The sequence below is a fragment of the Aeromonas sp. 2692-1 genome, assembly GCF_013085505.1.
GTDB classification, from domain to species: domain Bacteria; phylum Pseudomonadota; class Gammaproteobacteria; order Enterobacterales; family Aeromonadaceae; genus Aeromonas; species Aeromonas hydrophila.
This window is the reverse complement of sequence record NZ_CP038513.1, coordinates 3697634-3755304: the sequence shown is the minus strand read 5'-3', so window position 1 is coordinate 3755304 and position 57671 is coordinate 3697634. Positions and strand designations below refer to the sequence as shown.

Annotated in this window: 40 protein-coding genes and 1 pseudogene (1 of these 41 cut by a window edge); 27 read left to right on the top strand and 14 right to left on the bottom strand. The window is 63.5% G+C overall.

Annotated elements, in window-relative coordinates; translation table 11 throughout:
* Window positions 1-17: 17 nt before the first annotated feature.
* Window positions 18-1886, bottom strand: a complete 1869-nt coding sequence (gene kup / locus E5E97_RS17560) for a low affinity potassium transporter Kup (protein ID WP_010633733.1) — start codon at window positions 1884-1886, stop codon at window positions 18-20.
* Window positions 1887-2391: 505 nt separating this feature from the next.
* Complete coding sequence (locus tag E5E97_RS17555; protein WP_080891363.1) at window positions 2392-3291, bottom strand: HNH endonuclease; 900 nt, start codon at window positions 3289-3291, stop codon at window positions 2392-2394.
* Window positions 3292-3889: 598 nt separating this feature from the next.
* Here E5E97_RS17555 and E5E97_RS17550 point away from each other — a divergent pair.
* The 13 genes from E5E97_RS17550 to E5E97_RS17490 all read left to right on the top strand — a co-directional run bounded on the left by E5E97_RS17550 (window position 3890) and on the right by E5E97_RS17490 (window position 18538).
* On the top strand, window positions 3890-4489 hold the full coding sequence (locus E5E97_RS17550) for a 4Fe-4S dicluster domain-containing protein (RefSeq protein WP_017781341.1): 600 nt from the start codon (window positions 3890-3892) through the stop codon (window positions 4487-4489).
* Window positions 4490-4535: 46 nt separating this feature from the next.
* On the top strand, window positions 4536-6680 hold the full coding sequence (fdhF, locus tag E5E97_RS17545) for a formate dehydrogenase subunit alpha (protein ID WP_171280658.1): 2145 nt from the start codon (window positions 4536-4538) through the stop codon (window positions 6678-6680).
* A gap of 81 nt (window positions 6681-6761) precedes the next feature.
* On the top strand, window positions 6762-7160 hold the full coding sequence (locus E5E97_RS17540; protein WP_005301849.1) for a hypothetical protein: 399 nt from the start codon (window positions 6762-6764) through the stop codon (window positions 7158-7160).
* Between the two features lie 354 nt (window positions 7161-7514).
* Window positions 7515-9644: a sigma 54-interacting transcriptional regulator gene (locus E5E97_RS17535; protein ID WP_171280657.1), complete on the top strand. Its 2130-nt coding sequence runs from the start codon at window positions 7515-7517 to the stop codon at window positions 9642-9644.
* 11 nt (window positions 9645-9655) lie between these two features.
* Window positions 9656-10513, top strand: coding sequence for a formate dehydrogenase accessory sulfurtransferase FdhD (gene fdhD, locus E5E97_RS17530; RefSeq protein ID WP_171280656.1), 858 nt, complete (start codon window positions 9656-9658; stop codon window positions 10511-10513).
* 125 nt (window positions 10514-10638) lie between these two features.
* Window positions 10639-11241 carry a recombination mediator RecR gene (gene recR, locus E5E97_RS17525; RefSeq protein WP_010633741.1) on the top strand — a complete coding sequence of 201 codons (603 nt, stop codon included), beginning with the start codon at window positions 10639-10641 and terminating at the stop codon, window positions 11239-11241.
* Between the two features lie 233 nt (window positions 11242-11474).
* The gene (gene htpG / locus E5E97_RS17520; protein ID WP_029300565.1) at window positions 11475-13388 is read left to right on the top strand and encodes a molecular chaperone HtpG; all 1914 of its coding nucleotides are present in this window, start codon (window positions 11475-11477) and stop codon (window positions 13386-13388) included.
* A gap of 254 nt (window positions 13389-13642) precedes the next feature.
* A complete protein-coding gene (adk, locus tag E5E97_RS17515; protein ID WP_011706319.1) occupies window positions 13643-14287 on the top strand; it encodes an adenylate kinase in 645 nt (214 codons plus the stop codon).
* Between the two features lie 114 nt (window positions 14288-14401).
* The gene (gene hemH, locus E5E97_RS17510) at window positions 14402-15376 is read left to right on the top strand and encodes a ferrochelatase (protein ID WP_026080103.1); all 975 of its coding nucleotides are present in this window, start codon (window positions 14402-14404) and stop codon (window positions 15374-15376) included.
* Window positions 15377-15448: 72 nt separating this feature from the next.
* Window positions 15449-15841, top strand: coding sequence for an MAPEG family protein (locus tag E5E97_RS17505; protein ID WP_011706317.1), 393 nt, complete (start codon window positions 15449-15451; stop codon window positions 15839-15841).
* Window positions 15842-16020: 179 nt separating this feature from the next.
* Complete coding sequence (locus E5E97_RS17500; RefSeq protein WP_011706316.1) at window positions 16021-17325, top strand: inosine/guanosine kinase; 1305 nt, start codon at window positions 16021-16023, stop codon at window positions 17323-17325.
* Window positions 17326-17512: 187 nt separating this feature from the next.
* Entirely contained in the window at window positions 17513-17875 is a 363-nt protein-coding gene (locus tag E5E97_RS17495) for a DUF2750 domain-containing protein (RefSeq protein WP_005301823.1), read from the top strand.
* A gap of 168 nt (window positions 17876-18043) precedes the next feature.
* Window positions 18044-18538: a hypothetical protein gene (locus E5E97_RS17490; RefSeq protein ID WP_017408190.1), complete on the top strand. Its 495-nt coding sequence runs from the start codon at window positions 18044-18046 to the stop codon at window positions 18536-18538.
* Here the strand turns inward: E5E97_RS17490 and E5E97_RS17485 are convergent.
* Window positions 18501-20141, bottom strand: a complete 1641-nt coding sequence (locus tag E5E97_RS17485; RefSeq protein ID WP_171280655.1) for an EAL domain-containing protein — start codon at window positions 20139-20141, stop codon at window positions 18501-18503. The two genes, E5E97_RS17490 and E5E97_RS17485, sit on opposite strands and share 38 nt — an antisense overlap.
* 188 nt (window positions 20142-20329) lie before the next feature.
* Between E5E97_RS17485 and glgC the strand changes: the two genes are divergently transcribed.
* Window positions 20330-21604 carry a glucose-1-phosphate adenylyltransferase gene (glgC, locus tag E5E97_RS17480; RefSeq protein WP_011706313.1) on the top strand — a complete coding sequence of 425 codons (1275 nt, stop codon included), beginning with the start codon at window positions 20330-20332 and terminating at the stop codon, window positions 21602-21604.
* A gap of 77 nt (window positions 21605-21681) precedes the next feature.
* On the opposite strand, the gene E5E97_RS17475 is transcribed toward glgC, so the two are convergent.
* Complete coding sequence (locus E5E97_RS17475; RefSeq protein WP_171280654.1) at window positions 21682-23682, bottom strand: hypothetical protein; 2001 nt, start codon at window positions 23680-23682, stop codon at window positions 21682-21684.
* A gap of 145 nt (window positions 23683-23827) precedes the next feature.
* Window positions 23828-24379 carry a lipoprotein gene (locus E5E97_RS17470; RefSeq protein WP_171280653.1) on the bottom strand — a complete coding sequence of 184 codons (552 nt, stop codon included), beginning with the start codon at window positions 24377-24379 and terminating at the stop codon, window positions 23828-23830.
* Between the two features lie 325 nt (window positions 24380-24704).
* On the opposite strand from E5E97_RS17470, the gene amoC reads away from it, so the two are divergent.
* From amoC to amoH, 7 genes and pseudogenes are all read left to right on the top strand, one after another.
* Complete coding sequence (gene amoC, locus E5E97_RS17465) at window positions 24705-25898, top strand: amonabactin biosynthesis isochorismate synthase AmoC (protein ID WP_203133456.1); 1194 nt, start codon at window positions 24705-24707, stop codon at window positions 25896-25898.
* Between the two features lie 76 nt (window positions 25899-25974).
* Window positions 25975-27636, top strand: coding sequence for an amonabactin biosynthesis (2,3-dihydroxybenzoyl)adenylate synthase AmoE (gene amoE / locus E5E97_RS17460; RefSeq protein WP_171280651.1), 1662 nt, complete (start codon window positions 25975-25977; stop codon window positions 27634-27636).
* Between the two features lie 22 nt (window positions 27637-27658).
* Window positions 27659-28582, top strand: a complete 924-nt coding sequence (gene amoB, locus E5E97_RS17455; RefSeq protein WP_171280650.1) for an amonabactin biosynthesis bifunctional protein AmoB — start codon at window positions 27659-27661, stop codon at window positions 28580-28582.
* Window positions 28579-31674 (top strand): amonabactin biosynthesis non-ribosomal peptide synthetase AmoF, encoded by a 3096-nt coding sequence (gene amoF, locus E5E97_RS17450; RefSeq protein ID WP_171280649.1) that lies wholly within the window; start codon window positions 28579-28581, stop codon window positions 31672-31674. The genes amoB and amoF overlap by 4 nt, the downstream gene beginning before the upstream one ends.
* 20 nt (window positions 31675-31694) lie before the next feature.
* Window positions 31695-32444, top strand: coding sequence for an amonabactin biosynthesis protein AmoA (gene amoA / locus E5E97_RS17445; protein WP_113995984.1), 750 nt, complete (start codon window positions 31695-31697; stop codon window positions 32442-32444).
* A 14-nt stretch (window positions 32445-32458) separates the two neighbouring features.
* Window positions 32459-38769: pseudogene (gene amoG / locus E5E97_RS17440) on the top strand (amonabactin biosynthesis non-ribosomal peptide synthetase AmoG).
* Complete coding sequence (amoH, locus tag E5E97_RS17435) at window positions 38766-40310, top strand: amonabactin biosynthesis glycine adenylation protein AmoH (RefSeq protein WP_171280648.1); 1545 nt, start codon at window positions 38766-38768, stop codon at window positions 40308-40310. The pseudogene amoG and the gene amoH overlap by 4 nt, the downstream one beginning before the upstream one ends.
* 67 nt (window positions 40311-40377) lie before the next feature.
* Here the strand turns inward: amoH and E5E97_RS17430 are convergent, their stop codons facing one another.
* Window positions 40378-41322 (bottom strand): amonabactin ABC transporter substrate-binding protein, encoded by a 945-nt coding sequence (locus E5E97_RS17430; protein WP_017778923.1) that lies wholly within the window; start codon window positions 41320-41322, stop codon window positions 40378-40380.
* Window positions 41323-41478: 156 nt separating this feature from the next.
* Here E5E97_RS17430 and amoD point away from each other — a divergent pair, with 156 nt between their 5' ends.
* The gene (gene amoD, locus E5E97_RS17425) at window positions 41479-42264 is read left to right on the top strand and encodes an amonabactin biosynthesis phosphopantetheinyl transferase AmoD (RefSeq protein WP_171280647.1); all 786 of its coding nucleotides are present in this window, start codon (window positions 41479-41481) and stop codon (window positions 42262-42264) included.
* 61 nt (window positions 42265-42325) lie between these two features.
* Here amoD and E5E97_RS17420 read toward each other — a convergent pair whose 3' ends face one another.
* The 5 genes from E5E97_RS17420 to E5E97_RS17400 all read right to left on the bottom strand — a co-directional run bounded on the left by E5E97_RS17420 (window position 42326) and on the right by E5E97_RS17400 (window position 48598).
* The gene (locus E5E97_RS17420; protein ID WP_171280646.1) at window positions 42326-43129 is read right to left on the bottom strand and encodes an amonabactin ABC transporter ATP-binding protein; all 804 of its coding nucleotides are present in this window, start codon (window positions 43127-43129) and stop codon (window positions 42326-42328) included.
* A gap of 43 nt (window positions 43130-43172) precedes the next feature.
* Window positions 43173-44240 carry an amonabactin ABC transporter permease subunit 1 gene (locus E5E97_RS17415; protein WP_171280645.1) on the bottom strand — a complete coding sequence of 356 codons (1068 nt, stop codon included), beginning with the start codon at window positions 44238-44240 and terminating at the stop codon, window positions 43173-43175.
* Window positions 44241-44253: 13 nt separating this feature from the next.
* The gene (locus E5E97_RS17410) at window positions 44254-45270 is read right to left on the bottom strand and encodes an amonabactin ABC transporter permease subunit 2 (RefSeq protein WP_171280644.1); all 1017 of its coding nucleotides are present in this window, start codon (window positions 45268-45270) and stop codon (window positions 44254-44256) included.
* A gap of 67 nt (window positions 45271-45337) precedes the next feature.
* Window positions 45338-47311, bottom strand: a complete 1974-nt coding sequence (locus E5E97_RS17405; protein WP_171280643.1) for a siderophore amonabactin TonB-dependent receptor — start codon at window positions 47309-47311, stop codon at window positions 45338-45340.
* Window positions 47312-47368: 57 nt separating this feature from the next.
* Entirely contained in the window at window positions 47369-48598 is a 1230-nt protein-coding gene (locus tag E5E97_RS17400) for a siderophore amonabactin export MFS transporter (RefSeq protein WP_171280642.1), read from the bottom strand.
* A 250-nt stretch (window positions 48599-48848) separates the two neighbouring features.
* Here E5E97_RS17400 and E5E97_RS17395 point away from each other — a divergent pair, with 250 nt between their 5' ends.
* Window positions 48849-49601: a hypothetical protein gene (locus tag E5E97_RS17395; protein ID WP_171280641.1), complete on the top strand. Its 753-nt coding sequence runs from the start codon at window positions 48849-48851 to the stop codon at window positions 49599-49601.
* A 60-nt stretch (window positions 49602-49661) separates the two neighbouring features.
* On the opposite strand, the gene E5E97_RS17390 is transcribed toward E5E97_RS17395, so the two are convergent.
* The 3 genes from E5E97_RS17390 to E5E97_RS17380 all read right to left on the bottom strand — a co-directional run bounded on the left by E5E97_RS17390 (window position 49662) and on the right by E5E97_RS17380 (window position 53319).
* Window positions 49662-50132, bottom strand: coding sequence for a DUF2919 domain-containing protein (locus E5E97_RS17390; RefSeq protein WP_024943989.1), 471 nt, complete (start codon window positions 50130-50132; stop codon window positions 49662-49664).
* A 142-nt stretch (window positions 50133-50274) separates the two neighbouring features.
* Window positions 50275-51222, bottom strand: a complete 948-nt coding sequence (corA, locus tag E5E97_RS17385) for a magnesium/cobalt transporter CorA (protein ID WP_011705843.1) — start codon at window positions 51220-51222, stop codon at window positions 50275-50277.
* A 453-nt stretch (window positions 51223-51675) separates the two neighbouring features.
* Window positions 51676-53319: an electron transfer flavoprotein-ubiquinone oxidoreductase gene (locus tag E5E97_RS17380; RefSeq protein WP_171280640.1), complete on the bottom strand. Its 1644-nt coding sequence runs from the start codon at window positions 53317-53319 to the stop codon at window positions 51676-51678.
* Between the two features lie 124 nt (window positions 53320-53443).
* On the opposite strand from E5E97_RS17380, the gene E5E97_RS17375 reads away from it, so the two are divergent.
* The 4 genes from E5E97_RS17375 to aroA form a co-directional block, all read left to right on the top strand.
* Window positions 53444-54193, top strand: coding sequence for an electron transfer flavoprotein subunit beta/FixA family protein (locus E5E97_RS17375; RefSeq protein ID WP_162498725.1), 750 nt, complete (start codon window positions 53444-53446; stop codon window positions 54191-54193).
* A gap of 100 nt (window positions 54194-54293) precedes the next feature.
* Window positions 54294-55220 carry an electron transfer flavoprotein subunit alpha/FixB family protein gene (locus E5E97_RS17370; protein WP_017408213.1) on the top strand — a complete coding sequence of 309 codons (927 nt, stop codon included), beginning with the start codon at window positions 54294-54296 and terminating at the stop codon, window positions 55218-55220.
* A gap of 223 nt (window positions 55221-55443) precedes the next feature.
* On the top strand, window positions 55444-56532 hold the full coding sequence (gene serC, locus E5E97_RS17365; RefSeq protein WP_171280639.1) for a 3-phosphoserine/phosphohydroxythreonine transaminase: 1089 nt from the start codon (window positions 55444-55446) through the stop codon (window positions 56530-56532).
* 171 nt (window positions 56533-56703) lie between these two features.
* On the top strand, window positions 56704-57671 hold the 5' portion of the coding sequence (aroA, locus tag E5E97_RS17360; RefSeq protein WP_010633771.1) for a 3-phosphoshikimate 1-carboxyvinyltransferase. The gene runs 316 nt beyond the window's last position; only the first 968 of its 1284 coding nucleotides appear in the window; its start codon is at window positions 56704-56706; its stop codon lies beyond the right edge, outside the window.

Sequence of the window (57671 nt, the reverse complement as noted above, 5' to 3'; positions counted from 1 at the left end):
AGGCCATCAACACGCCATCAGATATCCACCTGGGATCCCAACTCGATGACCCGGTTGGGCGGGATCTCGAACTGGTCCGGCGCGCGCAGGGCGTTGCGCTGCAGCAGCATAAAGAGCTTGCCGCGCAGGTAGAGATACCAGGGGCGCTCCTTCATGATCAGCGACTCGTGGGCCATGAAGAAGGAGGTCTCCATCATCCGGCAGCTCAGCCCCTCGGCGTTGCAGCGGTGGAAGATCTCCTCCACGTTGGGGGTCTCGCGCCAGCCGTAGCTTGCCACCACCCGCCAGAAGGTAGGGGAAAGCTGCTCGATGCAGACCCGGCGCACGTTGTGAACGTAGGGCACCTCTTCCACCCGCAGGGTGAGCAGGATGATCCGCTCGTGCAGCACCTTGTTGTGCTTGAGGTTGTGCAGGAGTGCGTGGGGGATCACGTTGACCACCCGCGACATATAGACCGCCGTGCCGGCCACCCGGGTCGGCGGGGATTTTTCCAGCGAGGCGATCATCGGCTCCAGCGAGTTGCCGTGCTCGTTGAGGCGGCGAATAAGCTGAAAGCGCTCGCTCTTCCAGCTGGTCATCACGGTGAACATCACCGCCCCCAGGGTGAGCGGCAGCCAGCCGCCGGAGAAGATCTTGGCGAGGTTGGCGGCAAACAGCGGCACGTCGATGGCCAGCAGCGCGATAAACAGGGCGGCCACCAGGTACTTGTTCCAGTGCCAGCTGTGGCGGGCCACCGAGCAGGAGAGGATGGAGGTGAGCACCATGGTGCCGGTGACGGCGATGCCGTAGGCCGCCGCCAGATTGCTGGAGTGCTCGAAGCTCATGATGACGATCACCACCGAGATATAGAGCATCCAGTTGATGACCGGAATATAGATCTGGCCGGACTCCTGCTCGGAGGTGTGCACGATGCGGATGGGTGAGAGATAACCGAGGCGCACCGCCTGCCGGGTGAGCGAGAAGACCCCGGAGATAACGGCCTGCGAGGCGATCACCGTCGCCAGGGTCGCCAGCAGCAGCAATGGCAGCAGCGCCCATTTAGGGGCGAGCAGGAAGAAGGGGTTGGTGATGGCCTCGGGATGGGCCAGCAGCAGCGCCCCCTGGCCGAAGTAGTTGAGCACCAAAGAGGGCAACACCACCATAAACCAGGCGCGCCGGATCGGACTCTTGCCAAAATGGCCCATGTCGGCGTAGAGCGCCTCTACCCCTGTGATGGCCAGCACCACGGCGCCGAGGGCAAAGAAGGAGGCGGTCTGGTACTTGGCAAAGAAGCGCAGCGCCCAGACGGGGTTGAGCGCCCCCAGCACCTCGGGGTGCTGGAAGATGCTGTTCAGGCCCAGCACCGCCAGGGTGATGAACCAGGTGAGCATGATGGGGGCGAACAGCTTGCCCACGGTGGCGGTGCCGTGTTTCTGGATGGCGAACAGCAGGGTCAGCACCAGCACCGAGAGCGGCACTATATAGGGGTCGAGGGAGGGGGCGGCGATGTTCAAGCCCTCGATGGCCGACATCACCGACATGGCCGGGGTGATCACCACCTCGCCATAGAAGAAGCTGCCGCCAATCAGCCCCAGGATGATCAGCAAGGGGGTCCACTTGGCCGGGGTGTTGCGGGTGGCCAGCGACATCAGGGTAAGGATGCCCCCTTCGCCGGCGTTGTCGGCCCGCATCACGAAGGAGAGGTACTTGACCGAGACCACCAGGATCAGCAGCCAGAAGATCAGTGAAAGAAAGCCCAGGATGGAGGCGGGCTCTACCCCGAAACCGAACTGGCCGGAGAGGCACTCGCGCAGGGTATAGAGCGGGCTGGTGCCGATGTCGCCATAGACCACGCCGATCGCCGCCAGCGTAACGCCGGACAGGGCTTGTTTGTGATTACCGTTCATGAAGTTGTCTGTCAGTTTGATGGTGACGATTGGCCAGCACGGGCCGCCCCCGTCTATCGGGCGTGCGGCAGGTGCCGCAGGAACGCATTAATGGATTGCGATGGGAAAGGGAGCTAACTGGATATAAAGAGGCTCATCATGGGACACAGTCTGTTCATCTGCCGTTAAGGGTATAATGACACACCCGTCGTGGGTTTATGCTCAGGTATAAATAATCAAAAAGGGGTGGTTAACGAAATTATTAATTGGCCGCTGATTGAAATACCCCGCCCAGACCCTGGCAAGTGATTGTTTTAACTGGCTATCCATTTTTGCCAGCGTTTTGCATCAAGCTGGCTAAGAAATAAACGATAAAATGCTGACGAATAAAGAGGGGCTCTGGCAGTAAAAGAGAAGGGGATAAGGCTGCGATGGAGTCTTTATTAGACGAAAGGTCAGGTGCAATGAACGATGTTCATTGCACTATTTACATGAATAGCTAGGTTATGGAATAAGGGTAAATTTTTTAATAATGACTGCCAGAGAGAACAAGACTTTTCAACTGAGATAGTGTTTTCATTGGACTATCTCGATGAAGCATTCGATGACAGTTAGAGCAAACTACAGCTAAATCAGATAATGTAGTCTCTACTTGCTTTTCTGCATCCGCCAATTTGATAAGGTGGTGAATTTCACAAAAGTCCTCACCTAGAACACCATAGACTTTTTTAAAGTCGAAAGAGCATACTTCACATACGAGTTTTCCAGTGCGTTCTAAAATTTGTCTTTTCTTAAGTTTAACTATTTTCTGGTTTCTTTCTCTTTTGATATGAGCTAATAACCGAGGGTTACCTTCCAGAGCAGAAAAGTCGATATCTGGAATGATGTCGCTTAAATCATAGCCCTCAATAAATTCTAGAATTGGTCGAGTATATTGGTTGCTGTCTTCAGTGTTGGCAAACCAAACGTTACTTTGTCCTATACCTCCTTTTACTGCCCTAGGAATCATTAAATGACGTTGCTCCATGGGAAGTAAGGTTACATTGTCTTTATGAGCTTTAATTCGAAAGATATTTATCCCACTCTCCTTGTGTTTTATGCTTTCCAGGTTTAAAAATTGCTCATGTCTAAATACTGTCGCATGTTTATACCAACCCACAACCGCAGTACCACCAGAATCAGGACCAGCAGTCCAAATTACTAGTACATCATCTATGGATTCATCTGATTTGGATGCGCCTAATTTTTCTAGTTTTATTTGCCCAGTAGGTCTTACATAGCCAAATATTTGGTTGTCAACCTCTGTGAAATTACAAGCCTCATGTCCAGTATCATTTTTATTATAGGCTCCACCACGCTCAGGCTTATCATTGTAAATTCCATCATATCGTTTCATCCAGCCGACATTGCAGAATAAATACTTCATACTCCCTCCGAAAAAATAAACTTCATGACTACGATATTGTCATATTGGTTTTCAAGTGAGGCACATGATAACCGGAAAGATGAAAAATAGAAGAGCCAGAGATATAAAACAGGATCTAACTCAATAAATTAATTATTAAGGTTTTTGTTTTGCCTCGCGATTTTACAGTAAAACCAAAAAAACTCTGACTGTACTGCGCTAGCTTTGCGCTTTATGGTGGCTATTTGGAGCTCTTTCTTCAGGGGGCACTTTCTCGGATTTTGCCCTCCTACTTGCTAGCTGTATGGTGCCCGATCTCTGTTTCTAGCCTCTCTGATCTGCTCTGTAACGTGGTTGGGGTAGGGTCTTGTCAGCCAGTGTCGACCTCGTCACTTTTGTCATGTCGAGCAGGGGGCCGGCCCCTTCGTCACCCTCGTCAGTTACGACTAACACCGCCTTTATCATCCAGATTATCTCTTTATTTTCATATGCTTGTGATTTTATGACGGGCCATCTGCCGGTGTTGGTCTGATAAATGCTTTGTGGGGGCAGACCGTGTTGTCGCCTGCCTGGTGGGTGAGGGCGGTCGGGTGTAACGAACCATTTAGGATCCCTCTCTATGAACAGCTTCGTGATTGCAGATCCCAGTCTCTGTATTGGGTGTCGTACCTGTGAGGTGGCCTGCGCCGTTTCACACCAGTCAGGGTCCTGCAGCGGGACCCTTGAGCGGGAGGGCGGCCTGCATCTTGCCATCGAGGATGGACATCTGGTCTCCAAGGACAGCCATTTTCAGCCGCGCCTGAAGGTGATCGTGGGCAGCAAGGTGACCACGCCGGTACTCTGCCGCCAGTGTGAAGACAAGCCCTGTGCCATGGCCTGCCCCAACAACGCCATCGTCAGCGAGGATGGCTGCGTCAAGGTGCTGCAGGCGCGCTGCATCGGCTGCAAGTCCTGCGTGGTGGCCTGTCCTTACGGCGCCATGGCGGTGGTGGTGAAAGAGGTGGCCCCCACGGCCGATTCGCTCTTCAAGCGGCCGCAGACCAAGGCGCAGGCGCTCAAGTGCGATCTCTGCCAGCACCGCGAGGCGGGCCCGGCCTGTGTCGAGGTGTGCCCGACCCAGGCGCTGCGGCTGGTCACGCCGGCCCACCTTGACACCCTGAACCGGCAGAAGCAGCTGGCCAGCGCCGAGGCCCTGCTGGCGATGCCGGCGCGGGTGTGAGCGGGCTTGCCGAGCCGTTTTTCGTTAACAAACAAGAGTGTGAGTCATGAAAAAAGTCATTACCGTGTGTCCTTATTGCGGCACCGGTTGCAAAATCAACCTGCTGGTTGAAAACGACAAGGTGGTGGGGGCCGAAGGCGCCAACGGCCGGACCAACGAGGGGCAACTCTGCCTCAAGGGCTATTACGGTTGGGATTTCTTGAACGACACCAACCTGCTGACCCCCCGTCTCAAGAGCCCGATGATCCGCCGCGAGCGCGGTGGCAAGCTCGAAGCCGTCTCCTGGGACGAAGCCATCGAGTTCGCCAGCAGCCGTCTCTCGGCCATCAAGGCGAAATATGGCCCGGACGCCATCATGACCACCGGCTCTGCCCGTGGCCCCGGCAATGAAGCCAACTATGTGATGCAGAAATTTGCCCGCGCTGTGCTGGGGACGAACAACGTCGATCACTGCGCGAGGGTGTGACACGCACCCTCAGTCTCCGGTCTGGAGACAACAGTAGGCAACGGCGCCATGAGCAACGCCATTCCCGAAATTCAAGAGACCAAGTGCCTGCTGGTGTTTGGTTACAACGCTGCTGACTCTCACCCCATCGTGGCCCGCCATATCCTCAAGGCGAAGGCAAACGGGGCCAAGGTGATTGTGTGTGATCCCCGCATGGTGGAGACCGCCCGCATCGCCGATCAGTGGCTGCCGCTCAAAAACGGTTCCAACATGGCGCTGGTCAACGCCTTCGCCAACGTCTTGATCAATGAAGGGCTCTACAACAAGGCGTTCGTTGCGAACTACACCGAAGGGTTCGACACCTTCAAGGCCACGGTGGCCAAGTACACCCCGGAATACGTGGAGGGGATCACCGGCCTCAAAGCCGCCGATATCCGCGCCGCCATTCGCACCTATGCCGCATCACCTGCTTCCATGATCCTGTGGGGCATGGGGGTGACTCAGTACGGTCAGGCGGTGGACGTGGTCAAGGGGCTCGCGGGAATTGCGCTGCTGACCGGCAACTTCGGTCGCCGCGGCACCGGCTGCGGGCCGGTACGCGGTCAGAACAACGTGCAGGGCACCTGTGACATGGGGATGCTGCCGCACCAGTTCCCGGGTTATCAGTCGGTGGCCGATCCTGCCATCAGCGCCAAGTTTGCCAAGGCGTGGGGGGTGGATGCGCTCTCCCAGAAACCCGGCTATCGACTGACCGAGCTTGGCCACAAGGTGGAGGAGGGCAAGTGCAAGGCCTTCTACATCTTCGGGGAAGATCCGGCCCAGACCGAGGCAGACCTCGGTCAGTTCCGCCGTACCCTGGCGGGGATGGAGCTGGTGATCGTGCAGGATATCTTCATGACCCAGACTGCCGAGATGGCGGACGTCATTCTGCCCGCCACCAGCTGGGGTGAGCACGAGGGGGTCTACAGCTCGGCGGATCGCGGCTTCCAGCGCTTCTACAAGGCGGTGACTCCGCCGGACAACGTGAAGCCGGACTGGGCCATCTTCTCGCTGATGGCGACAGCCATGGGGTATCCCATGGAGTATCGCGACACCCAACAGATCTGGGACGAGCTGCGCGGACTCTGCCCGCTCTACGCCGGGGTCAGCTATGACAAGATGGCCGATCTCAAGAGCGTGCAGTGGCCCTGTCCGACCGAGGATCACCCGGGCACCAGCACCCTGTTCGAGGGGAATGTGTTCACCACCCCGAGCGGCAAGGGCCAGCTGATTGCCTCCGAGTGGCGGCCGCCGCTGGAGCAGCCCTGTGCCGAGTACCCGCTGGTGCTCTCCACCGTGCGTGAAGTCGGCCACTACTCCTGCCGCTCCATGACCGGCAACTGCTCGGCGCTGCAGACCCTGGCCGATGAGCCGGGCTATGTGCAGATCCACCCGAGCGATGCCAAAAAGCTCGGGGTGAAGGATCAGGCGCTGGTCTGGATCTCGTCGCGGCGCGGCAAGGTGATCACCCGGGCCAACTACAACGACCGGGTCAACGCCGGGGTGGTCTACATGACCTACCAGTGGTGGATCGGGGCCTGCAACGAGCTCACCATCGAGCACGTGGACCCCGTCTCCTACACGCCGGAGTACAAGTACTGCGCAGTGAAAATTGAGCGTATCGAGGATCAGCCTGAGGCGGAAGTGTACGTCCAGACTGAATACAGCGCGCTCAAGGCGAAATTGCGCAGCGCCGCCAAAGGGTAATCGTCGTTAATAAAGTGGATCCAGGCTCTGTATACAGGGCCCGGATCCGCTCATCCTTTTTTCAGCTGGCAGGTGTCCATCATGAAAAATGAATTAAATCTTTCGTTCGGGATCTTTTATGTCTCCGCTTATTTGCTGGTGATGTTGTTAGGGATTGGGTGTTTTCTATGGCACGACGAATTGATATTTCTGCTGGGGTTTGCCTTCTTCGGCTGTTTTATCGCCGCGCGCATCGCCATGAGCGCCGTGCTGGCGGCATTGAGCGTGCAGGCGGCCTGGCTCATCGCCTTTCTCTCCACCACCCTGGTCAACTGCCTGCTGGCGGGCGTGCTGGGGCTCGGGGTCTATCTCACCCATCGGGTGGTATCGGTGGAAATAGCTGACAATATCAGTGGGTTATTGCTGGGGCTTCAGCTCTTTTCCGCCGCCTTCATCTTCGGCGGACTGAAGCTGCACAACTACCGGCTGCTCTCCTCATGAGCCTGCGACAGCAGCAACAGGGGCAGAGGATGGGCCAGTTGGCGGCGATATGCGGCGAATGCCGGCGATAGTGACGCCATATTTGGGCGCGGCGGGAAATATCCGCTGACGGAGCTGTAATATGTGCCAGGGCCGGCTTGGTTGTAATGGGGATGGGGCTAACTTATTATGCCAGCCATCCTGCGATAATCTGCGCGATGCTATTTCAGTGCATGTTAGTTTTTATAATTAAGCGTTAAGTTTTTAAAAATTAATTATAACATCTGACTGCGATGGCTGATGCATTGTTTACCGTTGTTGCCGTGCTGCAATTGGCCAGCAAGGGTACCCATCTAGATGTAATGCGAGGCCTGAATGCTGAATGTGAGTGCCATTCCGTTGACCGATATCTCACCCATCTGGGATGACGGCTTTCTCTCCCTCTCCAAGAATCTGCTCTCTGCTGTCACCCTGGACGATTTCATCAAGAAGCTGAACCGGATCCAGCCCTGCTTTCGTCAGGTGGATCGGGTCAACCTCATCCTCAACCTGGGGACGGGGGAGGAGGCGGTCTTCTACTACCTGGGGGAGCAGGGGCCGGCTCACCTTATCTGCCGCAAGGCCGATCTCCATTTTTCCCGCGAGCAGGCCATCGTGCTGCCGGCGAGCCGCTTTCGCCACCGCTGCGAACAGCTGGCAAGCACTCCTGTCTATGACGGCTTGCACTCCTACTGCCAGCTGCCCATTACCACCGCCCGCAGCCACCTGGGCGGGGTGGAGTTCATCAGCCGCGAGGCCAACGCCTTCCCGATGGAGACCCTGGCCAAGCTGACCCAGCTGGCGGCCATCGTCGCCATTGCGCTGGAGAACGTGCTGGACAAGGAGCGCACCCTGGAGCAGGCCAACTCCCTGCGCCTTGAGCGCGACAGCTGCAAGATCCTGGTGGACGTGACCAACGCGGTGATCAAACTGGTGCGCATCGCCGAGCTGCCCCAGAGCCTGTTCACCATCCTGCACCACCACTTTGGCATCAGCAGCCTGTGCCTGGCCGAGTACAACGCCACCTCCGACAGCTTCAAGAGCTATCTGGTCAATCAGCAGCAGCGCGAACAGCCGGGCATCATCAACCATTCGTGTTTTGAGAAGAACTGCCTGCAGGGGGCGCTCGGCCACAGCGAGCCCTTCTTCCTCTATCGCGAGCAGGGCCACGGCTGCCAGTCGAGCTGCCGCTTCACCTCCCAGATCCTGCCCCCCGACGCCGACAGCTCCTGTATCCTGCCGCTGCGCTATCGGGGCAACCTGTTGGGGGTGTTGATCCTCTCTCACCCCGAGGCGGATTTCTTCGCCGACCTCGATATCTCGCTGCTCGAACAAGTGGCGGCGCGCACGGCCATTGCCATGAACAACGTGCAGGCGCAGCAGGAGATCTCCAACACCACCGGCGCCAGGGAGAAGACCCTTCGGGTCGACGGACCCGCGCCGCAGGGGGACTTTGCCAACATCATCTACCAGAGCGCCGTGATGGAGAGGGTGCTGGAGAAGGTGAAGCTGGTGGCCCAGAGCGACTGCACCGTGCTCATTCTGGGGGAGACCGGCACCGGCAAGGAGCTGATCGCCCAGGCCATTCACGCCCTGAGTGCCCGCCACGATCACGAGATGGTCAAGGTGAACTGCGCCGCCATTCCCACCGGCCTTATCGAGAGCGATCTGTTCGGCCACGAGAAGGGGGCCTTTACCGGGGCGCTGACTCAGCGCATCGGCCGCTTCGAGCGGGCCCACAAGGGCACTCTGTTCCTCGACGAGGTGGGGGACATGCCGCTCGATCTGCAGCCCAAACTGTTGCGGGTCTTGCAGGAGCACGAGCTGGAGCGGGTGGGCAACAGCAACCCCATTGCCATCGACGTGCGGCTGGTGGCGGCCACCAACTGCGATCTGCTCTCCATGGTCAAGAACAAGCGCTTTCGAAGCGACCTCTATTACCGGCTCAACGTCTTTCCCATCGAGCTGCCGCCCCTGCGCGAGCGGCGCGAGGATATTCCGCTCTTGGTCAACTTCTTCATCAAGAAGATCGCCAAGCGGATGCGCCGCACCATCACCTCCATCCCGGCCGACGCCATGAAGATGCTGGTGTCGCTCCCCTGGTACGGCAACATCCGTGAGCTCGAAAACATCATCGAGCGGGCGGTGGTGATGACCCGCGGCCACGTGCTCAACCTCTCGCCGGACGAGCTGCTGCCCCTCAAGGGCTTTCACAAGATAGAGACCCTGGTCTATGACGAGCCGGCCCGGGAGCTGTTTCGCGAGCCGCTGCCCGCCTTGCCGCAGGGTGAAGAGGCACAGGGGGAGGATGAGCGGGTCAGCATCATCCGGGCGCTGAAGGCGTGCAACGGCATTGTCGCTGGCGAGCGGGGGGCGGCCCAGCGCCTGGGCATGAAGCGCACCACCTTGCTGTCGAAAATGAAACGGCTCGGGATCTCGGCCAAAGATCCCCGCACCCTCAACTAAGGGGCCCCCAGATGTTGCTTGAACTCGACCCCGACACCCCGCAGGCGCTCAGCGCCCATCGCGAGGTGGTCCATTACCATCAGCGCGGCGTCACCACCGACAGTGCCATGCAGCTGCCCTGCGAAACCCCGGTGGCGCTGGTCTACAACGGCATCGCCCACAGCGTGATGATGTGCTCGGCCGCCGATCTGGAGGATTTCGCCATCGGCTTCTCGCTCTCCGAGGGGATCATCGACAGCCTGCTCGATATCCACGACATCGAGCAGCAGAGCGCCTGCCGCGGCATCGAGCTGCACATCACCCTGGCCAATCGCTGCGTTCATCGCCTGAAAGAGAAGCGGCGCACCCTGGCCGGGCGCACCGGGTGCGGCATCTGCGGCAGCGAAAGCCTGGAGCAGGTGGTGCGCGCCCAACCAAGGCTGCCCGACAGCCAGCGCTTTGCGGTGGGTCATATCGACAAGGTGCTGGCCGCGCTGCGCCCGCTCCAGCTACTGGGGCAGAGCACGGGGGCGACCCATGCCGCCGTGCACGTGGATGGCGAGGGGAACATCCTCGCCATTCGCGAGGACGTGGGGCGCCATATCGCGCTGGACAAGCTGGTGGGGCACTTGCAGCGAAGTCAACGGCGCGACGGCGCCATCCTGGTGACCAGCCGTGCCAGCTTCGAGATGGTGCAAAAGTGCGCCAGCGCGGGGGTGGAGATCTTGCTCGCCATCTCGGCCGCCACCGAGCTCGCGGTCGAGCGGGCCGAGCAGACCGGGCTCACCCTGGTGGGCTTCTGTCGCCCGGGGCGAGCCGAGATCTACAGCGGCCGCCAGCGCATCCTGCTGGCGAGCGCAGCGTCATCCGCCGTTTCGGCAGAGGGCTGAGGGCACAAGGCCATTGGCGCTCGAGGTCGGCTCGGGTATAGTCCTGCGCCAACAAGATAGGTTCGGTCGCGCTCCTTGCCCGTCAGGGCGCCGCGGCCGACACAGCGTCAAAGGATACCAAGCCCATGAAATTCAGCCCGCTGCTGGATGAGATGATGAAAGCCCTGCAGGTGCTGCCGGGTGTCGGCCCCAAGTCGGCCCAGCGCATGGCATTTACCCTGCTCGAGCGTGAGCGCAGCGGCGGCCTGCGGCTGGCCCAGCTGCTCTCTCGCGCCCTCACCGAGATTGGCCACTGCAGCCACTGCCGCACCTTCACCGAGAACGAGCGCTGCGAGATCTGCGCCAATCCCAAGCGCGAAGAGAACGGCCTGCTGTGCGTGGTGGAGAGCCCGGCGGACGTGGCCGCCATCGAGCAGACCGGCCAGTTCTCCGGCCGTTACTTCGTGCTGATGGGTCACCTCTCGCCGCTGGACGGCATTGGCCCGGAAGAGCTGGGGCTGGAGATCCTGGAGCGACGCTTGAAAGACGAGGCGATCAGCGAGCTTATTCTGGCCACCAACCCCACCATCGAAGGGGATGCCACCGCCTGGTACATCGCTGACATGGCCCGCGCCGCCGGCGTCAAGGTGAGCCGGATTGCCCACGGGGTGCCGGTGGGCGGCGAGCTGGAGCTGGTGGATGGCACCACGCTTTCCCACTCCCTGATGGGGCGTCAGCCCCTGAATTGAGTCAGCGCCAGCCCCTCAATTGGGCCTGCGCTAGCAACTGAACTGAATTTGCGTCGCGACTCAGCAGCAATACCAGAACCCGCCTCGGCGGGTTTTTTGTTGGGTAACAGGTTCGATTGGCGCAAAAATCGCCATTCGCACGCCTCGACGTTTTGTCCCCCTTGAAATGGCGATCGCCGGCCCCATCTTGGATCGGGAATATGTTCAACCCGAATCGCCTGAGGATAGTGTCGATGACCCAAAGCGTTCATGCCGAAACCCACGGGTTTCAGACTGAAGTCAAACAACTGCTGAGCCTGATGGCCCACAGCCTCTACTCCAACAAAGAAGTGTTCCTGCGCGAGCTGATTTCCAACGCCTCCGATGCGGCGGACAAGCTGCGCTTCAAGGCGCTTTCCGATGCCTCTTTGTTCGAAAACGACGGCCAGTTGCGCGTTCGCCTGGTGGTTGATAAAGAAAATCGGACCCTGACCATCTCCGACAACGGGATCGGTATGACCCGTGATCAGGTGATCGAGCACCTGGGCACCATCGCCAAGTCCGGCACCGCCGAGTTCTTCAAGAACCTCTCCGGTGATCAGGGCCGCGACTCCCAGCTGATCGGTCAGTTCGGGGTGGGCTTCTACTCCGCCTTCATCGTCGCCGACAAGGTGACCGTGGTCTCCCGCGCCGCCGGTACTGCTCCGGAGCAGGGCGTGCAGTGGGAGTCGGAAGGGGAAGGCTCCTTCACCGTGGCTGATGTGACCAAAGAGGGTCGCGGTACCGACGTCATCCTGCACCTGCGCGCCGAAGAGGACGAGTTCCTTGACGACTGGCGTCTGCGCTCCGTGGTGAGCAAATATTCCGATCACATCAGCGTACCGGTGGAGATGTTCAAAGAGGGCACCCCGGATCGGGAAGAAGATGGCGAGACCATCGTCGGCACCCCGGGCGAGTGGGAGCAGGTCAACCGCGCCACCGCGCTGTGGACCCGCAACCCGAAAGAGATCAAGGACGAGGAGTATCAGGAGTTCTACAAGCACGTCGCCCACGACTTCGAAGATCCGCTCTTGTGGGGCCACAACCGGGTGGAAGGGGCGCAGGAGTACACCAGCCTGCTCTACGTGCCGGCCCGTGCCCCGTTCGATCTCTACAACCGGGATCAGAAACACGGCCTGAAGCTCTACGTGCAGCGCGTCTTCATCATGGACGACGCCGAGCAGTTCATGCCGGCTTACCTGCGCTTCGTCAAAGGGGTGCTGGACTCCAACGATCTGCCGCTCAACGTCAGCCGCGAGATCCTGCAAGACAACAAGGTGACCGTCTCCCTGCGCAAGGCCTGCTCCAAGCGCGTGCTGACCATGCTGGCCAAGCTGGCCAAGGATGATGCCGAGAAGTACGCCAAGTTCTGGAGCGAGTTCGGCAATGTGCTCAAAGAAGGCCCGGCCGAGGATTACGCCAACCGCGAAGAGATCGCCAAGCTCTTGCGCTTTGCCAGCACCGCCGGCGAGGGCGAAGCCCAGACCGTGTCGCTGGAGGATTACGTTGGCCGCATGAAGGAAGGCCAGCAGAAGATTTACTACATCACCGCCGACTCTTACGCTGCCGCCAAGAACAGCCCGCACCTCGAGATCTTCCGCAAGAAGGGCGTCGAAGTGCTGCTGATGTGGGAGCGGGTCGACGAGTGGCTGATGAGCCACCTGACCGAGTTCGACGGCAAGCAGCTGGTCTCCGTCACCCGTGGCGAGCTGGATCTCGGCGATCTGGAAGACGAAGCCTCCAAACAGGCGCAGGAAGAGGCCGAAAAAGCCAACGCCGGTCTGGTGGAGCGGGTCAAGCAGAGCCTCGGGGATGCGGTAAAAGAGGTGCGGGTCACCCACCGTCTGACCGACTCACCGTCCTGCATCGTTACCGATGCCCACGGCATGAGCACCCAGATGATCAAGCTGATGCGTGCCGCCGGCCAGCCGGTGCCGGAGCAGAAGTACATTCTGGAACTGAACCCCGATCACGCCCTGGTGAAGAAGCTCGATACCATCCAGGACGAGGCGCTGTTCGGCGAGTGGGTCACCCTCTTGCACGAACAGGCCCAGCTGGCCGAGCAGGGCGGGCTCAATGATCCGGCGAGCTTCGTCTCTCGTATCAACCGTCTGTTACTCCAGGCATGATGTTTGGGCCCACTGCGTGCAGTGGGCTCTTTCTTTTCTGGCGCCTGCCCCGTCCGGGGCGGGCGCCAGTTGCGTGCAGCGCTGCTGCATTTTCACTCATTTTTCGTACACGGATCTGCGCCAATGGTCGTATTGCCATGTCGGAAAGATGGTGAAAAATAAGCCACTCACACGGGGCAAGCTTGTGAAAATGGGCGAAACCGTGTAGTTTTTTGCCTTCTCAAGAATTGAATAACCAATCAATAGGAGCGTGTATGCGCATTGTTCTGTTGGGGGCTCCGGGTGCCGGCAAGGGTACTCAGGCTCAGTTCATCATGGAAAAACACGGTATTCCGCAGATCTCCACCGGCGACATGCTGCGTGCCGCGATCAAGGCGGGCACCGAGCTGGGCCTCAAGGCCAAAGCCGTGATGGACGCAGGTCAGCTCGTCTCTGACGACATCATCATCGGCCTGGTCAAAGAGCGTATTGCCCAACCGGATTGCGCCAACGGCTTCCTGCTGGACGGTTTCCCGCGCACCATTCCCCAGGCGCAAGCCATGAAGGACGCCGGTGTTGCCGTGGACTTCGTGCTGGAGTTCGACGTGCCGGACGAAGAGATCGTCAAGCGCATGAGCGGTCGTCGCGTTCACTCCGGCTCCGGCCGTACCTACCACGTGGTGTTCAACCCGCCGAAAGTGGAAGGCAAGGACGACGTGACCGGTGAAGATCTGGTGATCCGTGCCGACGACGAAGAGACCACTGTGCGCAAGCGTCTGGATGTATATCATCAGCAGACCGCACCGCTCATCGGCTTCTACGGCAAGGAAGCGGAAGCGGGCAACACCCGTTACGTCAAGATTGATGGCACCCAGCCGGTGGATCTGGTCAGCAAGCAGCTGGCGACCATCCTGGGCTAAGCCCGCCATTGCCATCGTCCCCAAGGGGCCAGCGGCAATGTGCCAGTGAGACAAGGGCCCGGCATGGGCCCTTTCTTGCATTCAGACATAACAACAGAACGACAGGAAGCATACGTGACCACGAAAACCGGGATCTTGCTGGTCAATCTGGGTACCCCAGCCGCGCCCACCACGGCCGCCGTCAAGGCGTTTCTCAGCCAGTTTCTGCACGATCAGCGGGTCGTCGACCTGCCGCGCTACCTCTGGTGCCCTCTGCTCCACTTCATCATCCTGCCGACCCGCTCCCCCAAGGTGGCCAAGCTCTATCAGCAGGTGTGGACCGAGCAGGGCTCGCCGCTGATGGTGATAAGCAAGCAGCAGCGCGCGGCGCTGGAGCAGGAGCTCAAGCGCGAAGGGGTCGAGGTGCCGGTGGAGCTGGCCATGACCTACGGCTCCCCTTCGCTGGATGAGGGCTGGCAGGCGCTCAAGGCCAAGGGAGTCAACCGGGTGATCCTGTTGCCGCTCTATCCCCAGTATTCGGTCAGCACCACCGCCTCGGTGTTCGATGGCTGGGCCAAGGCGATGAAAAAAGAGCGCAACCTGCCGGTGGTGCGGCTCATTCGTGATTACCATGCTCACCCCGAATATATCCAGGCGCTGGCCATGAGCGTGCGTCGCCACTGGGAACAGCACGGCCAGGGCGAGCACCTGCTGATGTCGTTCCACGGCATTCCCGAACGCTACGAGCGGGAAGGGGATCCCTATGGTCACCAGTGCCGGCGCACCGCCGCCCTGCTGGCCGAAGCGCTCGGGCTGGAGGCCAGCCAGTGGACCGCCAGCTTCCAGTCCCGCTTTGGCAAGGAGGAGTGGCTCAAGCCCTACACCGACGTGACCATCGGCGGCCTGCCGGCCACCGGGATCAAGCGGCTCGATGTGATCTGTCCCGCCTTTGCCGCCGACTGCCTCGAAACCCTGGAGGAGATCCAGGTGCAGAACCGGGAGATCTTCATGGCCGCCGGTGGCGAGCAGTTTGAATACATTCCAGCCCTCAACAGCGATCAGGCCCACATCCGCATGATGGTGTCGCTGATCTGCCGCGAGCTGGCCTGACGGGGCATTGCCCGCACCACTCATCGGTGCGGGGCTCTGATCGTTGATTGTCCAAGGAGAAGGAGTTTCACCATGATGCATATCACCCTGATTTACGCCGGCCTCTTGGGGCTGCTGTTCCTCTTGCTCTCCTTCTGGGTGGTCAAGCGCCGGGCCCAGTTCAAGGTGATGATAGGGGAAGGGGAGGCGCCCGAGATGCGCGCCGCCATCCGGGCCCACGGCAACTTTGCCGAGTACGTGCCGCTCACCCTGCTGCTGATGGCGCTGTGCGAGCTGGCGGGCGTCGGGGCCTTCTGGCTTCATGCCGGCGGCCTGGCGCTGCTGGTGGGACGCATCCTGCATGCCATCGGCATCCAGATCCCCAAGGCACCCAACCTGCCGAGGCTGGTCGGCACCCTGCTGTTCTGGCTGGCGCTGGGGCTCTTCTCGGTGCTGGCGCTGGCACAGGGGCTTGCCGCCGGCTGAGTCTTGTTCGCTGCAAAAACCACCTCCTTGCGGGGTGGTTTTTTTGATGGGTTTTGGTAAACGTTTTCCTCTGCAGCCCGTGTCTATACTGACTTCATATTTTAATCAGGCGACTTTTCGGCGCGGCGGATTGTGTTAAAATCCCGCCCCTCTTTCCCCCAGAGCACAAGAACATTGCCATGAAATTTCCCGGTCAGCGCAAGTCCAAACACTACTTTCCAGTGGATCGTCGTGATCCCCTCATCTCCCAGAGCGCGGTGCTTGCGGAGCGGGGCAAGGCCTATGTGGTCGGGATTGACCAGACACTGGTCGACATCGAGGCGCACGTTGATCTGGCATTTCTCGAGCGTTACGGCCTGAGCCGCGGCCACTCCATGCTCATCTCCGATGACGTGGCCGAGCAGATCTACGACGAGCTCAAGAGCAACAACATGGTGGTGAGCGAATTTGCCGGCGGCACCATCGGCAACACCATGCACAACTACTCGGTGCTGGCGGACTCCCACTCCATCCTGCTCGGCGTCATGAGCCAGGACATTCGCATCGGCAGCTACGCCTACCGTTACCTGTGCAACACCTCGTCACGGGTCAACCTCGACTACCTGCAGCCGGTAGACGGCCCGGTCGGTCGCTGCTTCACCTTCATCACTGAAGGGGGCGAGCGCAGCTTCGGCATCAACGCCGGCAAGATGGACCATCTGGATGTGGCCCACATCCCCGAGACCATCATCAAGGAGTCCTCCGCCCTGGTCATCACCGCCTACCTGGTGCGCGGTGAAGATGGCACCCCGATGAAGGACGCGGCCATGACCGCCGTGCGTTATGCCCGCGAGGCCGGTGTGCCGGTGGTGCTGACCCTGGGTACCCGCTTCGTCATCGAGTCCGACCCCCAGTGGTGGCGCGATTTCATCAGCGAGAACGTCACTGTGCTCGCCATGAACGAGGAGGAGGGTGAGGCCCTGACCGGCTTCTCCGATCCGCTGGCCGCCGCCGACAAGGCGCTGGACTGGGCCGACATGGTGCTCTGCACCGCAGGGCCGGTGGGGCTCTACATGGCGGCCTACACCGAAGAGGACTTCAAGCGCGAGACCACGCTGCCGCTGCTGCCCGGTGTCATCCCCGAGTTCAACATGTACGAGTTCAGCCGCCCCATGACCCGCAGCGGCTGCCGCGTGCCCAAGCGCATCTACTCCCACATCTCCCCCTACATGGGCGGGCCGGAGAAGATCAAGAACACCAACGGGGCAGGGGACGGGGCCCTCTCCGCCGTGCTGCACGACATGGTGGCCAACGCCTATCACCGCAGCGCCGTGCCCAACTCCGCCAAGCACGTGGCCGAGTTCCTCACCTACTCCTCGCTCTCCCAGGTGTGCAAGTACGCCAACCGGGTGAGTTACGAGGTGCTGGCCCAGAGCAGCCCGCGCCTGTCGCGCGGTCTGCCGGAGAAGGAAGACAGCCTGGAAGAGGTGTACTGGGAGCGTTGATCCCGCCCCTCGCGCTGAAAACGCCTCCTTCGGGAGGCGTTTTGTCAGGTAAAACCCGGCCGCAGGCAGTTTTTTGTGTGATAAACCCCAAGATGCTTGAGTCCATGTCACTTTTGCGACACCATTTGGCCACCGCATTGCCACTCGGCACTGCCGTGGCCGCAGCACCCGATAGAGAGAGAGCCCCATGAGTAAGTTAACTGACAATCTTGACGCCAATTTCCAACTGTTCATCGAAGAAGTCCGCGAGTCGGGTCAGGTATGGGGCTTGCGTTACGGTGAAGACTGGGTCGTCTGCCGCTCTGCCGAGTTCGAAGATGCCGACGTGATGCCGCTCTGGTCTGCCGAAGAGGATGCCCGTCTGCACTGCGTGGACGAGTGGGCCGACTACGAGCCGGAAGTGATCGAGCTGGAAGAGTTTCTCGACATCTGGATCAACGATCTGGACGAAGACGACGTGCTGGTCGGCCCGAACTGGAACGCCGATCTGGAAGGGCAAGAGCTCGAACCCATCGAGCTGGCCAAGGCGCTGGTGGAACTGGACGCCTGAACCACACTGCATTGAGCCGGGCCTTGGCCCGTCTGACGAGAACCGATATCCGCGAGGATGTCGGTTTTTTTATGGCCGGCTTGCAGAATACTGAATGAAAAGGCGATTTGGCTTTGCACCCGCCAGAGGGATGGTCCATCATCAACCTTTTGCCGAGTGGGAGGAGCCATGTTTGTATTCGACGTCACCGGCGTTGCAGGGGCGCGAGCCGAGATCCGGGTTCAGGCGCTGGACTGGGGGCAGAGCGGCCCCGTCACCTTCCGCTGCGATGACGATCAACTGGCGGTGCTGCTGCTGACCGACTGCCGCTGCGATGCGGTGGGCTTCTTCAATCTGCTGGCGGGCTGCAAGCCGCTCTATCTGGAGCAGTGGCTCAGCTATCTGCAGGAGACCGGTCGCATCGCCAAGCAGAGCTGCCAGCTGGAGAGCCCGGCCCAAGAGGATTACCTCGCCAAGGCCGGTCTTGAACACGAAGAGCTCAATGCCCTGCTGGGGCAGGTCTATCAGGTGGCGGGTTTCAACCGGCTGCAGATCAATCGTTACCTCAAGAATCGCCACAATCCCACCACCCTGGCGACCCGTTACGATCAGAAGGAGCTGGAGCGCTATCGCCAGCTCAACGACATCATTCTGACTCTGTTGAAGTTGAAGCATCCTCAGTAAACAGCCCGAGCTGGCTGATATCCGGCCGCAACTGCTGGGGCTTGGCGATGAGATAGCCCTGCAGCCCGTCCACATACATACCCTGCAGCAGCTGCTTCTGACCCAGCTGCTCCACCCCTTCCGCAATCACCTGACAACCCATCCGGTGTGACACGTCGACGATCATCCGCACGAACTGCTGGTTGGTCAGATCCTGCTCCAGCCCGGTGATGAGAGCGGGATCCAGCTTGATGTAGTCGGGCTTGAGCTCGCGAAACAGGTTGAATGACCCTATCCCCTTGCCGAAGTTGCAGATGGCAGAGCGGTTGCCGTTGCGCCTGAGCAGTTCGAACACCCGCTTGGCTCCGGTCAGGTTGCGCTCCAGATGCTCTTCATCCAGTTCGAACACCAGGTTGGCGCTGGTGTTGGGGTCGTTGAGCAGCTGCCGGTCAAGCCAGATCAGAAAGGCGCTGTTTTGCAGCAGGTTGCTGGAGAGGTTGATGCCCCAGCGACTCTGATTCGAGCCAAAGGCCCGGTACTGGCGCATCACGTGGGTCACCAGCATCTGTTCCAGCCGCATCACCATATCCAGCCGCTGGGCCATGGCGAACAGGGTGTCGGTGGGCAGCACAGTGCCGTCGGCACTGCTGAAACGGGTGTAGATCTCGTTGTAGGCCAGCATGCTGCGGTGCATCGGCTGGATCGGCTGGTAGGTGAAGCTGATCCGCTCCTGCTCCAGCAGCTCGGTCAGTACCAGCTTCCAGTGATGCTGCCCCTGCAGCTCTACCACGCTGTCATCCTGCTGGATGGCCCAGCCGTTGACCGTCTCGGTCTGGGCGCGGGCCAGCGCCAGATCCGCCCTGGCCAGAATTGCCTCTATCTTCTGGCCGCTGCTGAGCCGGGTCAGCCCGGAGTAGGCGGCGCTCTCCAGTTCATGCTGCTGCTGATAGTGATCGAAGGCGATCTTCAGATCCCGCCCGAGCAGGGGGGGCGGGATATTGGCGACCGGCTGCACCAGCACCGCGAAGTCGGCCCCCGAGATGCGATAGACCTGATGGCCGGGGAAGCGGCTCACCACCCTGGTGATGATATTGGCGATATCCTTGATGTAGGCATCCCCCGACTGAAAGCCGCGCTGGGCGTTGAGCTTGCCAAGCTCGGTGGCGCGGATCAGCACCAGAGTGGCGGTCTGGGTATCCTGATCCCGCTGCAGCAGCTCGGTCATGTCGCGCCGAAAGGCGTGGCGGTTTTGCAGCTGGGTCAGCTCGTCCTGGGTTGCCTGGTTGTGCAGCTCGCTGATCTGGCGGTGAGCGTCGCGCTCGGCTTCGTTGAAGTGGGCGAGCAGTTGCTGCAGGGCGGCCTGGGCCTCGGGCGTGGTCAGACAGGTGGGGTCGCGCAGCTGCAGCGCCCGGCACCACACTTGCTCCTGGTGACTGCGATCCACCTGCTGAAGGCGCAGGGTCAGCATGCTCAGCAAGCCAAAGCCGAGCAGGCTGGTGGCGAGGATGATAAGCAGGGTCAGCAGCGTGCTGGTGAAGGCGAGCCAGAGCCCCTGCAACAGCAGCAGGGGAGCGCAGAGGAGAGCGATCACCAGCAGCTGGTTGCTCCCGAGCTTGTTCAACATGGTGTCATCCTTGATGATGTCGTTGATGCTGAAATTCTAACCAAGCTCGCGCCGCAAAGCATGAGATCCCGCTCAACTCCTGGAAAAGGGCCAATTGAAATCAGTTAAATGTGAGTGAAACCACTTTCATGGCGCCGGAAACAGGCGAAGATGAATCGAAAATGGACCAAAACAAGGCAGAGGTAATTATGTTGTTAGAACCCGTAAATACTGCCAAAGCACGGCAACTATTGAACCAGAGTATGGCCTTGGTGCTCGCGGGGGGACGGGGCAGTCGCCTGAAGCAGTTGACCGACAACCGCGCCAAGCCTGCCGTCCATTTTGGCGGCAAGTTCCGCATCATCGACTTCGTGCTCTCCAACTGCATCAACTCCGGCATCCGTCGGGTCGGGGTGGTGACCCAGTACAAGTCCCACAGCCTGCTGCGCCACCTGCAATCGGGCTGGTCCTTCCTACGCTACCAGATGAACGAGTTCATCGACTTGTTGCCCGCCCAGCAGCGGGTGGACGAGGTGCACTGGTATCGCGGTACCGCCGACGCCATCTACCAGAACGTCGACATCATCCGTGACTATGGCCCCAAATACATAGTGGTGCTGGCGGGGGATCACATCTACAAGATGGACTACGCCGCCATGCTGCTCGATCACGTGCGCCTCGGCGCCAAGGTGACGGTGGCCTGTATCGAGGTGCCGCGCGCTGAGGCCTCCGCCTTTGGAGTGATGGACATCGACGAGCAGCGCAAGATCCGCGCCTTCGTGGAGAAGCCGGCCAATCCGCCCGCCATGCCGGGCAACGAAAACGTCTCCCTGGCCTCCATGGGCATCTACATCTTTGAGGCGGAGTACCTCTATCAGCTGCTGGAAGAGGACATTCACAACCAGGAGTCCAAACACGATTTCGGCATGGACGTGATCCCGCGCATCGTGGGAGAGGGCAAGGCGTTTGCCCACCCGTTCACCATGTCCTGCGTGGGGGCCAAGGAGGGGCAGAAACCCTACTGGCGCGACGTGGGTACCCTGGATTCGTTCTGGGAGGCCAACATGGATCTCGCCTCCGTGGTGCCCGAGCTCGACATCTATGACGAGAACTGGCCCATCTGGACCAGCCAGACCATGACGCCGCCGGCCAAGTTCGTGCAGGACAGAAACGGCCAGCACGGCATGACCATCAACTCCATGTTCGCGGGGGGATCCATCGTCAGCGGCTCCTTCGTGCTCAACTCCGTGCTGTTCACCCATGTGCGGGTGCACTCCTTCTGCACCCTGGATCAGGCCATCATTTTCCCCGGGGTCGAGATTGGCTCGGGTTGCCGGTTGCGGCGGGTGGTGGTGGACAAGGGCTGCAAGCTGCCCGACGGGCTGGTGGTGGGGGAAAACGCCGACGAGGACAGCCGCCGCTTCTATCGCTCCGAGCAGGGTATCGTGCTGGTGACCAAGGAGATGCTGGCCAAGCTGGGGTGATGTCACGCCCAACGCCAGACGCCACAACTAAAAAGGGAGCCGATATAGCTCCCTTTTTCTATTCAGCGAGTGGCTGATTATTTTTCGGTGATCAGCGCCTTGGCGGCCATCACCATGGCGGTGCCGTGCTTGCCACCGGCGGCGGTCACTTGCGGGACGCCATCTTCGTCGGTGTCACCACCGGCCCCTTCGATGACGTTCTCGCCGGAGTCGCCGATCCACTCGGCCATCTGCATGCCGCCGTTGACGGTGCCACGGAACCAGCTCACATAGCGCTGGGTCAGCTGGGCCAGCTCCAGCGCCGGGGCTTTCTCGCCGCCTTCGTTGCGCAGGTTCAGCATGGCGGAGCGCAGGGCGCCGGAGATGGCGGCCTGGGTCCAGGGGGTGTATTCACCCTGCTTGCCGGCGAGCCAGGTACCGGCCTTGGCATTGAAGTAGGCCTTATCGGCGGCGATGAACAGCTCGCGCGCCGCCGTGCGGTACTTGGCATCCGAGGTCGCCAGGAAGGCTGCGGTCAGGCCGCGGATGGCGGCAAACTGGGCGTCGATGGACTGGCTGGCATCAAGCTTGCCACCCAGGGTGATCCCATCATGTACCAGCCCATTTTTGCCCTTGAGATTGGCGAGGATGAAGTCGGCCTGCTGGCGGATCAGCACCAGTGCCTGCTGGCCCTGGGCGGTTTTCAGGTTCAGCTCGCCATTGTCACCAGCGGCGTAGCCGACTGGCAGCGCATCCTGGGCGCGCTGGAAGATCTGCAGGGCGACCAGACTGTAGGCAGCGTCAAAGGTGGTGACGTGCTTGCCCTGTTTGCCGGCCTGCCAGCTGTCGACCAGGGTGCCGGCCTTGGGCTCGAAGTGCAGGGCATTGAGGTTCTTGAACACCATGCCGGAGAGGTTCAGCGCCAGGGAGAAGGCATCGTCACCCGCCACCAGCTTGGCGGCATCGCTGCCCTTGTTGGCGGCCGGTGCGGCGGCGAACGGGGCACCGTCGAACACGGCGTGGAAGGCCGGGTTCTGGTTGGTGTTGGCGCTGCGCTGATCGGTGAAGGCGTAGAACTCGGAGAGCGGCCACAGCATCATCCAGGCGTCGCGCAGCTGGGCTGAGCCGTCCACCACCTCGAGCTTGCCGATGGCGCCGACGTCGTTCTTGCCGGTCTCGGTCACTTTCACCTGATGGGGGAAGTAGACGATACCCTTGGCCGGATCGTACTGCGGGGTGATCTTGGCGCCCAGCTGCTTGCCGTCAAAGCCGAGCTGACCCTGCAGGATGGCCAGCTTGTCGATGGACTGCTCGGTCAGCATCATGCCGTTGAAGCCGTCGGCGGCAGAGACCCCCAGCTTGTGTTTGCCGTCCTGATCCATGGTGGCGGACGCGGCTTCCACCTCCTCATCGGTCTCGGCCACGTGCATGCCGCCGAGGAAGTCCTGGGACCACATCACCTCTTTGAGCAGGATGCCGCCCACGGCCGCCGGCACCAGCAGGTTGTCACTGCCGCTCCAGCGCAGGGTGGCGTAGTCGCGGAAGTAGGCCGGTACCTGGGTCTTGACGCTCTTCTCGTTGCCCTTGGCGGTCTTGATGGTGATCTGGTCGCCGTTGACCGGGGTGGCGTTGACGGCTTGCGCGAACTCCGGGTTGGCGGAGGAGTAGGGCAGGGAGAGGGGATATATGCCCTGCGGCACTTCATCGGCCGGGAAACCGACCGCATCAGCCATGGCCAGCACTCGCTGGCCGAGGGAGGCCATGGTGCCGCCGCGAGCCTGGTTTTGCGGCCCGTTCACCAGATGGGGGCCCATGCCGGATTGGTAGTTGAGGGCGTACATTGCCTCTTCGGAGTATTCGTAGGATTCGATGCCGGCGGCGAAGTCGAACGGGGTCGGCTCATCGGCTCGGTTGGCGTCCAGCACATCCAGATCCAGACCGAGGGCCTCGGCCAGCGGCTCGCCGGAGAGTTCGAACTCGGTGTAGGCCAGCATGTTGGCGGCGGTGTTGAATGTCTTGTCTTCTACCTTGACGGCGGCGTGTGCGGCGCCGCTCAGGAGCGCGCAGGCGATCGCCTGGACCAGTACGGTTTTTCTCATGTCCCTTCTCACCATATGTTTGATTTTATTATGACGCTTCTCATGAATCTAAATGAGAATGGTGTGCATTATGAGGCAAAGGGGGGAGCTTGAGAAGAAAAAACCGCGCCCCTGGAGTTGAAGAGAAGAGGGGCGCGGTTGGGGGTCAGAGCAGCTTGAAGGGGATGACCAGTCGGCCCGGTTCCACCTTGAGGGCTTCGACTTTATCCTTGATCCTGGCTTCGTTCTTGCGACTGCCATCCAACCGGTAGACGGGGGTCTGGGAGAGGAACAGCGAGAGCGACTGGTTGAAGGTGGGCAGCAGCGGGGTGAGGGCGGTACCCACGTCGGCCGGATCGGTCTTGACCGAGATGAGCTCGAGATCGCGCAAGTAGATGGCGCCCTGCTCGGCCACGTAGTCGGGGCGGGCGCTCAGGGAGAGGCGGATCTTCATCTGCTGGCTACCCAGCGGGCTCGCCACCTGCAGATCGCCGGCGGCATCCAGTTCGACCCGGTCGGCCTGGCGGCGACCGATGCGGCTTTGCATCTCATCGAGGCGGATCTTGCTCGACATGATGCCGGGGATCCCCAGCTGCTTTTCGAAGGCGACCCTCTCTTTGAGGTATTGGTTGATCTCTCCTTCGCTGACGTTGTACTGGGTGAGTGAACAGGCGGCCAGCAGCAGGCTGAGGGGGAGCAGAAGCAGGTGCTTTAACATCGAGGATCCCGTGGGTTGAGACAATGGTCATAAAGATGGCGCCATCTTAGGGGGAAATGGCGTTCGCTGCCAGCGTGGGCGGCGAGCCCGCATTTTTTGTCGCAGCCTCATATGGGGGGTTGGCTGCGGTGCTCATACGGACAAGGCTGGCCGGACCTGCACGGTGGGCCGCAGCAGCCGTGGCACCCGCCATATCCACAGATAAGTTCCAGTTTTATCGGCATAAAAATCCCATTGACCGGGGGATTTCAAAGCGAGTATTTTACCGCCGCACAAATACAAACTGATAATCATTATCATTTTGAATCATATTTGAGGGTGTAACGTGGATACTCTTGTGATGGAAAATAGCGCGCCTGCCCAGGCTGCGTCTTCGCCCGAATTCTTGTTTACCTCGGGTCAGGGCACGCTCAGTGCCACTGACCTAGGCCAGCCTATCACCACCCCCGCCTGTGAATGGCCTTTGCTAGAACAACAGATTGCCGACGCGCTGGCCGCGGCCAGCGCCGCCGGCCAGGCCAACCCCCTGCTGATCGGTGCCTTCGCGTTCGACCCGGCGGAAGCCTCTTGCCTCTATGTGCCCGGCCGCTATGAGCGGGGCGATCGCCCCATCCCGCTGGCACAGGCGCCGGCAACAGCGGCGATGGCAGAGCAGGCCGTCGAGGCCAACCGGGTCATCTCGGTGCAGAGCACCCCGCCGGCCAGCGAATTTCAGGCCTCGGTCAGCGCGGCGCTGGATGCGTTTGCACAAGGCCGGCTCGCCAAGGTGGTGTTGTCGCGCAAACTCACCCTTACCCTGCACCAGCCCGCCGACCCTCAGCAGGTGATGGCCCGTTTGATGGCCCAGAATCCCCACGCCTTCCACTTTTCCCTGCCGCTCGGCCAGGACCGCCGCCTGCTTGGCGCCAGCCCCGAGCTGCTGCTGCGGGTCAGCGGGGGAGAGGTGTTCACCCACCCGCTGGCGGGTTCAGCCAGACGGGCGAGCGAGCCGGCACAAGATGAAATGGTAGCCCGGGATCTGCTGGCCTCTCGCAAGGATCAGCATGAGCACCGCCTGGTGATCGACGAGATCCGCCGGGTGCTGACGCCCCACTGCCGCGAGCTGGCGATCCCTGCTCATCCCTCGCTGATGAGCACGGATACCCTCTGGCATCTGGGTACCCCTATCGCTGGGCAGCTCAATGGCGGCGAGGCGTCGGTACTGTCACTTGCCTGCCAGCTTCATCCCACCCCAGCCCTGTGCGGCTATCCCACCGATCTGGCGCGCCAGTTCATCCGCGAGCAGGAGCCCTTCCGGCGCGCCCTGTTCAGCGGCATCGTCGGTTGGTGCGACAGCCAGGGCAACGGCGAGTGGGCCGTGGTGATCCGCTGCGGCGTGCTCGACGGCCATCAGGTGGAGCTGTTCGCCGGCGCCGGTATCGTCGCGGGCTCGGATCCCGCCATGGAGTGGGTCGAGACCGGCACCAAGCTGGGGACCATGCTCAAAGCCCTGGGCCTGGATTTGGAGGTAGCGCAATGACCCAGCTTCAATATCTGGGCTGGCAGAGTGGACAGCCGAATCTGGAAGCCCTGGGCCTGAGTCCGGAGGTGGCGCAATGAGCCAATTCAACCGCTTCCTACCCTATACCCGCTGGCCCGATGCCTTGGCCCGGCAGTACCGCGCCAAGGGCTATTGGCGCGGCGAGCCGCTGACCGCCATGCTGGCGCGTCAGTGTGAGCTGGCCCCCGACGCCGAGGCGATCCTCTGCGGTGAGCGCCGCTTCAGCTATGGCGAGCTGGACGCCGCTTCGAGCCGGCTGGCCGCAAATCTGGCCCGCCACGGCCTGGGGGCGGGGGATACCGCGCTGGTGCAGCTCCCCAACGAGGCCGAGTTCTATCTGGTGTTCTTCGCCCTGCTCAAGGCCGGCATCGCGCCGGTCAACGCGCTCTTTAGCCACAACCGGCTGGAGCTCCTCTCTTATGCCGAGCAGATCACACCACGCCTCTTTATCGGCTCGCTGGCCCATCCGCTGTTTGCGAGCAAGGGGCGCGAGAGCGAGCTGCTGACAACCATCGGTGCCGAGCTGGTGCTACTCGATGGCGATGCGGGAGAGCTGGGGCTGACCCACTGGTTGGCGAAGGGGGCTGAGAGTGAGCCGGTGAAATCTGGCCCGACCCCGGCGGACGAGGTGGCCTTCTTCCAGCTCTCCGGCGGTAGCACCGGCACTCCCAAGCTCATCCCCCGCACCCATGACGACTACCTCTACAGCGTGCGCCGCAGCAATGAAATCTGTAAATTGGGGCCCCACATCCGCTATCTGTGCGCCCTGCCGGCCCCCCACAACTTCCCCCTGAGCTCCCCGGGCGCCCTGGGGGTGTTCGAGGCGGGCGGTACCGTGGTGCTGGCGCCCGATCCCAGCCCCATCAGCTGTTTCCCGCTGATTGCCCGCCACCGGGTAAATCTCACCTCGCTGGTGCCGCCGGCGGTCTCGCTCTGGTTGCAGGCAGCTGAAGCGGATCCCACCGCGCGCACCCAACTCGAGAGCCTCGACTTGCTGCAAGTGGGCGGCGCCAAGCTAGGGGAGGCGGTGGCCAGCAAGATTGGGCCGCTGCTCGGCTGCCGGCTGCAGCAGGTGTTCGGCATGGCGGAAGGGCTGGTCAACTACACCCGGCTGGACGACCCCGACGAGAAGGTCATTCACACCCAGGGCCGCCCCATGAGCCCGGATGACGAGGTGCGCATCCTCGATGAGGCGGGCAATCCGGTCGCCCCCGGCGAGCCTGGCGCCCTGCACACCCGTGGCCCCTATACCTTCCGCGGTTACTACCAGAGCCCGGCCCACAACGCCCGGGTGTTCGATGCCGAGGGCTTCTACTGCTCCGGCGATCTGGTGGTACAGGATGCCGATGGTTACCTCACCGTGGTCGGGCGACAGAAGGATCAGATCAATCGGGGCGGCGAGAAGATCGCGGCGGAAGAGGTGGAAAACCAGCTGCTGCACCACCCGGCCATCACCCATGCGGCCCTGGTCTCCATGCCCGACAGCGCCATGGGGGAGAAGAGCTGCGCCTTCATCGTCAGCACCGAGCCGGGGCTCAAGCCGCTGGCCTTGCGCAAGTTTCTGCGTGAGCGCGGTGTGGCGGACTTCAAGCTGCCCGACCGTTTCGAAACCCTGGACGCCCTGCCCATGACGGCGGTGGGCAAGATTGACAAGCAGGGGCTGCGGGCGCGCATTGCGCACGCCATCGCCGCCAACCAGTCCCTGACAACAGCATAAAACTAAAAGGAATCATGACGTTATGGCTATCCCAACCCTGAACAATTACGCCATGCCCAGCCAGTGGAAGGCCAACAAGGTCAACTGGACCCTGGATCCCAAACGCGCCGCCCTGCTGATCCACGACATGCAGGAGTATTTCACCGCCTTCTATGGTGAAAACAGCCCGCTGATCGCGGCGCTGACCGAGCGCCTGGCCGCCGTGCGCAAACAGTGCAAGGCCCTCGGCATTCCGGTCTTCTACACTGCCCAGCCCAAGGATCAATCCCCTGAAGATCGCGCCCTGCTCAACGATATGTGGGGCCCGGGTCTCAACAAGCGGCCAGAGCAGCAGCAGGTGGTCGCGGCGCTGCGCCCAGAGCGTGACGACACCGTGCTGGTCAAGTGGCGTTACAGCGCCTTCCAGCGCTCCGAGCTGGAGCAGATGCTCAAAGCGCTGGGGCGAGATCAGCTGATCATCGGCGGCATCTACGGCCATATCGGCTGCATGATGACTGCCTGTGACGCCTTCATGCGCGACATCCAGCCCTTCTTCCTGGCGGACGGGGTGGCGGACTTCTCCCTGGCCGACCACCAGATGGCGCTCGACTACGTGGCGACCCGCTGCGGCAAGGTGATCCGCTGCGAGGAGGTGCTGGCGCTCGCCCCGGCCTCCGCTTCTGCCGTCCAGAGCAATCCGCTCCTGACCAATCCGTTGCTGACGTATGAGGGGCTCAAGGCGCGGCTGCTGAGCCATATCGACGAGGACGAAGGGGAGTTTGACCCCGACGAGAACCTCATCGACTACGGTCTGGATTCGGTGCGGATCATGGCCCTGCTCACCGAGTGGCGCGCCGCCGGGGTGGAGCTCGGCTTCGTGGATCTCGCCAAGCTGCCGACCCTCAATGGCTGGTGGCACCTCATCGAGGCCAAGCTGGCAGCCCAGACGCTGGAGGTGACCCCATGAGCCGTTTCCCCTTGACCATCCCCCAGCAGGGGCTCTGGTCCGGACATCTGCTCAACGACGACAAGGCGATGTTCAACACCGCCGAGTGCATCGCCTTCGATGGCAAGGTCGAGGCGGCCGTGCTGGCCGCAGCCCTTGCCAAGGCGGTGGGGGAGTGCGAGGCGCTCAAGGGCCATTTCGAAGACGATAAGGAGGCGGTCTGCTTCGTCCCGGCCGAGCTGCCCCTGGTCTATGAAGAGGTCTCTCTTGAGCGCGATGACGAGGCGCTGGCCCGCGCCTGGGCCTGGGCCTGGGCCGATCTGCGCCGCCCGTTCGAGCTGACTCAAGAGGCGCCCTGCCGCTTCGCCCTGCTGCGCGGCCCCGGCCGCGATTATCTCTACAGCTGCGTGCACCACATCGCCCTCGACGGCTTTGGCACCACCTTGCTGTTCCAGCGCATCGCCGAGCTGTATGCAGAGGGGCTGGCCGGTGAGATGAACTCCCCATCCCCCTTCGGCTCGTTGGCGGAAGTGCTGGCCGAAGAGGCGAGCCGCGAGCAGAGCGGCAAGAACGCCGCCGCCCGCGCCTTCTGGCAGGAGCAGTTGCAAGCCTGGCCCGAGGTGCGCTCCTTCAGCGAATCCCGCGCCCCCATCGCGGCCGAATTTCTCCGCGAGAGCCGTCCGCTGCCGGCGGCGCTCTGGCAATCCCTGACCGGCTTTGCCGACGAGCACAAGCTGGGCTGGCCCGATCTGCTGCTGGCCGCCCTCTCTGCCCAGCTGTCGCTGTCGAGCGGCCAGGATAAGACCCTGCTCGGCCTGATGATGATGAACCGCATCGGCTCGGCATCGTTGACCGTGCCCTGCATGCAGATGAACATTACCCCGCTGGCGCTGACACTGGGTGAAGAACTGGATCTGGCGGGAGCCGCCGGCGCCGTGGCCAAGGCCAAGCGCGGGGTGCGCAAACACCAGCACTACCGCTACGAGCTGCTGCGCCGCGACCTTGGCTTGGTGGGGGGCGACAAGCGCCTGTTCGGCCCGCTGGTCAATATCATGCCGTTCGATCACGCTCGCCGCTTCGGGCCGCTATCTGCCCATATTCTCAACATCAGCGCCGGCCCGGTGGAGGATCTCACCATCGAGGTGCAGGTCGGCGTCGATGGCCAGCCCAGACTGGATCTGGATGCCAACCCCGGCTGCTACTGTCAGGCGGATCTGGCGGCCATCGCCGATACCCTGTTTGCCCTGCTGGGCCGCTGGCTGGCCGAGCCCGCCCAAACCCTGGGTGCGCTCAAGGCCGACTGGCTGGCCGAGCAGCGGGCCAGAGCCCTGATCGCCGGCCCCGCCCATGAAGTGATCAAGACACGGCCGGTGCTGGAGGCGCTCTGCCACTTCGCCGCCCAGACCCCGGACAAGGTAGCGCTGGAGCAGGGAGAGGCCCGCTTCAGCTACGAGGCGCTGCTGGCCAGATCTGAACAGATGGCGGCCGCCCTGCAGGCCGCAGGCGTCGCCCCCGGCGACAAGGTGGGGGTCATGCTGGCCCGCACCCCCCAGGCCATCTTCGCCCAGCTGGCGGTGCTGCTGGCCGGTGCCGTCTACGTGCCGCTCGACCCCGAGCAGCCGCTGGAGCGTCAGGGCCATATCCTGCGGCTGGGGGAGGTCAAGACCCTGATCACCCAGGCCGAGTACCGCCACAAACTGGCCAGCCTGTTTGAGGGGCGCACGCTCTTGGCGGGGGATCTGGTGAGCGATAACCGCTTGAACCAGCCGGCCGCCGGCCGCGCCGTCGCCTACCTGATGTTCACCTCGGGTTCGACCGGCCTGCCCAAGGGGGTGGCGGTCAGCCACGGCGCGCTGGATCACTTCGCCGCCGCCGCCCGCTGCCGTTATCACCTGGATAAAGACGCGCGGATGTTGCAATTTGCCCCCTTCAACTTCGACGCCAGCATTGAGGAGGTGTTCGCTACCTTGAGCGCCGGCGCCACCCTGGTGCTGCGCACCGACGCCCTGCTCGAATCCATGCCCGCCTTTGCGGCCGGGGTGGAGCAGATGGGGATCACCCACCTCGACCTGCCCACCGCGTTCTGGAACGAATGGGTGGTGGCGTTGACGGCAGGTCAGGCCCATATCCCTGCCGGGCTTACCACCGTAATCATCGGCGGCGAGGCGGTCTACCCCGAGCAGCTGGCCCAGTGGCAGCGTCAGGGCCGCTCCGATGTGCGCCTGTTCAACACCTACGGTCCCACCGAGACCACAGTGGTGGTGACCACCCAGGAGCTGCAACAGGAAGACCCGAGCCAGGCCCAGTTGCCCATCGGCCTGCCGCTGCCCGGCATGCAGGCGCTCATCCTCGGGGCGGGGGAGCAACCCTCCAGCGAGGGTGAGCTGGTGCTGCTCGGCCCGCAGCTGGCCAACGGCTATGTGGGGGGCGTGCAAGGCAGCTTTGGCACCCTGCGGATCGGCGAGGAGGATCTGCCTGTCTATCGCACCGGCGATCGGGTGCGCTTGGTGGCCGGCCGGCTGGTCTACCTTGGCCGGCGCGACAACGAATTCAAGATAAGCGGCTATCGCATCCAGCCCGGCGAGGTGGAGGCCCAGCTGCTGGCCCTGCCGGGGGTGGACGAGGCCTGCGTGCAGGGGGTGAGCATCGGCAGCGTACGCCGGCTGGTGGCCTTCGTGGCGGGGCCGGAGCGCGACAGCCGGGTCATCAAGGCGCAGCTGGCCAAAGTGCTGCCTGCCGCCATGATCCCCACCGACTATCGCCACTATGACCAGCTGCCCCGCACCGGCTCCAACAAGCTGGATCGCAAGGCCCTGCTGGCCGCCTACCAGGCGGGCGGCGAAGCCCTGACCCTGGGCAGCGAAACCGAGAACCGGGTCGGCGCCATCTGGCAGCAGATCCTGGGACTCGCCACCATGGCGCCCGCCGACAACTTCTTCGAACTGGGGGGCCAGTCCCTGCAGACCATCCAGATAGTCAACCGGCTCGGCGCCGAGTTCGGGGTGCAGGTCAAGGTCTCTGACGTGTTCGATCACCCGCGCCTCGATGACTTCTGCCGTTTCCTCGACGGCCTGCTTGCCGAGGACGAAGAGAGCGTGGAGATGGTGTGGTGATGAGCAAGGAGCAACAAGCAATGGCCTTTGATTTTACTGGCAAGCGGGTCTGGGTGACCGGGGCCGGGCGCGGCATCGGCCGCGAGGTGGCAACGCAGTTCGTGGCGGCCGGAGCAATCGTGGTGGGGCTGGATCTGGCGTTTCCCGAAGCCGACTACCCCTATGCCACCCGGCTGCTCGATATTGGCGACTCGAAGGCGGTCAACGCCTGCTGCGCAGCGCTGCTGGCGGACGGCGGGCTCGATGTGCTGGTCAACGGGGCCGGGGTGCTGCGCCTCGGCCCCACCGACGCCCTGAGCGATGACGACTGGCACGACTGCATGACGGTCAACGCCAGCGGCGTCTTCTATCTGCTGCGGGCCCTGGTGCCCCACTTCAAGGAGCAGCGGCGCGGTGCCATCGTCACCATCGGCTCCAACGCCGCCCATGTGCCGCGCATGCAGATGGCGGCCTATTGCGCCTCCAAGGCAGCGGTCACCAGCCTGACCCAGACGGTGGGGCTGGAGCTGGCCCCCTTCGGCGTGCGCGCCAACCTGGTGTCGCCGGGCTCGACGGATACCCCCATGCTGCGCGGCATGCTGCCAAGCGAGGAGGCCATGGCCCGCACCATTGCCGGGTTGCCGGAGCAGTTCAAGCTCGGCATCCCCCTGCGCAAGGTAGCCACCCCGGCGGAGATCGCCCATACCGTCCTCTTTCTGGCCTCGGATCTGGCCAGCCACATCACGCTGCAGGATCTGGTCGTCGACGGCGGCGCCACCCTGAGTGCCTGAGGCTTGAGAAACAGATGAACAATATGATTTTGCTGTTGAAACAGCTGGAACGGCAGGGGGTGAAGCTGGCGCTGAACGACAAGGGCCAGCTTATCTCCCAGTCGAGCAAGGAGGCGGTGACGCCTGCCATCGGCGCCACCATCAAGGCCCACAAGGATGAACTGGTGCGCTGCCTGGCGGCCCGCGCCGCCTTCGAGGCGCCTATCGTCGCCGAGGGCGCCCGGCAGGGGCCGCTTTCGTCGTCCCAGAGCGGGCTCTGGTTTATCGAGCAGTACGAGGAGGCCTCCCACCTCTACAATATGCCGGTCTACTTCAGGGTGAGCGGCGAGCTGGACACGGCGGCGCTGGAGTTTGCCTTCGACCACCTGTTTGCCCGCCACCCCAGCATGCGTACCCGCTTCATCAAGGACGAGGCGGGCAGGGGGGCGCAGGAGATCCTGCCCCACGCCCCCTTCAAGCTGCAGATTGAGGACGTGAGCGCAGAGCCCGCAGCCGAGCGCGAGGCCTATGTGGCCCGCCGGGTGCGCGAGGAGATAGGCCGCCCCTTCTCCCTGACCCAGGGGGATCTGAGCCGGGTACACCTTATTCGGCTGGGCAGCCGCGAGCACGTGCTGCTGATCACCCAGCACCACATCATCTCCGACGGCTGGTCGGTCAAGAACATGTTCGCGGATCTCAAGCGCGCCTTTCTTGCCCACCAGAATCGCGAACCCCTGCAGGTGAGCGAGCTGCCGCTCACCTACATCGACTATGCCCGCTGGTTCAACTCGGACCGTTTTCTCGATTATCACGCCGAGTTCAAACCGTTCTGGGTCGATCGGCTCGGTGGCAGCCCCGAAGTGCACGGTCTGCCGCTGGACAAGCCGCGCCCGGCCCATCAGGACAGCGGCGGCGAGCTGGTCTTCTCCACCATCGACAACGATCTGTGGGAGAGTTTCAAGCGCCTCTGTCAGCGCCACAGCACCTCCAACTTCATCGGTCTGCACGCCCTGTTTGCATTGCTGATGGTGCGCCAGAGCGGCGAGAAGGAAGTGGTGATCGGCACCCCGCTCGCCTATCGCGAGCGCCACGAGATCGAGTCGCTGGTGGGCTTTTTTGTCAACACCCTGGTGCTGCGCACTCAACTCAGCGGCAAGCCCAGCTTTGTCGACTATCTGCAGCAGTGCCGGGAGGAGGATCTGGCGGCCTTCGATCACCAGCTCTACCGCTTCGAGGCGCTGGCCGAGGCCATCGGCGCCGATCGCACCACCGCCATCAACCCCATCTTCCAGATAATGCTGGTCTATCAGGCCAAGGTGGACTTCAACGATCTCATCCCCGGCTGCCAGCTGGTGGAGGAGACCTCGCCTGTGCTGCCGGCCAAGACCGACATCTCGGTCAAGGTGACCGAGCTGATGGACTCCGTCAGGGTGGACTGGCTGTTTGCCACCGCCCTGTTCGAGCGAGAGACCATCCAGGCCTACGCCGATCGCCTGCTGCACCTGATGCGCGCCGTGGTGGCGGCCCCCGAGACCGACATCTGGCAACTGCCGCTGGAGGCGGGCACCGACCAGGCCGCGCTGGCCGCCGAGCTTGCCGACTTGCCGCCGGATTACCCGAGCCGCGACACCCTGCTCTGTCATATCGAGCGGCGCGCTATTCAGTTGTCGGACGCGTTGGCGGTCAGCGACGGCGCGCAATCGTTGACCTATGGCGAGCTGGAAACGCGTGCCAACCGGCTGGCCCACTGGCTGCTGGCTCAGGGCGTCACCCTGGGCGCCGCCATCGGCATCCAGGCCAGGCGCGATGTGGCCTTCGTCATCGCCCTGCTCGCCTGCTGGAAGGCGGGGGCGGCCTATGTGCCCCTCGACCCTGCCTATCCTGCCGAGCGGCTGGCCCATATCTTAGGGGATGCATCCATCAGCCTGGTGCTGGGTGGCGTGCCGGACCTGCGGCTTGGCGAGGCGCTGGCGGGCACGACTGCCGAATATCACGATCTGCACCAGCTTGCGCTGGACAAGATGCCAACCAGCACGCCCGCACTGCCCCGGGACGCCGCCATGCTGGCCCAGATCATCTACACCTCCGGCAGCACCGGCCTGCCCAAGGGGGTCATGGTGGAGCAGGGCAGCCTGGTCAACCTGATGGCGGATCACGGCGAGCGGATCGCCCTTGATCAGAATGGCGCCATGTTCAACTGCATGTCCCTCTCGTTTGATGCGGGCAACATGACCAGCCTGCTGCCCCTGTACTGCGGCGCGGCCCTGCACTTCGGCGAGCCGGGCGAGGGGGTGATCGGTGCCGCGATCGCTTGCGGTGCCAGCCATATGATTTTGCCGACCGCCTTGCTCGCGAACCTGCTACCACCGGCGGAGCTCGGCTCCCTCAAGGCCATCGGTTTTGGCGGCGAGGCGTGCCCTAGCAGCCTGGTGGAGCGTTGGGGGAGCGGGTGGCCCTCTTCAACATGTACGGCCCGACCGAGTGCACCGTCACCGCGCTCTGCACGCGGCTCACCCCGGGGGCGCCCATCACCATAGGTCGCCCCGTCAACAACCTGAAGGCGCTGATCCTGGACGAGGTGGGCAATCTCTGCCCGGTGGGGGTGCCCGGCGAGCTATGCCTGGCAGGGCTGGGGCTGGCCCGCGGCTACCTCAATCTGCCGGCGCGTACCCAGGAGGCCTTTATCGAGCTGGCCTTTGATGCAACGAATGAGGAACGCACATATCGCCTCTATCGCACCGGCGATCGGGCCCTGCTGCGCCGCGACGGCAACATCCAGTATCTGGGCCGGATAGACGAGCAGATCAAGCTGCGCGGCTATCGCATCGAGCCGGGTGAGATAGAGACCCGGCTCGCCGAATTGTGCCCGGTTATCCGCCAGATCAAGGTGGTGGTGCAGGAGGGGCGTCTGCTCGCTTACGCCTGTTTGCAGGCCGGGGCGAGCGAGCCCGACGGCGATGCCCTGCTGCAGCGGGCCGGCGAGTGCCTGCCCGAATACATGGTGCCGGCGCGCCTGTGCTGGCTGTCCGAGATGCCGCTCACCCCCAACGGCAAGCTGGACTTGCGCCGTCTGCCCGCCATCGTCTGGCAGCAGAGCAAGGGCGAGCCGCAAAACGAGCTGGAGCAGACCGTGCTTGCCATCTGGCAAGGGGTGCTCAAGCAACCGCTCGGGGTGGAGGATGACTTCTTCCGCTTAGGCGGTGACTCCATCCTCAGCATCCAGCTCACCACCAGGCTGCGGGATGCGGGGCTGCACTGCAGCGTGAAGGACGTGTTCGAAGCCAAGACGGTGCGCCGCCTCTGCCGCCAGCTCGGCCAGCAGCAGGCCGTCAGCCACAGGAGCGAGCAGGGCAGCCTGACCGGCGAGTTCCCGCTCCACCCCATTCAGCACTGGTTCTTCGAGCAGGGCTTTGCAAAGCCCGGTCACTGGAACCAGGGGGTGATCCTGCGCCTGCCGGCCGGGGTGGACGATGAGGCCCTGCGCGGCTGGCTGGATACCCTGCGCCAGCACCACGATGCCCTGCGTCTGGCGGTGACCCCGACCGGCCAGCGCTACCTGGCCGAACTGCCATTGCCGCCGCTGCCGACCCTGGATGCCGCCAATTTCGATGAGGCAGAGCTGCAGGCCCGCCTGACCGAGCTGCAGGGAGATCTCGACCCTGCCAGCGGCCACACCCTGGCCTGGGCTCGCCTGCGCAATCTCTCCCTCGAGGGGGAGCGCGAGGGCGAGTGCGAGACGGTGGAGGGGCTCTTCCTCGCCTTCCATCACCTGGTCATCGATGCGGTCTCCTGGCGCATCCTGGCCGAAGATCTGGCCCGGGTGAGCAGGGGCGAGCCGCTGCCCGCCAAGGGCAGCAGCTATCGCCAGTGGGGCGAGGGGCTGGCGGCCTATGCCAAACGGGAAGAGGAGCAGCTTGGCTTCTGGCTGGCTCAGGGGGAGGGCAACCAGGGTCAGCTGCTGGAAGCGGCGCGTGCCGCCGATGGCCGCGCCGCCGCCAGCCTGCTGCAACTGAGTCAGGAGACCACGGCCCGGCTCATCGACGCCGCCAACCAGGCTTACTTCACCCGGGTGCCCGACCTGCTGCTGGCGGCCCTGACTCGTACCCTGAGCGAGCAGGGTTACGGCAGCCGTCACTGCGTGATGCTGGAAGGACACGGCCGTGAGGCCATCGATGCGGAACTGGACGTGAGCCGTACCCTCGGCTGGTTCACCAGCACCTACCCGTTGGCGCTGGCGGATGCCGAGGCGTGGGATGCGCTGGTGTGCGCCACCAAGGAGCAGCTGCGCGCCGTGCCGGACAAGGGGGTGGGCTTCAACGCCCTGCGCCTGCACCATCCACGTGGCTGGGCACTGCCCGAAGCCCTGGTGGTCTTCAATTACCTGGGGGTCAGCCATCAGGGCGAGGCCGTTCAACCCTGGCAGCCCCTGCCGCTGGCGCCGGGGGCACCCAGTTCCCCTGATAACCTGCCGCGCGAGCTGGTCAGCCTGCACGGTGGCGTGTTTGATGGCCGCCTCACCCTGCGCCAGGTGGGCGCCCTCAACCAGCAGGCGAGCGACGCCCTGATGGCGCGGCTGGCGGACAACCTGACGGCGCTGGTGGAGCACTGCTGCAACCTGAAGGCTCCGCGCCATACCCCGAGCGACTTCCCGGGGCTTGGCCTATCCCAATCTGCGCTGGACCAGGTGCTGGCCGGGTGCGAAGTGGAGACCCTGCTGCCCATGACCTCGCTTCAGCAGAGCATGTTCCATCACAGGGCGCTGCTGCCCCGGGATCACGCCTATCACCTGCAGACCGAGATCGCCTATCACCAGCCGCTGGACGTGGCGGTCTACCGTCAGGCCTGGCAGGGGCAGATTGCCCGCTGGCCGGCGCTTCGCAGCGAACTGGTGCTGGCGGATGGGGTGGCGCTGCAGCGCATCTGCAAGCACGCCGAGTTGCCATTCCACTATGAGGACTTGTCCGAGATGGGGAATGAGGCGGGAGAGGCACGGGTCCAGGCCTATCGCGAGCAGGATCTGGCCCGCCCGATCCCGCTGGAGCAGGCCCCCCTGCTGCGCCTTGCCTGCTTCAAATTGGCCCCCGATCACCACAAGGTGATCTTCAGCGCCCATCACTGCGTGCTGGATGGCTGGAGCGGCCCCGTGTTGCTGGGTTCCTTGCATCGCGGCTATCAGGCGCTGATGAACGGCCTGCTGCCGCAGGGCGAGCCGGATACCGCCTGGCTCGAATTTGGCCGCCATATCGCCAGCCAAGCCCGCAGCGCCGACGCCTACTGGCAGGGGCGGGGCGAGCTCTTGGCTACGCCTAACGATCTCGTCTGCCTGTTCGGGGTGACGCTGGACGCTAGCTCAAGCGGGCGCCATACCCAGCAGCGACCTGCGCTGTGCGCCACGGAGCTGCCGGCCGAGGTGGCGGCCTTGCTCGCGCGCCGTGCCCGAGACCTTGGGGTGACTGCGGGCCTGTTGGCCCAATATGCCTGGCACCGTCTGCTGGCACGCCGCTCTGGCGATGCCGTCACCCTGGTGGGCAACGTGACCCCGGGCCGGGATTACCCCATCGAGGGGATCACCGCGAGCGTCGGGCTCTACATCAACAGTTTGCCGCTGGCGCTGGATTGGTGCACCGAGCTGAGCCTGGCCGAGCATATCGCCCGGTTGCAGACCGACCTGATGGCGCTCAACGAGCACGGTACCCAGTCGCTGGCGGCACTGACCAAAGGCCGGGCGCGCCTGTTCCAGAGCTTGTTCGTGTTCGAGAACTACCCCATGCCGGCGGCCCCTGCCGCCCCCGAACCCCACCAGCTGGTGCCGCGCTTTGGCGCCGTGGTGGAGAAGGTGGAGCTTCCTCTGTCGCTCGTGGTCAGCAGCCGGGGCGAGACGCTCCAGCTGCGCCTCGAGTTCGACGGCGAGCAGATCCCCGAGGCCCGGGCCGAGGCGGTGCTGGCTGCCTGGCTGGCCGAGCTCGGCTGGCTGGCACAGGCGGATCTGAGCCAGCCGGCTAGAGTGGCGGCGGCCGCGCCGTTCCCAGCACAAGGAGCTGCCACACCATCGACTGTCACACAGGTGGCCGCCACCAGGGCTGAACCCGGCCTGGCTCAGCCGCCGGCCGAGGCCCGCGCGCTGGTGGCCCTGTGGGAGCGCCAGTGCAGCGTACCCGGCATCTGGCAGCAGACCCTGTGTGAACTCGGGGTGGATTCGGTGCAGCAGCTTGCCCTGCTGGCGGCTCTCAACGAGGCGTTTGGCCAGGAGCGGGCGCCGCTTACCCTGCAGATGCTCAAGGCCCATCCATCCCCCAGCCGGCTCTATCGGCACTGGCTGGTGCGCCAAACGGAGGCCGCGCTATGACAGTGACCATCAAGCATGAGGCCCCGGCCGTGTCACCCCTGAGAGGCGCTTCCAAGGGGGCGGCCAACCTGGGTGCGCGGCTGGCGGCATGTCTGGCCGCGACCCCGCTAGCCCCCGCCATCCGTATGGGTGGGGAGGGCATCAGTGAGGGCGGATCAGATGAGCAGTGGCTTAGCTACGGCGCGCTCAATGATCGGGTGGCCCGGATTGCCGCCCGCCTGCAGGGGCTGGCGGTGGGGGAGCGGGTCGGCCTCTATCTCTCCCGCAGCCCCGATCTGGTGGCCAGCCTGCTGGCCTGCCTGCGGCTCGGCCTCACCTTCGTGCCGCTCGAGCCGGACTTTCCGGTGGAGCGGCTGCAGGGGATCGCCCGTCAGGCGCGCCTGTCGGCGGTGATCTGCGACGGCGACAGACCGGCCCCCGCCTTCGGCTGTCCGCTGCGTACCCTCGACGGGCCCGCAGCTGCAGGGCCGGTCTCCTGGCCCCAAGTGGATGACGCCCTGGCCGCCTACATGATGTTCACCTCGGGCTCCACCGGCGAGCCCAAGGGGGTGGTCATCAGCCGGCGGGCCCTGCTCTGCTTCCTCGACGGGATCCGCGAGCGGCTCGGGTTATCACCGAGCTGCCACTGGCTCTTTATCACCACCCCGGCCTTCGACATCTCGCTGCTGGAGATGCTGGGGCCGCTCTGGGGCGGTGGCCGGCTGACGGTGGCCGGCGGCGAGCACAACAAGGATCCGCTGGGGATGCTGGCGCTGCTCGAGGCCGACCCCTCCATCAACTGGCTGCAGGCGACCCCGGCCTGCTGGCGCATGCTGCTCAAAGCTGGCTGGCAGGGGCGCAATACCCTCACCGCTCTGTGTGGCGGTGAGGCGCTGGACTCGGGATTGGCCGAGCAGCTCTGTGCCCGCACCCGGCGGCTGTGGAACTGCTACGGGCCCACCGAGGCCACCGTCTGGTCGCTGGTGAGCGAGGTGCGCTGGCCGCCGACTGATGGCCAGATCACCATCAGCCACAGCCTGCCCGGCTATCGGCACTGGGTGCTGGACGAGGCGGGGCAGCCGGTGGTAGAGGGGGAGTGCGGCGAACTCTGCATCGAGAGCCCGGCCCTGTGCGAGGGGTACTGGCGCAAGCCGGCCCTGACCAGCGCCGCCTTCCTGCGCCTTGCCACCCATCGCCTCTATCGCACCGGCGATCGGGTGCGGCGGCTGGGGGCGGACCGTTTCCTCTATCTGGGACGGCGCGACGATCAGGTCAAGCTGCGCGGTTTTCGCATCGAGCTCGGCGAGGTGGAGGCGGGGCTGCGCCGTCAGACCGGGGTGCAGGAGGCGGCGGTGCGTCTGGTGGGCGAGGGGGACGAGGCCATGCTGGTGGGTTACGTGGAGGCGAAGAGCGGGGTGACCCTCAATCGCCTCGCCCTGCGCAAGGGGCTGCAGGCGACGCTGCCCCACTACATGGTGCCGGCGCGGCTCATGCTGCTGGATGCCCTGCCCAAGACCGGCAGTGGCAAACTGGACAGAAAGGCGCTGCCCTTGCCCGAGTAAGTGCCGCGCAGCAGATAAAAAGAAGCCCGCAAATGCGGGCTTCTTTGTGGGCGCTGATCACGCGGGCTTATTGGGTGATGGGGGCCGCATCGGGTTTGGCCAGCAGCTGCTCGACATCGTCGATCACCTTGAGGGCCGCCTGGGGGCCACCGGTGGAGGTCCAGAGCGACCCGTCCACGGCGCCGAAGCGCTTGCTCTTGATGGCGCCGAGCTGCTGAAAGGCCGGGGTCTGTTCGGCCTGCTTCATGGCATCCACCGCGTCGCCGCTGGCGCTCAGGGTGCCGATCACCAGCCAGTCACCGTCCAGCAGGTTGAGGGATTCCAGGCTCAGGGCCGGGGAGTGGGGGGTCTTGTCACCGATCTGGTGGGTCGGTCGGGTCAGCCCCATCTCTTCCACGACGCTGCTGGCGAAGGTGCCGCTGTGCATGTAGCTCGGGCCCTTGGGGTTCCAGCGCACTATGCTCAGGCGCTCGCCCTGATGCTTGGCAAGCTTGCTGCGGGCTTCCTGCAGGCGGGCGTCATACTGGGCGAGGAAGGTCTTGGCTTCGGCGTCCCGGTTCAGCACGTGGGCGCTGCGATTGAAGATCTCCTTCCAGGAGTCACCCCAGTTGCCGGTAACCACGGTGGGGGCGATCTCCTTGAGCAGGGCCAGCAGCTCGGGCTTGGTCTGGCCGGTGAGGATGAGGTCGGGTTCCAGATCGATCAGCTTCTCCAGGTTGGGGTTGTCCAGATCGCCGACCACGGCGATCTCCTTGCCTGCCTGTTGCAGCAGGTAGCGGGGCAGGGTGGACTGGCCGCGGCCATTGACGGTGCCGACCGGTTGCAGCCCCAGGGTCAGGGCGCTGTCCAGATCGATTTCGCTCAGTACCACCACCCGCTTGGGCTGGGCCGGTACGACCTGGGTCTTGCCGTCGGCATCGGTCACCTGACGGGTCTCGCTGCCGGCCTGTGCCTGGAAGCCGACCAGGCTGGCCAGCATCAGCACGGCAGCCAGGGGAGAGGAGATCTTCATCGTTACATCCTTCTTGGTGAAATCAGTGGAACACTGGGTCCCAAACGGGCGAACTCATGCTACCACAAATTCAAATGATAAGAATTGTCATTTGTGTTTGTGGCATGTGGAGGGGGCGGTTTGCTACCATGCTGGCTCACCCACCAAGGGCTCTTCGTGATGTTGATTGCCACTGCGCCAGCCTGTTCACTGGACCGCTTCATCGTGCAGGCCGACAGCCTGCCGCTGCCCGGCGCGGCGCACATGGCGCTGCAACGGGTCTGCTTTGACCCCGCCGCCTTCACCCCGGCCTGTTACGATGCAGCCGGCATGGTGCTGCCGGCCAGCTTGCAGCGCGCAACACCCAAGCGGCTGGGGGAGTTTCTGGCCGGCCGGCTGGCGGCGCGCCGGGCCTTGCACCCCTTTGGTCTGGGCCAGCAGCAGGTGAGCATCGGGGCAGCCCGCGAACCCTGCTGGCCTGCGGGGTTTGAGGGCAGCATCAGCCACAGCCTGTTGCAGGGGCGCGGCATGGCGCTGTGCGCGGTGCGCCCCGGCCGGGCGGGAATGGGGCTGGATCTGGAGGGCTGGTTGGCAGAGGGGCAGGCGAGCGAGCTCTGGCCCGGCATTGCAAGCGGGGAGGAGTGGGGGCGGCTGGCGGCCGCTGCCCGCGCCGTCGGCCTGAGCAGGGCTGAGGCGCTTACCTTGATCTTTTCGGCCAAGGAGAGCCTGTTCAAGGCACTCTATCCCAGGGTGGGGCGCTATTTTGACTTTCTCGATGCCCGCTGGCTGACCATGACGGAGCAGACCCTCACCCTCGAACTGGTGGGCGGGCTGACCCCGACGCTGCCCGCCGGTTGGCGCTGTACGCTCTACTGGCAGCCAATGTACTGGCAGGCACTGCATTGGCAAACAAGGCACTGGCAAACACGGCCGGGCGGGGTGCTCACCAGCCTGCTGCTGTGAGTGGCGGCGCGCCGAGACATAAGCATCAAAAAACCGCCTCTCGGCGGTTTTTTGATGGGGCTCAGGCCGGCTGGCGCATGGCAAAGGCGTGCGGTCTGCGGCGCGGCACTATGATGGGGGCGCCGTCGCCGGGGGCGTGCAGTATGTCCACGTCGGTCTGGTAGAGGCGGTCGATGAGGGACTTGGTCACCACCTCGCGGGCCGGCCCCATGGCCTGGATGCCGCCATCTCCCAGCGCGATCAGCTCGTCGCAGTAGCGGGCGGCGGTGGCGAGATCGTGAATGACGATGAGCACCGTCTTGCCCTCGGCGGTGATCTGGTGGATGGCCTCCATCACCTCGGTCTGGTGGCCGATGTCGAGGGCGCTGGTGGGTTCATCCAGCAGGATGATGTCCGCATCCTGGGCCAGCACCATGGCCAGCCACACCCGCTGGGCCTGACCGCCGGAGAGAGAGCTGGCGCTCTGCTGCAGAATGTCGCCCAGCTGCATCCGCTCGCAGGCCCAGCGCACCATGCAGGCATCCTCCTCGCTCCACTGATTGAACCAGCCCTGATGGGGATGGCGGCCGTACTGCACCAGCTGCTCGACCTGGATGCCGGCGGGTACCAACGGGCGCTGGGGCAGGTAGGCGAGCTCGCGGGCCAGCGCTTTCTTGCCGTAGCTGGCCAGCGGCTTGCCCTTGAGCAGGATCTCGCCGGCTTGCTGTTGCTCCTGGCCTGCCAGGAGTTTGAGCAGGGTGGACTTGCCGCCGCCGTTGGGGCCGACGATCCCCACCAGCTTGCCCTGGGGAATGGTGAAGGAGATGTCGTTGAAGACGGGCTTGTGCTGATAGCCAAATTGCAGGTGATTGATGGTGAGCGTCATCAGGCGGCCCTCGGTCTGTCTTGAAAATGGATGAATGGCATCGTCAGTCGGCCTTCTGGCGGTCTTTGAGCAGGATGAACAGCAGCAGCAGGCCGCCGAGAATACGGGTCATGATGCCGGTGGTCACCTCGTGGGGGCTGGCCAGCACCCGCACCAGGGTGTCGCTGGCCAGCAGCAGCAGGGCGCCGCACAGGGCGGCAATCCACAGCGGCACGATGCGATCCCGGCTGAGCCAAGAGGCGAGCACCGGGGCCGCCATGGCGATGAACACCACGGGGCCACCGATGGCGGTGCCGAGCGCCGCCACGACGATGGCCTGGGCCAGCACGCCGAGCTGCACCCGATTGACGTTCACCCCCAGACTCTGGGCGGTGACGGGGCCCAGACGCAGTACGCCGAGAGCCCGGGAGAGATAAACTACCCAGGGGCAGACCAGCAGGATCAGGAGCCCCACCGGCAGCACAGTGCTGTAGCCCTGGCCGACGAAGTTGCCCATGTTCCACAGGTAGAGGCTGGTGAGGTGCACCAGCGACTGGGTGGACATCACGAACTGGCCGATGGCGTTCATCAGCTCGGAGACGCCGATGCCGATCACCACGAACAGGTAGCCCTGTTCCCCCGGCTTGTTACACAGGGCATAGAGCACGGCGGCGGCAAACAGGGCGCCCAGCGGGGCGGCCCACCAGGGCCAGCTGCCGAGGGTCAGGTAGAGGGAGAAGGCGATGATGGCCAAGGAGGCCCCCTCGTTGACCCCGATCATGTCCGGGGTGGCGAGGCGGTTGCGAATGAGGGTCTGCACCAGGCAGCCGGAGAGGCCCATGGCCGCTCCCGCCACCAGCACGGCGACGATGCGTGGCAGCCGGATCTTGAAGACGGTCACCTCGCTCAGCCGGTTGCCCTCGCCAAGCAGGGTCTGGATCACCCCCAGCATGGTGAGCTTGCCGGAGCCCAGGGTCAGCGCCAGCAGGGAGAGCAGCACCAGTGCGACCAAGAGCCCGAGGGTGATCAGCCAGGCGCGGCGGTGCAGCAACAGGGTGCGGCTGCCAATGCGCAGGCAGACGGTGCCGGTAGGAAGCGCCGTAGTGAGGGAGGGATGGATGGAATTGTTCATGAGGCAGGCAACCTTATTTGACGGCCAGCAGGGAGCGGAAACCGCCGCTGCGCACCACCATGATGAGCACGGGGGCACCGATCAGCGCCAGGATCACCCCGTTGGGCAGTTCGAACGGCTGGATCAGCCAGCGCGCCAGGATGTCGGCGCCGAGCAGGAACAGCACCCCGAACAGGGCGGAGAAGCGTACCTGGATGGCGAGGCGTACTGGCTCCACCAGACGGGCGCAGTAGGCGGCGAGAAAGCCGACGAAGCCGATGGGACCGGCGATGGCGATGGCGCAGGCGGTAAACAGGGTGGCGGCCAGGAGCACGCCGATGCGCACCCGGGTCGGCCGGATGCCGAGCGCCAGCGCCTGGTTGTCACCCATCTGCATCAGGGTGAGCTGACGGCAGAGCGCCAGGGTCAGCAGCAGGCCGAGCAGGGCAAAGGGCATCACGGTGAGCACCGCATCGAGATCCGAGGCGGCCAGCGACCCCAGATTCCAGAAACGGAACTGCTCCAGCACCACCTGGTTGGAGAGCAGCAGGAAGTTGGAGAGGCCGCCGAAGGTGGCGGAGAGGGCGACCCCCACCAGGATGAGCTTGAGGGGGTTGGAGCGTCCCACCATCAGGCCGAGGCCGAGCACGATGAGGTTGCCGAGCAGGGCCCCCATGCCGGACCAGAGCAGGTAACCGTAGGCGGATTCGACGCCAAAATAGGTGAGGCCGATCACCAGGGCGAACACGGCGCCGGCGTTGACTCCGAGCAGGCCGGGTTCGGCCAGCGGATTGCGGGTGGCGCTTTGCAGCATGGAGGCCGCCAGCGCAAGACAGACGCCCACCACCAGGGCACACAGGGTGCGGGGCAGACGCAGGGTATGAACGATCATGGCGAGCTTTTCATCGGCCATGAGGGCGGGATCGCCCAGCAGAAATCCGGCGACCTCGCGGCCACCATAGACACCGGCGCCGGTGGCCAGTGAGAGACAGATGAGCAGGAACAGGAGAACCACTCCCAGCCAGAACAGGTGTGTTTGGTGTCTGTGCACCCGGCTACTCCTTCACGTCGAGGCAATAACAGCAGAAAAGGGAGCCCTGACGGGCTCCCTGCGGGGTTTACAGCTTGTAATCCACGCCGGCGTAGACGGTACGACCTTCCAGAATGAAGTCGGCGTCGGTGGCGACCTGGTCACGCTTGGTGTTGGTGAGGTTGGTGATGCCCAGCTTGAAGTCGAGCGCCGGGGTGACCTTCCACTTGGTGTTGACGTCCAGGGTCTGGTAGCTGTCGGACTTGAGCGCCTGAGAGTTGTGCATCGGCACCTTGATGAACTGGCTGCCCACGTACTGCCAGGCCAGGTTGGTGCTGACGATCTCGGTGGCCTGCCAATCCAGGCTCAGGTTGCCGGTGTGATCCGGGGTCTTGGCCAGATCGTCGCCGGTGCTCTTGTCTTCTGAGTCCAGCATGGTCCAGTTGCCGGTCAGCTTGACGTCGTCCATCACATCGACCCAGCCGGTCAGCTCCAGCCCCTTGACCCGGGCCTTCTTGACGTTGAGGTAGGTCATGACGGTTGGACGGTAGCCCGGGCCCCACTGATCGCTCTGGATCAGATCCTCGATGTCGTTGTGGAAACCGGTGAGGCCGGCGCCAAAGCGATCGGCTTCATAGGCGGTGCCCAGCTCGTAGCTGACGGCGGTTTCCGGTTTCAGGTCCGGGTTGCCGATCACCTTGCAGGCGCCGCGGCAGGCGGTGGTGGCGAAGCCTTCGCTGGACTGGGCCAGGGTCGGGGCCTTGAACGCCTTGCCGGCGCCGCCCTTGATCACCCACTCGTCGTTCAGCTTGTAGAGCGCATAGGCGCGCGGGCTGAACTCGTTGCCATAGGTCTCGTGGTGATCCAGACGACCGGAGAGGGTCAGCGCCAGATCACCCAGGCTGAACTCGTCCTGCAGGTAGAGGGCGCTCTGGCTCGCATCCACGCTGCCGCTGGTGATGCTACGGCTGTGCTCCAGCTCGGTCTTGCGGAATTCCGCGCCTGAGGTCAGCAGGTGATCCCCGAGGTAGCCGCTCAGCTGGCCGTCGACCGTGTGGTTGGTCTGGGTGACATCGGCGGCGCCGCCGTTGAGCTGGGAGTCATCCATCAGATCGGTCTGCTCGAAGTAGTAGCGGGCGCGGCTGTCGAAGTGTTCCCAACGGCCGTTGTGGGTCAGCCCCAGGCTCAGGCGATCGAGTTTTTGCACGTTGTGCGGGGTGGCCGGGGCGGTGGGGGCGCGCGGCACGTTGTTGAAATAGCTGTCCATGTCATTCTGGTTGTAGCCCAGATCGAACTCCACATCCTGGTTGTCGGCCACCAGCCACTTCAGGCTGGAGAGCATGTTGACCACTTCCCGTTTCTCCAGCGCATCGGCGTCCTTGTTGTTGGACTGATCGCTGTGCCAGCGGTCGCGCTGATAGCCTTCCACCACCAGGCTGCCGAGCAGCTTGTTGTCGATCAGGGCGCCGGAGACGAAGGCGTTGCCACGGTTGGCATCGCCACCATCACCCTTGGTGGGCATGGTGTGGGTGTAGCCGAAGGCCGCCTCGGTCTGCTCCTTGGCCTGGCGCAGGATCACGTTGACCACGCCGCCGAGGGCGTCGGCGCCATAGAGGGAGGAGACGGGGCCGCGGATCACCTCGATGCGCTCGATGGCGGCCATGGGGATGGAGCTCAAGTCGAAGTCATTGCCAAACGAGCTGCCCAGGGTTTCGCGAGCGTTGACCCGCTTGCCGTTGATCAGCAGCAGGGTGTAGTCGCCGCCCATGCCGCGGATCTTGATCTCGCTGCGGCCGGTGGGGTTGGTGCCGATGATGTTGACGCCGGGCACGTGCTTGAGCGCTTCGCCGACGTTGTTGGCGTTCATCTTGTCCAGATCGGCGCGGGTCACCACAGAGACGCTGGCCGGGGCGGAGAGTTCGGTGTGCTGGGTCTGGGTGGCGGTGACCACCATGGTCTCGTTGGCCTTGACCGCTTCGGCCTGGGCCAGGCCCGGCAAGGCAAACAGGCCGAGGGAGAGCAAAATCGGGTTCAAGCGAAATACGCCAGGCTGCAACTGCATAGTCAAAACTCCATGAATAAAACAGAGGTTATGGGGTCCGGCTCTGGGGCCGGTGGCTCACTGACTTCCTTGTCTGGCGGTGCCAGACTCGGGGTTATTGTTATTCCTTGTCTGTGCCAGCCCCTTGAGCAGGAGCCAGACACCGCCGCAGGCCAGCAGGCCGCAGCCGATATTGATCCAGGCCAGATGGGCAAATCCGTGCAGGACGCCGCTCAGATCCGACACCAGCAACCTGGCGGAGAGCAGGCTGCCGAGCCCGGCCGCCACATTGGTGACCGTGCCCTGAAAAGACATGAAGGCGGCGCGCTGATGGGGGGCTGGGATGGAGGCCGTGATGGCGAGGGTGGTGCTGGAGCGGGCCGAGCTCAGCGCCATGAACAGGGTGAACAGCAGGTAGACGGGCACGCCGACTGGCATGGCGAAACCGAGCAAAGTGATCAGCGCCAGCAGCAGGCTGGTGATCAGGATGGCGGCCTGGGCCCGGCCCTGATCAATCCAGCTGCCGCACAGCCGCATGGTGGCCATGCTGGCGAGGCCGCCGCACAGATAGAGGGCGGCGATCTGCTCGCGCGGGAATGCCAGGTTGAACTGGAAGTAGTTGGCAAAGTGCGGGATCAGCAGGAAGTGACCGAACATCTGCAGGCAGAGGATAAACAGGGCGCCCTGGCAGAGTGGGGAGGCCAGCAACTGGCGTAGGCCACTGCTGTGAGGGGCGCGGCTGACCGGCAACGAAGGGAGTAGGGTGGCGCAGAGCAGGGCCAGCAGCAGGCCGCAGACGCCAAACAGCAGGAAGGGGCTCTGCCAGCCAAACCACTGGGCCAGCACCAGGGCGATGGGCACCACCAGGATGGCGGCCAGCGAGAACGCCATGCCCACGTAGGCGAGGCGACGGCCCCGCTCGGCAGGTGGCACCAGATCCAGCACGGCCGCCATCAAGATGGCGGCGAGCGGCCCGGCCACACAGCCCGACAGGACGAACAGCACCAGCAGCTGCTGGCTGTTTTGCACCAGGGCGCAGGCCATCAGCAGCAGAAAACGTAAGGTGAGCAGCACCAGCAGGGCGGGCTTTCGGTTGACCCGATCGAGCCAGGGGGCGGCGATAAGCCCCATCAGGGCGGCTCCCAGGGTGGCACCGCCGCTGAAGTAGCCGGTCTGCTCCGGCTGCATGCCGAGGCTGATGACCAGATCCGGCCCGAGCGGCATCACCATCATCATGCTGCCCATGGAGAGCATGTTGACAAGCAGGGCCAGGTGGATGGCGGCGGGGGTGGTGGTCACTGGCTTCATCGACGGCAAGCTCAAAAAAATGAGACCGAATTGTATCCGAGCGATTTTTTCGTGACAACAAATGGTAATCATTTTTATTTGTGTTATTTGATCTGTCTCCGCTCTTTTCATAGAAAAATGAAGGGCCTGACCTTCACGGCGCGCATTGCTTGCGGGCAAAATCATTGAAAAGCGGGGCGGATGGCCCATGATGACGAGGTGATATGCAGGCCATGATCTGGTTGGCCGCCGAGTGGGACGGGAGGAGAAGATGAGAAGATGGCGCGGGTTTGGACTCTGGCTGCTGTGGGGACTCTGGTGCCTGCCGCTGCGGGCCGAGGTGAAGGTGATCCCGGTATTCGAGACCCAGGCGGCGGTGCAGACCCTCAAGGATCTCTATCCGGAGCTGGGGGTGAGCGCCATGGGCAACCAGCTGGTGCTGAGCGGCAGCGCCGCCCAACTGCAGGAGGCCGAAGCGGCGCTGGCCAAATTCAACCAACCGCCCCAGAGCCTGCTCATCGAGTGGCGGGTGGACGGCGCTTCCAGCAGTCAGCAGGCCGGGGTAGGGCTGGGCCGGGATGCCGCCAAGCGGCAGTGGCTGCTGGAGGGCAATGCCCAGCAGTATCAGCGCAGCCAGAACGACAGCTGGCAGATACGCGGTTTGTCGGGTCGGCCGGTGCTATTGCAGATGGGCACCTATCAACCGGTCACCTTCTATCAGTGGCGCGGAGGCCAGGTAGTGGGGCTGATGCCGCTGGTGAACGGCCTCTATGCCACCGCCACCCTGATCGGCGACAGGGTACAGATAGCGCTCAGCAGCGAGCAGGCCAGGCTGGAGCAGGGCACCATCAACCGGGGGCAGAGCGCCACCGAGGTGAGCGGTGCCCCGGGGCAGTGGCTGACGGTGGGTGAGCTCTCCACCAGCGCGGCGCAGCAGGGCAGCAGTCTGGGCACCCAGTTGCAGGGGGGCAGTGGCAGTCAGAGCGATCGCCAGACCTTGCAGATCAGGGTCACGCGCCAGTGAGGCGCCTGGCTGAGCACGTTGCCCCTCGGGTGCCTGGTCATTCTGGTTGAGCCTGACTGATCAGTTGCCGGCGTGGGGCTGATCGGCCGCGTATTCACGCAACTGGCGGCTGCGCAGCAGATACCAGAGCGACCAGAGGGTGGCGACCAGCACCAGCGCGGTGGGCCAGCTGAACGACCACTTCTGCAGATTGAGGCTGTGCAGTTGCATCAGCAGACCGCTGACGGCAGAGCAGAGCAGTAGCAATGGGCTGTGGCGCCTGAGCCAGGCCCGGAGGCTGCGGGTCTGCTGATAGGTGCCGCCGCAGGCGAGCAGCGCCAGTATGGCTGGCACGTCGGTCAGCAGGCTGATGTAGAGGGCGAGCCGGTCAGGGTAGAAGAGGGTCAGGATGGCGCTGCCGCTCTCGCGGGTGACGCCGGCCATCAGAAACAGCCAGACCGAGCGGGTCAGCAAGAGGGCGATGGGCCAGAACCAGAGCGGGGGACGCAGCTGGCCGTGATCGTCGTATCTGTGTTCGGGGTAGAGGGTCATGGTTGCCCGGGGTCGTCTGTGCAAAGGATGAAGGGGATATGGGGCGAAGGGGCGCCCTTTGCAAGGCGGGCGAGGGGCGGGAATTAATCGGGGGGCCATGCCCCCCAATCCGCTTATCTCTTTTCGTGTCAAGCCGCCGGCGTCACAGCCAGCCTTTTCGCTTGAAGAACAGACCAGTGCCGAGCGACGACATCACCATCAGTACCAGCGAGAGCGGATAGCCGTACTCCCAGGCGAGCTCCGGCATGCGGCCGAAGTTCATGCCGTAGATGCTGGCGATCAGCGTCGGCGGCAGGAAGATGACCGCGGCCACCGAGAAGATCTTGATCACCTTGTTCTGCTCCAGGTTGGTGACCCCCATGGAGGCCTCCAGCTGGAAGTTGATCTTGTCGAACAGGAACTGGGTGTGGGGCAACAGGGACTCCACGTCGTGCAGCATCTCGTCGATCCACTTGTTCTGCTCGTTGCTCATCCGCTGGCGCAGGCTGCGCTTCAAGAAGCGCAGGGCGCGACGGGTATCGTGCAGGGAGAGACGGATCTGGCCGTTGGCCTCTTCCTGGGCCATCAACTCCTTGAGCATGGGGTTGATCTGATCCGGCTCGAAGATCTGATCGGCGGTGTTTTCCAGGGTCTTGTAGCCATCTTCGATGAGATCGGAGAGGTATTCCACCTTGAGGTTTTGCACCTCCAGCAGGATGTCGAGGGCGTCCTCCACCTCCAGCCGATCCTGGCGCATGTAGTGGCGCAGCAGGCGCACCAGGCCGATGTCATCCTCGCGGATACTGATCAGCAGGTTGTTGCGCAGGGTAAAAGAGACGTGGACACCCTTGGTGTCACGGCCGATCCGCTGGGGAAACAGGGAGTGAATGTGCAGACCGTCGGTATCCCAGTAGAAACGGGCGGATGCTTCGATGTCATCGAGCTCCTCCTTGTCGGGCACCTCTTCCAGAAACAGGCCCGTCAACCATTCTCGTTCCGCCGTGTCCGGCTTGTAGGCATCCAGCCAGACGGTGTTGTCAGGCACTATGTCGTCAGGCCCGAGCGTGACTATGTCCAGTACCTTGTTATTGAGAATGTAGGCGGTGATCATCTGTCCCCCCTTAAGAAGTCATGGGTAATCAGGGATGGTTGCACAGGTCATGCGGCCTTAGAGCGCGTAGAAAGCGATCCCGTGGACAAGCTGAACGGGCCGATGGAAAACCTGAATGCGGCGAACTATACAGGGGCGGGCCGCGCTTGTCAGGGCCTATTCATCGGAGGTTCAGCCTGTTCGCTCAAAAAAACAGCGAGGTCGGAGCAGCCACGCCGACCTCGAAACGGGTGATCCCGGCGTCGCCTCCTTCATTCACCCTGATAGGCAGGAGGACGAGTGCTCACCGGCCGGGATGGCGGGCTGCCGAGTGCCCTGCGACAACCCCCGGTCGTGCGCCTTTCATCTCATATATTGCAATAGTTGGGGCCGCAGCCGCCCTGCGGCGGCGTCAAGACGATGCTCTGGGCTGTGCATCCTTGTTATCTGCGCAGGTCTGCATGGGCAAGCCTGTTACATGTTGGGATAGTTGGGGCCAGAGCCGCCCTGCGGCGGGGTCCAGACGATATTCTGGCTCGGATCCTTGATGTCGCAGGTCTTGCAGTGGATGCAGTTGGCCGCGTTGATCTGCAGGCGGGGCAGGCTCTCCGAGCCCAGGATCTCGAACACCCCGGCCGGGCAGTAGCGCTGGGCCGGTTCGGCCCAGGTGGGCAGGTTGACCGCCACCGGGATAGTCTCATCCTGCAGCTTGAGGTGGCAGGGCTGGTCCTCGTCGTGGCTGGTGTTGGCGAGGTAGACAGACGAGAGCTTGTCGAAGCTGAGCCTGCCGTCCGGCTTGGGGTAGTCGATGGGCTGGCAGCGGCTGGCCATGCGCAGCTGGCGGTAGTCCGGCTCCTTGTCCAGCAGGGTGAACGGCGAGGTGCGAGCAAACAGCCGCTGCTCCAGCCAGTTGAAGGCGCCGCCGAGCCAAGGGCCCCAGCGGTGCAGGGCGGCGCCGAAGTTGCGCGCTGTTTTGAGCTCATGGGCCAGCCAGCTCTGTTGCAGCGCATCGCCGTATTCGGCCAGATCCCGCCCCCCTTCATCGCCGCCGCGCAGACTCATGGCGACTGTCTTGGCCGCCAGCATGCCGGACTTCATGGCGGTGTGGATCCCCTTGATGCGGGAGAAGTCGAGGGTGCCGGCATCGCAACCGATGAGCAGGCCGCCGGGAAAGTGCGTGCGGGGCAGGGAGTGCCAGCCCCCCTTGGCGATGGCGCGGGCGCCGTAGCTGATGCGCTCGCCCCCCTGCAATGCCGCGGCGATGAGCGGGTGGTGCTTGAGGCGCTGAAACTCGTCAAACGGGCTGAGCCAGGGGTTGCGATAGTTGAGATCGACGATGAGACCGACCGCCACCTGATCCTGCTCCAGATGGTAGAGATAGAAGCCGCCCTGGCTCTTGTCTTCCTTCCCCTCAGAGAGCGGCCAGCCGCTGCCGTGCAGCACCCGGCCCGGTTTGCCCTGGCCGGGAGGGAGCTGCCACAGCTCCTTGAAGCCGATGGCGTAATGCTGCGGCTGGGCGGCGTTTTCCAGTTGAAAGTCGGCGATCAGCTGCTTGCCGAGATGGCCGCGCGCCCCTTCGGCAAACAGGGTGTAGCGACCGAGCAGCGCCATGCCGGGCACGTGATCCGCTTTCGGATTGCCAGCCCGATCCAGCCCGAGATCGCCGGTGATCACACCCTTGACCCGTCCCGCTTCCATGATGAGTTCGCTTGCGGTAAAACCCGGGTATATTTCGACTCCCAACTGTTCGGCCTGCTGACCGAGCCAGCGACAGAGGTTGCCGAGGCTGATGATGCGGCTGCCCTCGTTGTGCATGCGCGGCGGCACCGCCCAGTTGGGCAGTTGCAGGGCGCGGCTGTCGCTTTGCAGCAGGTGCACCTGATCGTCGTTGACCTCGACCCCGAGCGGGGCCTGTTGCCAGCTCTCTGGCAGCAGCTCCTTGAGGGCAACGGGATCCAGCAGGGCGCCGGAGAGCAGATGGGCGCCGATCTCCGCCCCCTTCTCCAGCAGGCAGACCGACAGCTCGGCACTGTGTTGTTTGAGGGCGATGGCGGCACTGAGTCCCGCCGGGCCGCCACCGACGATGACGACATCAAATTCCATTGCTTCGCGTTCCATCTTGCCTCTGTGCTCGACTTGGCCTAGGGTAGTGCTGGTAGTTTACGTAAACGTAAAGTAAATGTAAGCAAAAAAATGTGAGGGTTTTCATGGATTCACTCAACAGAAGCGAGGGATGCGCGTCATGAAGCTGCTGGTCGCGGTCAAGCGGGTGCTGGATTACAACGTCAAGGTCCGGGTCAAGAGCGATGGCTCAGACGTGGAGCTGGCCAACGTCAAGATGGGGATCAACCCGTTTTGTGAAATTGCGGTGGAAGAGGGGGTCAGGCTGCGCGAAGCAGGCGTGGCGAGCGAGCTGGTAGTGGTGACCTTCGGCCCCGAGGCGGCGGCCGAACAACTGCGTCACGCCCTGGCGCTGGGGGCGGATCGGGCGCGTCATTACGTGACTGGCGAGACCCTGACCCCGCTCACCGTGGCTCGCGCCCTGCAACAGGTGTGCGAGCTGGAGCAGCCCGATCTGGTGCTGCTCGGCAAGCAGTCCATCGATTCTGACAACAACCAGGTGGGCCAGATGCTGGCCGCCCTCAATGACTGGCCGCTTGCCACCTTCGCCTCCGCCATCAAGCTGGTAGAGGGCGAATTGCAGGTGACCCGCGAGATCGACGGCGGCCTCGAGACCCTCGGCATGCCGCTGCCAGCGGTGGTGACCGTGGATCTGCGCCTCAACGAGCCGCGTTTTGCCTCGCTCCCCAACATCATGAAGGCCAAGCGCAAGCCGCTCGAGAGCGCGCCCTTCGCCGCCCTCGGCGTCGAGCCGGCCGGTCAGACCCGGCTGCTCGGGGTGATGGCCCCCGCAGCCCGCAGCGCTGGCATCATGGTGGGCTCGGTGGACGAGCTGCTGGACAAACTCAAGCACGAAGCGAAGGTACTCTGATGCTGCCAGCAATCAACAGAACCCCACCCGCCGGCGACAAGCTCGGGGGCGTGATGGGCGCACAGGCAGGGACATCAACGGACGATAGCAAGGGGCAGTCATGAGCGTATTGATCATTGCCGAACATCATCAGGGCCAGTTGGCCGACAACGTGGCCCGTCTGGTCACCGCCGGGAGCCAGCTGGGCGGCGAGGTGCATCTACTGTTGCTGGGGCAGGGGCTGACCGAGGCGGGTGAGCAGGCCGCCGCCCTGCAGGGGGTGAGCCGGGTGCTGCTGGCCGAGCATCCCATGCTGGCGGAGGGGCTGAGCGACGGGGTCGATCCGCTCTTGGCCCACATCGCGCGGGATTATCAGCACTGCCTGATGGCCGCCAGCACCCAGGGCAAGGATCTGCTGCCGCGGGTGGCGGCCAGGCTCGGGGTGGAGATGCTCTCCGAGGTGACCGGCATCGAGAGCGGCGACACCTTCCTGCGCCCCATCTACGCGGGCAACGCCGTGGCCCGGGTGGCGAGCAGCGCCCCCATCAAGGTGCTGACCATCCGACCCACCGCCTTCGCCAAGGCTGCGAGCGGCGGCCAGGCTCAGGTAGAGCGGTTGCCGGTGAGCGAGGTGGCCTGCCGTACCCGCCTCATCGAACGGCGCGCGGTGCGCTCCGCCAGACCCGAACTCGCGGCGGCGCGGGTGGTGGTCTCCGGTGGGCGGGCACTGGGCTCCAAGGCGCAGTTCGCCCTGATAGAGGCGCTGGCCGACAAGCTGGGCGGCGCGGTGGGGGCGTCGCGGGCCGCGGTGGATGCGGGCTTTGTCGCCAACGATCTGCAGGTGGGTCAGACCGGCAAGGTGGTGGCTCCCGAGCTCTACATCGCGGTCGGTATTTCCGGCGCCATCCAGCATCTGGCGGGGATGAAGGAGTCCAAGGTGATCGTCGCCATCAACAAGGACAGCGAGGCCCCCATCTTCCAGGTGGCCGACTACGGGCTGGTGGGGGATCTCTTCACCTTGCTGCCGGAGCTCACCGCCAAGCTGTAACCTGGTGAAAAAGGGGGCCGGGGGCATTGAGCACCGGCAGACGCCCGTTTCCACGCATGTTCTCTGCAAGCCCTGACCCGTTCAGGGCTTTTTTCTGTCAACTGCGCGGGCGGCGGGTCGACAAAAGGTTGAGCCAGCTCCCAAAAAGCCTTTGATCCGGGGGCTGCACTTGTGTAAAACCAGACAAGTCACCGATCACACTCATCCACTCACGGAAAGCGTCATGAGCAAACAGATTTACAACTTCTGCGCCGGCCCCGCCATGTTGCCGGTCGAAGTCATGGAGCGCGCCCAGCGCGAATTTTGTAATTTCCAAGGGCTGGGAGCCTCGGTCATGGAGCTCTCCCACCGCGGCAAGCCCTACATGGCGGTCGCCGCCAAGGCCGAAGCCGATCTGCGCGAGTTGCTGGCGGTGCCGGACAACTACAAGGTGCTGTTCATGCACGGCGGCGGCCGTGGCCAGTTTTCCGCCGTGCCCATGAACCTGCTGGGGGGCGCCAACAAGAAGGCTGACTATCTGCTGACCGGTGTCTGGGCTGCGAGTGCCGTGGACGAGGCGCGCAAGTACGGCGACATCCAGACCTTTGACGGGGTGGCCAAGAGTGCCGAGGGCATCTCCCACCTGCTGCCGACCCCGGCGTTTCGCGCCGATGCGGCCTATGTGCACTACTGCCCGAACGAAACCATCGACGGCATCGAGATGTTCGACATCCCGGCAACCGGTGATGTGCCGCTGGTGGCGGATCTCTCCTCCACCATCCTCTCCCGTCCCATCGACGTGAGCCGCTTCGGCATCATCTATGCCGGCGCCCAGAAGAACATCGGCCCCTCTGGGCTGGCCATCGCCATCGTGCGCGACGATCTGCTGAACCAGGCCCGCGCCGATGTGCCGTCGATCTTCGACTACCAGCTCACCGCCAAGAACGACTCCATGTTCAACACCCCGCCCACCTACGCCTGGTATCTGGCCGGTCTGGTGTTCGAGTGGCTCAAAGAAAAAGGTGGCCTTGCGGCGATGGAAGCACGCAACAAGGAGAAGGCCGATTTCCTCTACGGCTATCTCGATCAGTCGAGCTTCTATGGCAACCAGGTGGATGCCAGCTGCCGTTCGCGGATGAACATCCCGTTCCAGCTGAAAAATGCCGAGCTGGACAAGCTGTTCCTGGCCGAATCGGAAGCCGCCGGCCTGCTGGCGCTCAAGGGCCACCGCATTGTCGGCGGCATGCGCGCCAGCCTCTACAACGCCATGCCGCTGGAAGGGGTGAAGGCGCTGGTCAGCTTTATGGACGGCTTTGCCAAGCGCCATGGCTGAGGCGTTTTTCCCCGATTGCCGACGCCGGGGACTCCCCGGCGTCTGTTTTTTCCGTGATGCCGGACCGGCTGCCCCCGCCGCCTGCTTTTGTGCCACCCGCAGTCTTGCCGAGCAGGGCACGGGCTGCTAACGTCCGGTCAGGTCATTTTTTTGAGATCGTACAGGAAGTCTATGAATTCGTTGCGTTTGGAACCTATTTCTCGTGTGGCCGGTGAGGTCAATCTGCCCGGCTCCAAGAGCGTGTCCAACCGGGCGCTGCTGCTGGCAGCCCTGGCCCGTGGCACCACCCGGCTCACCAACCTGCTCGACAGCGATGACATTCGTCACATGCTGGCGGCGCTGACCCAGCTCGGGGTCAAGTACAAGCTCTCCGCCGACAAGACCGAGTGCACCGTGCACGGTCTGGGTCGCAGCTTCGCGGTGAAGGAGCCGGTCAATCTGTTCCTCGGCAACGCTGGCACCGCCATGCGACCGCTGTGTGCCGCCCTGTGTCTGGGCTCCGGTGAATACACCCTGGGCGGGGAACCGCGCATGGAAGAGCGTCCCATCGGCCATCTGGTGGATGCCCTGCGCGAAGCGGGTGCCCATATCCAGTACCTGAAGAAAGATGGCTATCCGCCGCTGGTGGTGGATGCCAAGGGGCTGTGGGGCGGCGACGTGCACGTTGACGGTTCCGTCTCCAGCCAGTTCCTGACGGCGTTTTTGATGGCGGCGCCGATGGCGGCGGGCGACACCCGCATCCACATCAAGGGGGAGCTGGTCTCCAAGCCCTACATCGACATCACCCTGCACATCATGAAGCAGTTCGGGGTGGTCATCGAGCACGACAACTACAAGCTGTTCTACATCAAGGGCAACCAGAGCTATGTCAGCCCGGGTGATTTCCTGGTGGAAGGGGATGCCTCCAGCGCCTCCTACTTCCTCGCGGCGGGCGCCATCAAGGGCAAGGTGCGGGTCACCGGCATCGGCAAGCACAGCATTCAGGGCGACATCCACTTCGCCGACGTGCTGGAGAAGATGGGCGCGCGCATCACCTGGGGCGACGACTTCATCGAGGCCGAGCAGGCGCCGTTGCACGGCATCGACATGGACATGAACCACATCCCCGATGCGGCCATGACCATCGCCGTGGCCGCACT

Coding starts and splice junctions, on each gene's coding strand:
- E5E97_RS17555 (WP_080891363.1), bottom strand. CDS start 3,291: ATGAAGTATTTATTCTGCAATGTCGGCTGGATGAAACGATATGATGGA.
- E5E97_RS17505 (WP_011706317.1), top strand. CDS start 15,449: ATGATGCATATCACCCTGATTTACGCCGGCCTCTTGGGGCTGCTGTTC.
- E5E97_RS17470 (WP_171280653.1), bottom strand. CDS start 24,379: ATGTTAAAGCACCTGCTTCTGCTCCCCCTCAGCCTGCTGCTGGCCGCC.
- E5E97_RS17490 (WP_017408190.1), top strand. CDS start 18,044: ATGTTTGTATTCGACGTCACCGGCGTTGCAGGGGCGCGAGCCGAGATC.
- E5E97_RS17390 (WP_024943989.1), bottom strand. CDS start 50,132: ATGACCCTCTACCCCGAACACAGATACGACGATCACGGCCAGCTGCGT.
- kup (WP_010633733.1), bottom strand. CDS start 1,886: ATGAACGGTAATCACAAACAAGCCCTGTCCGGCGTTACGCTGGCGGCG.
- E5E97_RS17495 (WP_005301823.1), top strand. CDS start 17,513: ATGAGTAAGTTAACTGACAATCTTGACGCCAATTTCCAACTGTTCATC.
- adk (WP_011706319.1), top strand. CDS start 13,643: ATGCGCATTGTTCTGTTGGGGGCTCCGGGTGCCGGCAAGGGTACTCAG.
- corA (WP_011705843.1), bottom strand. CDS start 51,222: ATGATCACCGCCTACATTCTCAATAACAAGGTACTGGACATAGTCACG.
- E5E97_RS17415 (WP_171280645.1), bottom strand. CDS start 44,240: ATGAACAATTCCATCCATCCCTCCCTCACTACGGCGCTTCCTACCGGC.
- amoF (WP_171280649.1), top strand. CDS start 28,579: ATGAGCCGTTTCCCCTTGACCATCCCCCAGCAGGGGCTCTGGTCCGGA.
- E5E97_RS17405 (WP_171280643.1), bottom strand. CDS start 47,311: ATGCAGTTGCAGCCTGGCGTATTTCGCTTGAACCCGATTTTGCTCTCC.
- amoB (WP_171280650.1), top strand. CDS start 27,659: ATGGCTATCCCAACCCTGAACAATTACGCCATGCCCAGCCAGTGGAAG.
- E5E97_RS17540 (WP_005301849.1), top strand. CDS start 6,762: ATGAAAAATGAATTAAATCTTTCGTTCGGGATCTTTTATGTCTCCGCT.
- amoH (WP_171280648.1), top strand. CDS start 38,766: ATGACAGTGACCATCAAGCATGAGGCCCCGGCCGTGTCACCCCTGAGA.
- E5E97_RS17375 (WP_162498725.1), top strand. CDS start 53,444: ATGAAGCTGCTGGTCGCGGTCAAGCGGGTGCTGGATTACAACGTCAAG.
- E5E97_RS17400 (WP_171280642.1), bottom strand. CDS start 48,598: ATGAAGCCAGTGACCACCACCCCCGCCGCCATCCACCTGGCCCTGCTT.
- E5E97_RS17500 (WP_011706316.1), top strand. CDS start 16,021: ATGAAATTTCCCGGTCAGCGCAAGTCCAAACACTACTTTCCAGTGGAT.
- E5E97_RS17550 (WP_017781341.1), top strand. CDS start 3,890: ATGAACAGCTTCGTGATTGCAGATCCCAGTCTCTGTATTGGGTGTCGT.
- glgC (WP_011706313.1), top strand. CDS start 20,330: ATGTTGTTAGAACCCGTAAATACTGCCAAAGCACGGCAACTATTGAAC.
- E5E97_RS17395 (WP_171280641.1), top strand. CDS start 48,849: ATGAGAAGATGGCGCGGGTTTGGACTCTGGCTGCTGTGGGGACTCTGG.
- fdhD (WP_171280656.1), top strand. CDS start 9,656: ATGTTGCTTGAACTCGACCCCGACACCCCGCAGGCGCTCAGCGCCCAT.
- serC (WP_171280639.1), top strand. CDS start 55,444: ATGAGCAAACAGATTTACAACTTCTGCGCCGGCCCCGCCATGTTGCCG.
- E5E97_RS17420 (WP_171280646.1), bottom strand. CDS start 43,129: ATGACGCTCACCATCAATCACCTGCAATTTGGCTATCAGCACAAGCCC.
- E5E97_RS17370 (WP_017408213.1), top strand. CDS start 54,294: ATGAGCGTATTGATCATTGCCGAACATCATCAGGGCCAGTTGGCCGAC.
- recR (WP_010633741.1), top strand. CDS start 10,639: ATGAAATTCAGCCCGCTGCTGGATGAGATGATGAAAGCCCTGCAGGTG.
- E5E97_RS17430 (WP_017778923.1), bottom strand. CDS start 41,322: ATGAAGATCTCCTCTCCCCTGGCTGCCGTGCTGATGCTGGCCAGCCTG.
- E5E97_RS17535 (WP_171280657.1), top strand. CDS start 7,515: ATGCTGAATGTGAGTGCCATTCCGTTGACCGATATCTCACCCATCTGG.
- htpG (WP_029300565.1), top strand. CDS start 11,475: ATGACCCAAAGCGTTCATGCCGAAACCCACGGGTTTCAGACTGAAGTC.
- E5E97_RS17485 (WP_171280655.1), bottom strand. CDS start 20,141: ATGTTGAACAAGCTCGGGAGCAACCAGCTGCTGGTGATCGCTCTCCTC.
- amoE (WP_171280651.1), top strand. CDS start 25,975: ATGAGCCAATTCAACCGCTTCCTACCCTATACCCGCTGGCCCGATGCC.
- E5E97_RS17475 (WP_171280654.1), bottom strand. CDS start 23,682: ATGAGAAAAACCGTACTGGTCCAGGCGATCGCCTGCGCGCTCCTGAGC.
- E5E97_RS17380 (WP_171280640.1), bottom strand. CDS start 53,319: ATGGAACGCGAAGCAATGGAATTTGATGTCGTCATCGTCGGTGGCGGC.
- amoA (WP_113995984.1), top strand. CDS start 31,695: ATGGCCTTTGATTTTACTGGCAAGCGGGTCTGGGTGACCGGGGCCGGG.